The sequence below is a fragment of the Burkholderia sp. AU32262 genome, from assembly GCF_020419985.1.
GTDB lineage: Bacteria > Pseudomonadota > Gammaproteobacteria > Burkholderiales > Burkholderiaceae > Burkholderia > Burkholderia semiarida.
In genome coordinates, this window is record NZ_JAIZRS010000029.1 from 1 (window position 1) to 56095 (window position 56095).

At 67.4% G+C, this 56095-nt stretch carries 53 protein-coding genes, 1 other RNA gene and 1 pseudogene (1 of these 55 cut by a window edge); 26 read left to right on the forward strand and 29 right to left on the reverse strand.

Annotated elements, in window-relative coordinates; all coding sequences use genetic code 11:
- Positions 1–1540: DNA polymerase III subunit gamma/tau (gene dnaX, locus LGN10_RS27530; protein ID WP_226225688.1), on the reverse strand; the 1540-nt coding region annotated here is incomplete at its 3' end.
- A gap of 127 nt (positions 1541–1667) precedes the next feature.
- Positions 1668–1766, reverse strand: an RNA gene (ffs, locus tag LGN10_RS27535) — signal recognition particle sRNA small type.
- 389 nt (positions 1767–2155) lie between these two features.
- Here ffs and trxA point away from each other — a divergent pair.
- The 8 genes from trxA to LGN10_RS27575 all read left to right on the forward strand — a co-directional run bounded on the left by trxA (position 2156) and on the right by LGN10_RS27575 (position 10749).
- Positions 2156–2482, forward strand: coding sequence for a thioredoxin TrxA (trxA, locus tag LGN10_RS27540; protein ID WP_006402348.1), 327 nt, complete (start codon positions 2156–2158; stop codon positions 2480–2482).
- A 195-nt stretch (positions 2483–2677) separates the two neighbouring features.
- Positions 2678–3940, forward strand: coding sequence for a transcription termination factor Rho (gene rho, locus LGN10_RS27545; RefSeq protein ID WP_006753675.1), 1263 nt, complete (start codon positions 2678–2680; stop codon positions 3938–3940).
- Between the two features lie 129 nt (positions 3941–4069).
- Positions 4070–4570, forward strand: coding sequence for a MerR family transcriptional regulator (locus LGN10_RS27550; RefSeq protein ID WP_059585300.1), 501 nt, complete (start codon positions 4070–4072; stop codon positions 4568–4570).
- Positions 4567–6123 carry an MFS transporter gene (locus LGN10_RS27555; RefSeq protein WP_226225689.1) on the forward strand — a complete coding sequence of 519 codons (1557 nt, stop codon included), beginning with the start codon at positions 4567–4569 and terminating at the stop codon, positions 6121–6123. The genes LGN10_RS27550 and LGN10_RS27555 overlap by 4 nt, the downstream gene beginning before the upstream one ends.
- Before the next feature lie 38 nt (positions 6124–6161).
- Complete coding sequence (locus LGN10_RS27560; protein WP_059645698.1) at positions 6162–6995, forward strand: zinc-dependent peptidase; 834 nt, start codon at positions 6162–6164, stop codon at positions 6993–6995.
- 157 nt (positions 6996–7152) lie between these two features.
- Entirely contained in the window at positions 7153–7416 is a 264-nt protein-coding gene (locus tag LGN10_RS27565) for a type B 50S ribosomal protein L31 (protein ID WP_040144297.1), read from the forward strand.
- A gap of 145 nt (positions 7417–7561) precedes the next feature.
- Entirely contained in the window at positions 7562–9394 is a 1833-nt protein-coding gene (locus LGN10_RS27570; RefSeq protein WP_089464815.1) for an ArnT family glycosyltransferase, read from the forward strand.
- 2 nt (positions 9395–9396) lie between these two features.
- On the forward strand, positions 9397–10749 hold the full coding sequence (locus LGN10_RS27575) for an MATE family efflux transporter (RefSeq protein WP_124861753.1): 1353 nt from the start codon (positions 9397–9399) through the stop codon (positions 10747–10749).
- Positions 10750–10760: 11 nt separating this feature from the next.
- On the opposite strand, the gene lipA is transcribed toward LGN10_RS27575, so the two are convergent.
- From lipA to LGN10_RS27605, 6 genes are all read right to left on the reverse strand, one after another.
- On the reverse strand, positions 10761–11726 hold the full coding sequence (gene lipA, locus LGN10_RS27580; RefSeq protein ID WP_226225691.1) for a lipoyl synthase: 966 nt from the start codon (positions 11724–11726) through the stop codon (positions 10761–10763).
- A 2-nt stretch (positions 11727–11728) separates the two neighbouring features.
- Positions 11729–12844, reverse strand: a complete 1116-nt coding sequence (locus LGN10_RS27585) for an acetoin dehydrogenase dihydrolipoyllysine-residue acetyltransferase subunit (protein WP_059585294.1) — start codon at positions 12842–12844, stop codon at positions 11729–11731.
- A gap of 4 nt (positions 12845–12848) precedes the next feature.
- A complete protein-coding gene (locus LGN10_RS27590; protein ID WP_060316453.1) occupies positions 12849–13853 on the reverse strand; it encodes an alpha-ketoacid dehydrogenase subunit beta in 1005 nt (334 codons plus the stop codon).
- Positions 13854–13907: 54 nt separating this feature from the next.
- Positions 13908–14891 carry a thiamine pyrophosphate-dependent dehydrogenase E1 component subunit alpha gene (locus tag LGN10_RS27595; protein ID WP_059645684.1) on the reverse strand — a complete coding sequence of 328 codons (984 nt, stop codon included), beginning with the start codon at positions 14889–14891 and terminating at the stop codon, positions 13908–13910.
- A 77-nt stretch (positions 14892–14968) separates the two neighbouring features.
- A complete protein-coding gene (locus LGN10_RS27600; RefSeq protein WP_059585291.1) occupies positions 14969–15745 on the reverse strand; it encodes an SDR family NAD(P)-dependent oxidoreductase in 777 nt (258 codons plus the stop codon).
- Between the two features lie 58 nt (positions 15746–15803).
- Positions 15804–16862 carry an ATP-NAD kinase family protein gene (locus LGN10_RS27605; RefSeq protein ID WP_099316468.1) on the reverse strand — a complete coding sequence of 353 codons (1059 nt, stop codon included), beginning with the start codon at positions 16860–16862 and terminating at the stop codon, positions 15804–15806.
- Between the two features lie 524 nt (positions 16863–17386).
- Between LGN10_RS27605 and LGN10_RS27610 the strand changes: the two genes are divergently transcribed.
- Positions 17387–19321 carry a sigma-54-dependent Fis family transcriptional regulator gene (locus LGN10_RS27610; RefSeq protein WP_059585288.1) on the forward strand — a complete coding sequence of 645 codons (1935 nt, stop codon included), beginning with the start codon at positions 17387–17389 and terminating at the stop codon, positions 19319–19321.
- 9 nt (positions 19322–19330) lie between these two features.
- Here LGN10_RS27610 and LGN10_RS27615 read toward each other — a convergent pair whose 3' ends face one another.
- The gene (locus tag LGN10_RS27615) at positions 19331–19765 is read right to left on the reverse strand and encodes a carboxymuconolactone decarboxylase family protein (protein WP_059585287.1); all 435 of its coding nucleotides are present in this window, start codon (positions 19763–19765) and stop codon (positions 19331–19333) included.
- Positions 19749–20210 (reverse strand): MerR family transcriptional regulator, encoded by a 462-nt coding sequence (locus LGN10_RS27620; protein WP_226225693.1) that lies wholly within the window; start codon positions 20208–20210, stop codon positions 19749–19751. Before LGN10_RS27620 ends, LGN10_RS27615 begins: the two co-directional genes overlap by 17 nt.
- Before the next feature lie 286 nt (positions 20211–20496).
- On the opposite strand from LGN10_RS27620, the gene LGN10_RS27625 reads away from it, so the two are divergent.
- Both LGN10_RS27625 and LGN10_RS27630 read left to right on the forward strand, forming a co-directional pair.
- Positions 20497–21108, forward strand: coding sequence for a ComEA family DNA-binding protein (locus tag LGN10_RS27625; protein ID WP_226225694.1), 612 nt, complete (start codon positions 20497–20499; stop codon positions 21106–21108).
- An 88-nt stretch (positions 21109–21196) separates the two neighbouring features.
- A complete protein-coding gene (locus LGN10_RS27630; protein ID WP_099316472.1) occupies positions 21197–21628 on the forward strand; it encodes a YidB family protein in 432 nt (143 codons plus the stop codon).
- 116 nt (positions 21629–21744) lie between these two features.
- On the opposite strand, the gene clpB is transcribed toward LGN10_RS27630, so the two are convergent.
- Positions 21745–24342 (reverse strand): ATP-dependent chaperone ClpB, encoded by a 2598-nt coding sequence (clpB, locus tag LGN10_RS27635; RefSeq protein WP_089464826.1) that lies wholly within the window; start codon positions 24340–24342, stop codon positions 21745–21747.
- Positions 24343–24500: 158 nt separating this feature from the next.
- Entirely contained in the window at positions 24501–25019 is a 519-nt protein-coding gene (locus tag LGN10_RS27640) for an Rrf2 family transcriptional regulator (protein WP_060966201.1), read from the reverse strand.
- 252 nt (positions 25020–25271) lie between these two features.
- On the opposite strand from LGN10_RS27640, the gene LGN10_RS27645 reads away from it, so the two are divergent.
- Positions 25272–25832 carry a group III truncated hemoglobin gene (locus LGN10_RS27645; RefSeq protein WP_124658619.1) on the forward strand — a complete coding sequence of 187 codons (561 nt, stop codon included), beginning with the start codon at positions 25272–25274 and terminating at the stop codon, positions 25830–25832.
- A 62-nt stretch (positions 25833–25894) separates the two neighbouring features.
- Here LGN10_RS27645 and LGN10_RS27650 read toward each other — a convergent pair whose 3' ends face one another.
- The 6 genes from LGN10_RS27650 to LGN10_RS27675 form a co-directional block, all read right to left on the reverse strand.
- The gene (locus LGN10_RS27650; protein WP_060316491.1) at positions 25895–26371 is read right to left on the reverse strand and encodes a molybdenum cofactor biosynthesis protein MoaE; all 477 of its coding nucleotides are present in this window, start codon (positions 26369–26371) and stop codon (positions 25895–25897) included.
- A gap of 11 nt (positions 26372–26382) precedes the next feature.
- Positions 26383–26640, reverse strand: a complete 258-nt coding sequence (gene moaD / locus LGN10_RS27655; RefSeq protein WP_226225696.1) for a molybdopterin converting factor subunit 1 — start codon at positions 26638–26640, stop codon at positions 26383–26385.
- A 19-nt stretch (positions 26641–26659) separates the two neighbouring features.
- Positions 26660–27907: a gephyrin-like molybdotransferase Glp gene (gene glp, locus LGN10_RS27660; protein WP_226225697.1), complete on the reverse strand. Its 1248-nt coding sequence runs from the start codon at positions 27905–27907 to the stop codon at positions 26660–26662.
- 234 nt (positions 27908–28141) lie between these two features.
- A complete protein-coding gene (gene thrC / locus LGN10_RS27665; protein WP_124658618.1) occupies positions 28142–29593 on the reverse strand; it encodes a threonine synthase in 1452 nt (483 codons plus the stop codon).
- A 14-nt stretch (positions 29594–29607) separates the two neighbouring features.
- Positions 29608–30936 carry a homoserine dehydrogenase gene (locus tag LGN10_RS27670; protein ID WP_059585276.1) on the reverse strand — a complete coding sequence of 443 codons (1329 nt, stop codon included), beginning with the start codon at positions 30934–30936 and terminating at the stop codon, positions 29608–29610.
- A 53-nt stretch (positions 30937–30989) separates the two neighbouring features.
- Positions 30990–32228 (reverse strand): pyridoxal phosphate-dependent aminotransferase, encoded by a 1239-nt coding sequence (locus LGN10_RS27675; protein ID WP_226225698.1) that lies wholly within the window; start codon positions 32226–32228, stop codon positions 30990–30992.
- A 315-nt stretch (positions 32229–32543) separates the two neighbouring features.
- Between LGN10_RS27675 and LGN10_RS27680 the strand changes: the two genes are divergently transcribed.
- The 9 genes from LGN10_RS27680 to LGN10_RS27720 all read left to right on the forward strand — a co-directional run bounded on the left by LGN10_RS27680 (position 32544) and on the right by LGN10_RS27720 (position 40922).
- Positions 32544–32918: an Mth938-like domain-containing protein gene (locus LGN10_RS27680; RefSeq protein ID WP_059645648.1), complete on the forward strand. Its 375-nt coding sequence runs from the start codon at positions 32544–32546 to the stop codon at positions 32916–32918.
- Between the two features lie 123 nt (positions 32919–33041).
- Complete coding sequence (locus LGN10_RS27685; RefSeq protein WP_124658617.1) at positions 33042–34718, forward strand: glycosyltransferase family 39 protein; 1677 nt, start codon at positions 33042–33044, stop codon at positions 34716–34718.
- A gap of 13 nt (positions 34719–34731) precedes the next feature.
- Positions 34732–35103 (forward strand): EamA family transporter, encoded by a 372-nt coding sequence (locus tag LGN10_RS27690; protein WP_059585272.1) that lies wholly within the window; start codon positions 34732–34734, stop codon positions 35101–35103.
- A 130-nt stretch (positions 35104–35233) separates the two neighbouring features.
- Entirely contained in the window at positions 35234–36385 is a 1152-nt protein-coding gene (locus LGN10_RS27695) for a DegT/DnrJ/EryC1/StrS family aminotransferase (RefSeq protein ID WP_059585271.1), read from the forward strand.
- Between the two features lie 6 nt (positions 36386–36391).
- Positions 36392–37444, forward strand: coding sequence for a glycosyltransferase (locus LGN10_RS27700; protein ID WP_059645634.1), 1053 nt, complete (start codon positions 36392–36394; stop codon positions 37442–37444).
- The gene (locus tag LGN10_RS27705; protein ID WP_060316503.1) at positions 37441–38388 is read left to right on the forward strand and encodes a formyltransferase; all 948 of its coding nucleotides are present in this window, start codon (positions 37441–37443) and stop codon (positions 38386–38388) included. The genes LGN10_RS27700 and LGN10_RS27705 overlap by 4 nt, the downstream gene beginning before the upstream one ends.
- Positions 38385–39440 carry a bifunctional UDP-4-keto-pentose/UDP-xylose synthase gene (locus LGN10_RS27710; RefSeq protein WP_006478632.1) on the forward strand — a complete coding sequence of 352 codons (1056 nt, stop codon included), beginning with the start codon at positions 38385–38387 and terminating at the stop codon, positions 39438–39440. The genes LGN10_RS27705 and LGN10_RS27710 overlap by 4 nt, the downstream gene beginning before the upstream one ends.
- Positions 39441–39453: 13 nt before the next feature.
- A complete protein-coding gene (locus tag LGN10_RS27715) occupies positions 39454–40350 on the forward strand; it encodes a polysaccharide deacetylase family protein (protein ID WP_226225699.1) in 897 nt (298 codons plus the stop codon).
- Positions 40351–40460: 110 nt separating this feature from the next.
- On the forward strand, positions 40461–40922 hold the full coding sequence (locus LGN10_RS27720) for a peroxiredoxin (RefSeq protein WP_059645625.1): 462 nt from the start codon (positions 40461–40463) through the stop codon (positions 40920–40922).
- A gap of 198 nt (positions 40923–41120) precedes the next feature.
- Here the strand turns inward: LGN10_RS27720 and LGN10_RS27725 are convergent.
- Positions 41121–41362 (reverse strand): annotated as a pseudogene (locus tag LGN10_RS27725) (hypothetical protein); the annotation flags it as partial.
- Between LGN10_RS27725 and LGN10_RS27730 the strand changes: the two are divergent.
- Positions 41258–43069: a PhoH family protein gene (locus LGN10_RS27730; RefSeq protein ID WP_226225700.1), complete on the forward strand. Its 1812-nt coding sequence runs from the start codon at positions 41258–41260 to the stop codon at positions 43067–43069. The pseudogene LGN10_RS27725 and the gene LGN10_RS27730 sit on opposite strands and share 105 nt — an antisense overlap.
- 234 nt (positions 43070–43303) lie before the next feature.
- Positions 43304–44395: a C40 family peptidase gene (locus LGN10_RS27735; protein WP_226225701.1), complete on the forward strand. Its 1092-nt coding sequence runs from the start codon at positions 43304–43306 to the stop codon at positions 44393–44395.
- A gap of 122 nt (positions 44396–44517) precedes the next feature.
- On the opposite strand, the gene LGN10_RS27740 is transcribed toward LGN10_RS27735, so the two are convergent.
- The 10 genes from LGN10_RS27740 to LGN10_RS27785 form a co-directional block, all read right to left on the reverse strand.
- Complete coding sequence (locus LGN10_RS27740; RefSeq protein ID WP_226225702.1) at positions 44518–45528, reverse strand: inorganic phosphate transporter; 1011 nt, start codon at positions 45526–45528, stop codon at positions 44518–44520.
- 9 nt (positions 45529–45537) lie between these two features.
- The gene (locus LGN10_RS27745; RefSeq protein WP_006486252.1) at positions 45538–46164 is read right to left on the reverse strand and encodes a DUF47 domain-containing protein; all 627 of its coding nucleotides are present in this window, start codon (positions 46162–46164) and stop codon (positions 45538–45540) included.
- A gap of 138 nt (positions 46165–46302) precedes the next feature.
- Complete coding sequence (dnaB, locus tag LGN10_RS27750) at positions 46303–48726, reverse strand: replicative DNA helicase (RefSeq protein WP_226225703.1); 2424 nt, start codon at positions 48724–48726, stop codon at positions 46303–46305.
- Positions 48727–48866: 140 nt separating this feature from the next.
- Positions 48867–49319, reverse strand: coding sequence for a 50S ribosomal protein L9 (rplI, locus tag LGN10_RS27755; protein WP_006486256.1), 453 nt, complete (start codon positions 49317–49319; stop codon positions 48867–48869).
- Between the two features lie 27 nt (positions 49320–49346).
- Positions 49347–49622, reverse strand: a complete 276-nt coding sequence (gene rpsR, locus LGN10_RS27760) for a 30S ribosomal protein S18 (RefSeq protein WP_004193360.1) — start codon at positions 49620–49622, stop codon at positions 49347–49349.
- A gap of 4 nt (positions 49623–49626) precedes the next feature.
- Positions 49627–49926, reverse strand: a complete 300-nt coding sequence (gene priB / locus LGN10_RS27765; RefSeq protein ID WP_011549649.1) for a primosomal replication protein N — start codon at positions 49924–49926, stop codon at positions 49627–49629.
- 40 nt (positions 49927–49966) lie between these two features.
- Positions 49967–50341 carry a 30S ribosomal protein S6 gene (rpsF, locus tag LGN10_RS27770; RefSeq protein WP_006486255.1) on the reverse strand — a complete coding sequence of 125 codons (375 nt, stop codon included), beginning with the start codon at positions 50339–50341 and terminating at the stop codon, positions 49967–49969.
- A 230-nt stretch (positions 50342–50571) separates the two neighbouring features.
- The gene (locus LGN10_RS27775) at positions 50572–51468 is read right to left on the reverse strand and encodes an anti-sigma factor family protein (protein ID WP_059585262.1); all 897 of its coding nucleotides are present in this window, start codon (positions 51466–51468) and stop codon (positions 50572–50574) included.
- Entirely contained in the window at positions 51458–52099 is a 642-nt protein-coding gene (locus LGN10_RS27780; RefSeq protein WP_059585261.1) for an RNA polymerase sigma factor, read from the reverse strand. Before LGN10_RS27780 ends, LGN10_RS27775 begins: the two co-directional genes overlap by 11 nt.
- 166 nt (positions 52100–52265) lie before the next feature.
- On the reverse strand, positions 52266–53177 hold the full coding sequence (locus LGN10_RS27785) for a LysR family transcriptional regulator (RefSeq protein ID WP_059645602.1): 912 nt from the start codon (positions 53175–53177) through the stop codon (positions 52266–52268).
- Positions 53178–53349: 172 nt separating this feature from the next.
- Here LGN10_RS27785 and gcl point away from each other — a divergent pair, with 172 nt between their 5' ends.
- The 3 genes in view from gcl to LGN10_RS27800 are tightly spaced (at most 41 nt apart) and all read left to right on the forward strand, a layout consistent with a single transcriptional unit that may run on beyond the window.
- A complete protein-coding gene (gene gcl, locus LGN10_RS27790) occupies positions 53350–55125 on the forward strand; it encodes a glyoxylate carboligase (RefSeq protein ID WP_226225704.1) in 1776 nt (591 codons plus the stop codon).
- Positions 55126–55164: 39 nt separating this feature from the next.
- Positions 55165–55974 (forward strand): hydroxypyruvate isomerase, encoded by an 810-nt coding sequence (hyi, locus tag LGN10_RS27795; protein ID WP_059645599.1) that lies wholly within the window; start codon positions 55165–55167, stop codon positions 55972–55974.
- A 41-nt stretch (positions 55975–56015) separates the two neighbouring features.
- Positions 56016–56095, forward strand: partial view of a 2-hydroxy-3-oxopropionate reductase gene (locus tag LGN10_RS27800; protein WP_059585257.1) — the 5' end (the start) only. Its footprint extends 814 nt past the window's final position; 80 of the gene's 894 nt are visible here — the first part of the coding sequence; its start codon is at positions 56016–56018; the stop codon falls past the right edge of the window.

Genomic DNA, 56095 nt, shown 5'->3' on the forward strand with positions numbered 1-56095 from the left:
CGGCGGCCGGCTCGGGCGACGCGGCGCGCGGCGCCGGTTCGGCCTGCGGCGCCGGTTCGTCGTTTCGCTGCACGGCGGCAACGGCAGGCGGCTCGGGCTCCTTGCGGGCGGATGCCGGCACGTCGCCGGTGGGCGCCGCCTTCGTTTCCGGCTGCGGCGGCACGATGGCGCGTGCGTCGGCCGCGACCGGTGCCGGCGCTGCCGCCTCCGCCGGCGACGGGACGGCAGCCGGCTTGGCGGCCGACCGCCCGGCTTCGTCGCCCGACTGCGCCGGCATCGGACGTGCGACCGGCACGACAGGTGCGGCCGGCGTCGCACCTTGCGGACGCGCTGCGCTGGCGGGCGCGGCCGATACCGGCTTCACCGCGGCGGCGGCCGGTGCCGCGGCCGCGCGCGGGGCCGGCACGGCACGCGGCGGCACGGACGGCTGGCCACCCGGCGCACTGCCGGCGCCAACGGCCGGCTCGAACGCGAGCATCCGCAGCAGCGTCATCGTGAATCCGGCGTATTCGTCCGGCGCCAGGCCGAGCTCGGCGCGCCCGACCGTCGCGATCTGATAGAACAATTGGACTTGCTCGGGGCTCAGCGTCTGCGCGAAACGGCGCAGATCGGCCGCTTCCGGCCACTCGTCGAGCACCGAGCCCGGCGCGAACTGCGCCCATGCGATCCGGTGCAGCAGGCTCGCGAGATCCTGCAGCGCGGTCGAGAACGACAGGCTGCGCAGGGACATCTCGTCGGCGATCGCGAGGATTTCCGGGCCGTTGCCGGCCGCGAGCGCGTCGAGCAGGCGCACCATGTAGGTCTGGTCGAGCGCGCCGAGCATGCCCGACACCGCCGACTCGGTCACCTCGTTCGCCGAATAGGCGATCGCCTGGTCGGTCAGCGACAGCGCATCGCGCATGCTGCCCTGCGCGGCGCGCGCGAGCAGGCGCAACGCCTGCGGCTCGAACGTGATCCGCTCTTCGCCGAGGATCTGCTCGAGATGCGACACGATGTGTCCGGCCGGCATCTGCTTCAGGTTGAACTGCAGACAGCGCGACAGCACGGTGACGGGGATTTTCTGCGGATCGGTCGTCGCGAGGATGAACTTGACGTGCGGCGGCGGCTCTTCGAGCGTCTTCAGCATCGCGTTGAACGCGTGGTTCGTCAGCATGTGCACTTCGTCGATCATGTAGACCTTGAAGCGCGCATCGACGGGCGCATACACCGCGCGCTCAAGCAGCGCGGCCATTTCATCGACGCCGCGGTTGCTCGCCGCGTCCATCTCGACGTAATCGACGAAACGGCCCTCGTCGATCTCGCGACAGGCGCGACACACGCCGCACGGCTGCGACGTGACGCCGGTTTCACAGTTGAGCGCCTTCGCGAAGATCCGCGACAGCGTCGTCTTGCCGACACCGCGGGTTCCGGTAAACAGATAGGCGTGATGGAGACGCCCGCCGTCGAGCGCGTGCGTGAGCGCCCTGACGACGTGCTCCTGGCCGACGAGCGAAGCGAAATCCTTCGGACGCCACTTGCGTGCGAGAACTTGATAGGTCATCGGGAAATTGTATCAGTAACGCTGCGTCGCGCCGACACGCGAAACGGTGCGGAACACGGGCAACGCGCAGGTCGAACGGAGTGTGACGCGGAAATAAAAAACGCCCGGCGAACGGGGCGAGAAGGAAGGTGACGAGCCCAACCCTCGGCACTGGCGGAAAACGATTGTGGCTGCTTCGTTCCCGACCTGACCAGGTTCACCGCCCCACCATGCGAGGAGGCCCGTCACGGCATATTCTATCACCGCTTCCGGACGAATGCGACCGTTTGTTCGCATCAATGCGAATGTCGCCGGGCAAACCGGCCCGTCGTCCATTCGGATACGTTGCATGCGGCGCGCCCCTTGCAATTGGCGAACCGGCCTCCACCTGCATGGCACGACGGTCGAACGTCGCGTCGTACCCCTACTCGCGTAGCGGCTACTATCGCCGCCCGCAGCAGATAGCAATTTAGGCTAATATGACGCCCGAACGACCCGCGAGCCGCGGATGCAGCGCTTACGCCCCTCCTTTCCGGAAAGGCGGAGTGACCTGCCGCGGCGGCCGGCAGCCTACGGCGGCCGGTTCGCCGCAACGCGCAAGCAGGCAGTCCCCGAACCGTAAGAGGTATTGACCCAATGAGCGAACAGATCAAACACATCAGCGACGCATCGTTCGAACAGGACGTCGTCAAGTCCGACAAGCCCGTACTCGTCGATTTCTGGGCCGAATGGTGCGGCCCGTGCAAGATGATCGCCCCGATCCTCGACGAAGTCGCGAAGGACTACGGCGACAAGCTGCAGATCGCGAAGATCAACGTCGACGACAACCAGGCCACGCCCGCGAAGTTCGGCGTGCGCGGCATCCCGACGCTGATCCTGTTCAAGAACGGCGCGGCTGCCGCGCAGAAGGTCGGCGCGCTGTCGAAGTCGCAGCTCACCGCGTTCCTGGACAGCCACCTGTAATACCGGCAGATCCGCGGACGTGTTGTCAGTCGGCAACACGTCCGCCGCCAAGCCGCCGATCGCTCGCTCAAGCGCGAATCGGCCTATGCTAGAATTAAAAAACGTCGGCAAGACGCATTTAAGTCTCTGAGCGCTTCCGCTCGCCCTCCTCCCTTATTTTCTTTCGTCGCTTCTCCTCCCTGGCGGGTTCTCCGTATGCATTTATCCGAGCTCAAGTCTCTGCACGTGTCCGAACTGATCGAAATGGCCAATGGCCTGGAGATCGAAAACGCGAACCGCCTGCGCAAGCAGGAGTTGATGTTTGCCATTCTCAAAAAGCGCGCCAAGACGGGAGAGACGATCTTCGGCGACGGTACGCTCGAAGTGCTGCCGGACGGCTTCGGCTTCCTGCGCTCGCCGGAAATGTCGTACCTCGCGAGCACCGACGACATCTATATCAGCCCGTCGCAGATCCGCCGCTTCAACCTGCACACCGGCGACACCATCGAAGGTGAAGTCCGCACGCCGAAGGACGGCGAACGCTACTTCGCGCTGGTGAAGGTCGACAAAGTCAACGGGCAGCCGCCCGAGGCCTCGAAACACAAGATCATGTTCGAGAACCTCACGCCGCTGCACCCGAACAAGCCGCTGGCGCTCGAGCGCGAGATGCGCGGCGAGGAAAACGTCACGGGCCGCATCATCGACATGATCGCGCCGATCGGCAAGGGCCAGCGCGGCCTGCTGGTCGCGTCGCCGAAGTCGGGCAAGACGGTGATGCTCCAGCACATCGCGCACGCGATCAAGCAGAACCACCCGGACGTCGTCCTGTTCGTGCTGCTGATCGACGAGCGCCCCGAAGAAGTGACCGAAATGCAGCGCTCGGTCGCCGGCGAAGTCATCGCGTCCACGTTCGACGAGCCGGCCACGCGTCACGTGCAGGTCGCCGAAATGGTGATCGAGAAGGCCAAGCGCCTCGTCGAAATGAAGCACGACGTCGTGATTCTGCTCGACTCGATCACGCGTCTCGCACGCGCTTACAACACCGTGATCCCGGCATCGGGCAAGGTGCTGACGGGCGGTGTCGACGCGAACGCGCTGCAGCGCCCGAAGCGCTTCTTCGGCGCGGCGCGCAACATCGAGGAAGGCGGCTCGCTGACGATCATCGGCACCGCGCTGATCGAAACCGGCAGCCGCATGGACGACGTGATCTACGAAGAGTTCAAGGGCACCGGCAACATGGAAGTGCACCTCGAGCGCCGCCTCGCGGAAAAGCGCGTCTATCCGTCGATCAACCTGAACAAGTCGGGCACGCGTCGCGAAGAAATGCTGATCAAGCCCGAGATCCTTCAGAAGATCTGGGTGCTGCGCAAGTTCATCCACGACATGGACGAAGTCGAGGCGATGGAATTCCTGCTCGACAAGATCCGCCAGACGAAGAGCAACTCCGAGTTCTTCGACCTGATGCGCCGCGGCGGCTGATCGCCCTCGCCGCACGACACGGCCGCCCGCGCATTCCGCCTGGCGGCCGTTTTTCGATTCCAACCTGTACGTGAACGTACACGTTGACCTATAATCGCGTCATCCTTCCGCCGAAATCCGCCACCTCCGATGCCGAACGACGCCTCCGCCCCGTTATTGACCGTCAGCGACGCCGCGTCGCGGCTCGGCGTCACGCCGCGCACGCTCAAATATTACGAGGAGCGCGGGCTCGTCACGCCGTCGCGCAGCGAAGGCCGCTACCGCCTCTACGACGAAACCGACCTCGAGCGCTTCGCGCGCATCCTGCGGCTGCGCGCGCTCGGCTTCTCGCTGCACGGCATCACCGAAATGCTGAAGCGCCCGCTGGAAGAAACCGGCGACGGCCGGCGCCGCTATTCGGATGCATCGCTGCGCGACATCCGCGCCGGCCTCGCCGAGCAGATCGATACGCTCGACCGGCGGATCGCGGCCGTCCAGCGCGAGCTGAAGGAAGCCGTCGCGCTGCGCAAGGAACTGCAGCACGACATCGACTACGTCGAACGGCGCCTCGCCGGCGAAAACGCCGATGCGCTGATCGCGCAGCGGCGGGCGGAAGCCGGCGCGCGGCGCGCCCGCAAGGATCGCGAATGAACGCGGTGCCCGGCCGATCGCCGCTGTGGAGCCGCGCGAACCTGCGCGCGGACTTGTTCCCATGGGCGCTCGCGCTCGTCACGGGCATCGACTACTTCGACAACGCGGTCTTCTCGTTCTTCGCGAGCTACATCGCGGGCGGCATCAACGCATCGCCCGACGAACTCGTGTGGTCGTCGAGCGCCTACGCGGTCACGGCCGTGCTCGGTATCCTGCAGCAGCAATGGTGGGTCGACCGGCTCGGCCATCGCCGCTACGTCGCGGGCTGCATGCTGATGTTCTCGTTCGGGGCGGTCGCGTCGGCACTGGCCGACACGTCGCTGGCGCTCGCGTTCGCGCGCGGTTTCCAGGGTTATTTCATCGGCCCGATGATGGGCGCGTGCCGGATCCTGATCCAGATCAGTTTCAAGCCGCAGGAGCGGCCGCCCGCGACCCGCGCGTTCCTGATCATGATCCTGCTCGGCAGCGCGCTCGCGCCGATCGTCGGCGGGCTGCTGGTCGCGCATTCGACGTGGCGCGCGCTGTTCGCGTGCACGGCGCCAGCCGGCATCGCGTTCGCGATCCTCGCGCTGCTCACGCTGCCCGATTCGGGCCGCGCGCCGGACGACGAACGCGGTTCCGGCCACTTCTGGCCGTACGTCCTGTTCGCGCTCGCGCAAGGGGCGCTGCAGATCGTGCTGCAGCAAGTGCATTACCAGCTCTACAGCGGCTCGCCGATGCTGATCGCGCTGACGATTGCCGGGCTCGGCGCGCTCGCGTGGTTCGCCTATCACCAGTGGCATCACCCGACGCCGCTCGTGCGGCTGCACGCGTTTCGCGAGCGGACGTTCCAGATCGGGCTGCTGCTCTACATGTTCTATTACTACGAGACGACGGGCTTCAGTTACCTGACGTCGCGGTTTCTCGAGGGCGGGCTCGGCTATCCGGTCGAGAACGCCGGGCGCCTGGTCGGCATGATGTCGCTGATCTCGGCCACCGCGCTGTTCGCCTATCTGCGCTACGCGAAATTCGTCACGCACAAGAAGTGGTTCGTCGTGCCGGGGTTCGCGATCGCGGTCACGGCCGCGCTGTGGATGACGCGGATGACGCCGCAGGTCGGCGAGGCGGCGCTGATCGTCCCGCTGCTGCTGCGCGGGTTGCTGCTGCTGTTCATCGTGCTGCCGGTCGCGAACCTCACGTTCCGCATCTTCGCGATCGACGAATACACGCACGGCTACCGGCTCAAGAACATCGTGCGGCAACTGACGATCTCGTTCGCGACGTCGTCGGTGATCATCGTCGAGCAGCACCGGCTGGCCGTGCACCAGACACGGCTCGTCGAGCGCGCGAACGTGTTCGACCCGCTGTTCCAGCAGACCGCCGATGCACTCACGCGCGGCTATGCGGCCGCCGGCCACGCGCTGAACGACGCGCACGGCCTCGCGATCGCGTCGATCGCGCGGATGGTGGCGCAACAGGCGTCGTTCCTCGCGTCGCTCGACGGCTTTTACTTCCTCGCGGGCGTGGCGCTCGTCGGCGGCCTCTTCGCGGCATGGCAAAAACAGATCGATTGAGTTAAAAGACAGGCTTTGGATTTTCGTCCGCAGCCTCCATGCTTTCGAAACTGACCCGCTGGTTCGACGACCGCCGCCGCGACCGCGCGCTGCGCAGCCATCCGATTCCCGACGCGCTATGGCGCGAAACCGTCGAGCGGCTGCCGTTCCTGGCCAATCTTCCGCCCGACGCGCTCGGCCGGCTGCGCGAGATGACGAGCCTGTTCGTCGCGAAAAAATCGTTTTCGACCGCGCACGGGCTCGAGCTGACCGACGCGATGATCGTCGCGATCGCCGCGCAGGCCTGCCTGCCCGTGCTGAATCTCGACCTGTCGCTGTACGACGGCTGGGTCGGCGTCGTCGTGTATCCGGGCGAATTCGTGATCCGCAAGACGGTGCAGGACGAGGACGGCGTCGTTCACGAAGTCGAGCAGGATGCGAGCGGCGAGGCGTGGGAAGGCGGCCCCGTGATCCTGTCGTGGGAAGACGCGCAGATGACGGACGGCCGGGATGCATACAACGTGGTGATCCACGAGTTCGCGCACAAGATCGACATGGTCAACGGCGCGGCCGACGGCTATCCGCCCCTTTTTCGCCGCTGGCATGCGCCGCACCTCGACGCGCAGGCGTGGGCCGACGTGTTCGAACATGCGTACGACCAGTTCTGCGCGCGCGTCGACGCGGTGCCGGAGCGCGCGTGGGCGCGCTTCGAGCGGGACTCGCTGATCGATCCCTATGCGGCCGACCACCCGTCGGAATTCTTCGCCGTATGCAGCGAGGCGCTGTTCGTGCGGCCGAAAGCGTTCGAGTCCGAATTTCCGGAGCTGTACCGGCTGCTCGCGCGCTACTACCGGCAGGATCCGGCCGGCACCGGCGCGCTCGACGCACCATGAAAATTATTCGTCAACCGTCTGATTTTCTGGCATAATCGCCGTTTTTCGACCTTAGGCAAGTGGCTCGCGCCGGGCTTGACGTCAGCCGAAACGCTCCCATCGGGGCGGCACGGCCGGCCAAGCGGCGGGTTGGCTACCGCTATCACCAAGGAAAATCATGAAACCTGGCATTCACCCGGACTACCGCGAAGTCGTCTTCCAAGACATGTCGAACGGCTTCAAGTTCATCACGCGCTCGACGATCCAGACGCGTGAAACCATCGAGCACGAAGGCAAGACCTACCCGCTCGCCAAGATCGAAGTGTCGTCGGAATCGCACTCGTTCTACACGGGTCAGCAAAAGATCATGGACACGGCAGGCCGTGTCGAGAAGTTCAAGAACAAGTTCGGCGCACGCGCCAGCGGCAAGGTCGCGAAGTAAGCTTCGCACCGCATCCGGTGGTTGCAACGCACCGGTACCGCACGAAAGGGCAGCCCAGGCTGCCCTTTTTTGTCTCTGCTCGCCCGGAAAGGCGCCGCCCGGCGCCCGGGCAACGACCTGACGCACAACAGCGGGCGCGACTACAATGCCGGATGCTCGAAACCGGCTCGACCGCGCGCAGCCGCGCCGGCCGCCCGCCCATAACAAATCGCTCATCTGCATGAAGCCAGTCGTCCGTCTCACCGCCTCCGCCACGCGTGCGCTGCCGCGCTGGCTGCTGCTCACGCTCTGCCTCGTCTACGCGGCGTTCGGCCTGTTCGGCCGCGACCCGTGGAAAAACGAGGACGCGGCGGGCTTCGGCGTGATGTGGACGATGGCCAAGGGCGGCTGGCACGACTGGCTGCTGCCGAACCTGGTCGGCAAATTCATCACGACCGACGGGCCGCTCGGCTACTGGCTCGGCGCACTGTCGATCCGCGGCCTCGGCCCGTGGGTCGACGCAAGCAACGCGTCGCGCGTCGATACCGGCGTGCTGTTCTGCGCCGCGTGCGCGTTCGTCTGGTACGCGGCCTACCTGCTCGGCCGGCGCGCCGAGGTTCAACCGTTCAAATACGCATTCGGCGGCGAGCCCGAGCCGCGCGACTACGGCCGCACGCTCGCGGACGGCGCGCTGCTGGTGCTCGTCGCCTGCTTCGGCCTCGCGGAACGCGGGCATGAAACGACGCCGCAACTCGCGCAATTCGCGTGGATCGCGATGCTCGTGTACGGGATCGTGCGCGGCATCGACAAGCCGCTGCAAGGCGCACTGTGGTGGGGCCTCGCGATGGGCCTCGTCGCGCTGTCCGGCAACCCGGTGCTGGTCGTCGCGCTGCTCGCGGGCACGGCCGCGCTGTGGCTCGTCACGCCCGAGATGCGCAACCTGCGCCTGCCGCTGGTCGGCCTGCCGCTCGCGGCCGCGATCTTCGCGCTGTGGCCGATCGCCGCCTTCGTCGCGGCGCCGGACGACGCCGCATGGTTCTTCAACCAGTGGATCCACGGCAGCCTGATGCGCTTTTCGGGCCCGCCGACGGCCGTGCTCGGCTATGCGGCGAAGAACCTGCCGCTGTTCACGTGGCCCGCCTGGCCGCTCGCGATCTGGGCGTGGTGGAGCTGGGCCGGCATGCGCCGTCGCGCGCACATCGCGATTCCGCTGTCGGTGGCCGTGCCGCTCGTCGCGCTCGTGATCCTGCAAAGCCAGCAGTCGAACCGCATGTACATGCTGCTGCTGCCGCCGCTGGCGGTGCTGGCGACGTTTGCGCTGCCGACCCTCAAGCGCGGCGCGATCAACGCGATCGACTGGTTTGCCGTACTGAGCTTCACGATCCTCGGCACCTTCGTGTGGCTGGTGTGGCTCGCATCGCTCACCGGCTTCCCGCATCCGCTCGCGCGCAACCTCGCGCGCCTCGTGCCCGGCTACGAGCCGCATTTCAAGATCCTGTCGTTCATCTGCGCGGTGATCGTCACCGTGTGCTGGTGCTTCATCGTGCGCTGGCGCGTGTCGCGGCAGCCGAAGGTGCTGTGGCGCAGCGTCGTGCTGTCGGGCGCGGGCACGACGCTGATGTGGGTGCTGCTGATGACGCTGTGGCTGCCGATCGTCAACTACGGCCGGACCTATCGCGACGTCGCGCAACAGATCGCCGTGCACCTGCCGTCCGACTACGAATGCATCTCGCCGGTGCGGCTCGGCGACGCGCAGATCGCGACCTTCGCGTACTTCGGCGACATGCACTTCGATTTCTCCGGCGACTGCGACGTGATCCTGCGCCAGGACCGCGCCGACTTCGGCGAGCCGAGCGCGATGTCGCAATACGTGTGGCGTCTCGTCTGGGAAGGCCGCCGCGTCGCCGACCGCGACGAGCGCTTCCGCCTGTACGAGCGCATCGAACGGCCGAAGACGCCCGTCAAGCGGCGTCCGCCGCGCCGCCGGGCGGCCGATTGACGATGTTCGGCGACATCCGCCGGATCGTCGGTCTCGCGTGGCCGGTGCTGGTCGGCCAGCTCGCGATCATCGCGTTCGGCGTGATCGACACCGCGATGGTCGGCCGCTACTCGGCCGTCGATCTCGCCGCGCTCGGGCTCGGCTCGTCGATCTACGTATCGATCTATATCGGTCTAACCGGCATCCTGTCCGCGCTGCAGCCGATCACCGGGCAACTGTACGGCGCGCGGCGCTATGCGGAAATCGGCGAGGAAGTGCGCCAGGCGCTGTGGCTCGCGCTGCTGCTCGCGATTCCCGGCTTCCTGCTGCTGCATTTTCCCGAGCCGCTGTTGCGCATCGCGCATGCGCCCGCCGCGCTGCACGAGCGCACCGTCGACTACCTGCGCATCCTGTCGTACGGGCTGCCCGCGAGCCTCGTATTCCGCATCTACAACGCGCTGACCAACGCGGCCGGCAAGCCCCGGCTCGCGATGATCCTGCAGATCGGCGCGCTGCTGCTCAAGTTTCCGCTGAACGTCTGGTTCATCTTCGGCGGCTTCGGCGTGCCGGCGCTCGGCGGCCCCGGCTGCGGGCTCGCGAGCACGCTGATCAACTGGGCGCTCGCGCTGATCGGCTACACGCTGCTCGCGAAGCTCGACGTGTTCGCGCCGCTCGCGATCTTCTCCCGCTTCTGCTGGCCCGTCTGGGCGCGCCAGAAGGCAATCCTGAAGCTCGGCGTGCCGATGGGCCTGTCGTATCTGATCGAGGTCACGTCGTACACGTGCATGGCGCTGTTCATCGCGCAGTTCGGCACGACGACGCTCGCCGGCCACCAGATCGCCGGCAACATCGGCGCGGTGCTGTACATGACGCCGCTGTCGATCGGCGTGGCGGCGTCGACGCTGGTCGCGCGCGCGCTCGGCGCCGGGCACGCCGAGGAAGCCCGGCTGCTCGGCCGGCACAGCGTGATGTTCGCGTGCGGCGTGGCGGCTGCCTACGGCGTGCTCGTGTTCGCGCTGCGCCCGCTGATCATCGGCGGCTACACGCCGAACCCGGCCGTCGCCGCGGCCGCGATGCCGCTCGTCGCGATCGTCGCGTGCTACCACGTGTTCGATGCGCTGCAGGTCACGTCGGCGTTCGTGCTGCGCGCGTACAAGGTGGCGGTCGTGCCGACCGTGATCTATGCGGTCGCCCTGTGGGGCGTCGGACTCAGCGGCGGCTACCTGCTCGGCTTCGACGTCGGCGGGATCGCGCCCGCGTGGCTGACCGGCGCGCGCGGCTTCTGGTTCGCGAACACGGTCAGCCTGATGCTGGCGGGCGCGGGGCTCGTGCTGTACCTGCGCCGCATTGGCCGCGCGCACGCAGCCGCAGCCTGAAGCGCGGCGCGCTACGCGCCCTCCAGCACGTCGGCTGCGTGATAGGAGGACCGCACGAGCGGGCCGGCGACCACTTCCCTGAAACCGACCGCAAGCGCCTCGTCGCGCCACGCGGCGAACGCGTCCGGGCTCACGTGGCGCCGCACCGGCAAATGGTGCGCCGACGGCGCCAGATACTGGCCGAGCGTCAGCACGTCGACCTCGTGCGCGCGCAGGTCGCGCAGCGTGTCGCGCACCTCGTCGTCGTGCTCGCCGAGCCCGAGCATCAATCCCGATTTCGTCACGAGCGTCGGCCGCGCGGCCTTCGCCTGCGCGAGCAGTTCGAGCGAGCCGCGATAGTCGGCGCCCGGCCGCGCCGCCCGGTACAGCGACGGCACCGTCTCGATGTTGTGGTTGAACACGTCGGGCCACGCCGACGACAGCGCATCGAGCGCCCGTGCCGTGCGGCCGCGGAAGTCCGGCGTCAGCACCTCGACGCCGATGCCCGGCACGCTCGCGCGCACCGCCGCGATGCACGCGGCGAAATGCGCGGCGCCGCCGTCGCGCAGATCGTCGCGGTCGACCGACGTGATCACGACGTAGCGCAACCCGAGCGCCGCCGCCGCGTCGGCCAGCCGCGCGGGCTCGTCGGGATCGAGCGGCTCGGGCCGGCCGTGCGCGACGTCGCAGAACGGGCAACGCCGCGTACACAGCCCGCCCATGATCATGAAGGTCGCGGTGCGCTGCGCGAAGCATTCGCCGATGTTCGGGCACATCGCCTCCTCGCAGACGGAATGCAGCCGATGCTCGCGCAGCACGGCGGCCATGTCGGCCACCGCCGCGCTCATCATCGGCCGCGCGCGCAGCCACGGCGGCTTCGGCAGCGCCGCGCCGGCCGCGGGCTCGACGCGCACCGGAATGCGCGCGAGCTTGTCGCGACTTCTCGCGCCGGGCTGGCCGAGCGCCGTGAGGCTGGGTCGTTCGAGCGCGGCGGCCATCGTCAGTCTCCGAGGAACGCGACGATCAGGCGGTTCACGTCGGCGGCCGCCTCCATCTGCACCATGTGCCCGCCGCCGGCGATCACCTCGGCGCGCACGCCGTCCGGCAAGCCCTGCGCGTGCCGCGCGGGAATCACCTGGTCGCGCTCGCCCCAGATCACGAGCGTGCGCGGCGCAAGCGACGCGAGCCGGTCGCGGAATACGCGCCGCTGCGCGGCGCCGTCGAACGCGGCGTCCGCGATCTTCTCCAGCGCGGCCTGCACGCCTTCGAGCCGCTTGTACTTGACGAGATCCTCGACGAGCTGCCGCGTGACCAGCGCGTCGTCCGCGAACAGCGCGCCGAGGTGCGGCTTCAGCGTGTTGCGGCTGTTGCCGGCGACGAAGCCGTCGATGTATGCACGGTTGATGTCGGCGCCGAGCCCCGCGCTCGCGATCAGCGTGAGCGACGCCACGCGCGCCGGCGCGCTGTCGGCCAACGTCATCGCCACCGCGCCGCCCATCGAATGGCCGATCAGGTGCGCACGCTCGATGTGCTGCGCATCGAGCAGCGCAAGCACCGCGTCGGCCAGTTCGTCGAGACTGCCGGTCTCGACGGCCTTCTCCGACTCGCCGTGGCCGGGCAGATCGAGCGCCCACACCGGCCGGTGCGCGGCGAGTTCCGCATGGTTGAACAGCCAGTTGTTCAGGTCGCCGCCGAAGCCGTGGATCAGCACGGCCGGCGTGCCCGAACCGTCGCCGAGCTTCAGGAAGCGGATCGTGCGTCCGCCGATCCGCGCCTTCTCCGGCTGCGGGCCGGCCGCCTCGTCGGACGCCGCGCTCGGCACGAAATCGCGCTGGAAGTCGGCGATCGCCGCGTCGATGTCGGCGTCGCTCGTGTCGGCGGCCGCGACCACGCCGAGCAGCGCGCCGACGGGCAGCGTCTCGCCCTCCTGCGCGATCTGCCGGCGCAGCGTGCCGTCGAACGCGCATTCGACGCCCGACGAGATCTTGTCGGTCTCGACGTCGAGCACCTCGTCGCCCTTCGCCACGCGTTCGCCGATCGCCTTCAGCCAGCCATTGACCTGCCCCTGCTCCATCGACAGCCCCCACTTGGGCATCGTGATCATGTGAATCGACATCGTGTCAGCTCCTCGTCTTCAGGACCGCCCGCGCAATCGCATCGGCGGACGGGATATACAGGTCTTCCAGCACGCCGGCGAACGGCGCGGGCGTATGCGGCGCGGTGACGAGCTCGATCGGCGCCTTGAGCGAATGGAACGCGCGCTGCGCGACGAGCGCGGCGATGTCGGTCGCGATCGAGCAGCGCGGGTTCGCTTCGTCGACCACCACCACGCGCCCCGTGCGCTCGGCGCTTTCGAGAATCGTTTCCTCGTCGAGCGGCGACGTCGTGCGCAGGTCGATCACGTCGCACTGGATGCCGTCCTTCGCGAGCGTCGCGGCCGCGTCCATCGCCAGATGCACCATCCGGCCGTACGTGACGATCGTCGCGTCGTCGCCGTCGCGCAGCACGTTCGCCTCGCCGAACGGAATCGCATAGGATTCCTCCGGTACGTCGCCCTCACGCGTATAGAGCAGCTTGTGTTCGAGGAAGATCACGGGATCGTTGTCGCGGATCGCCTGGATCAGGAGCCCCTTGGCGTCGTACGGCGTCGACGGGCACACGACCTTCAGCCCCGGGATGTGCGTGAACAGCGACGTGAGCATCTGCGAGTGCTGCGCGGCCGCGCGCAGGCCGGCGCCGTACATCGCGCGGATCACGACCGGCGTCACGGCCTTGCCGCCGAACATGTAGCGGAATTTCGCCGCCTGGTTGAAGATCTGGTCGAAACACACGCCCATGAAATCGATGAACATCAGTTCCGCGACGGGCCGCATCCCGCACGCGGCAGCGCCGACCGCCGCGCCGATGTAGCCGCCCTCCGACAGCGGCGTATCGAGCACGCGGCCCGGAAACTTGTGGAACAGCCCCTTCGTCACGCCGAGCACGCCGCCCCATGCGTCGTCCTCGCCGGGCGCGCCCGCGCCGCCCGCGTTGTCCTCGCCCATCACGATCACGCTGTCGTCGCGCGCCATTTCCTGCGCGAGCGCCTCGTTGATCGCCTGCGAATAGGTAATCTTCCTTGCCATGTCTGTCTCCTGAAATGTTCGGTTCGCCGTGCCGGCTGCTCGGTCAGGCCGAGTTCACGGATACGACACGTAGACGTCGGCGAGCAGGTCGGCGGCATCCGGCAGCGGCGCCGCCTTCGCCTGCGCGACCGCGTCGTCGATCAGCGCCTTCACCTGGGCGTCCACCGCGCGCAGGTCGGCCGTCGTCAGCGCTTCGGCGCGCACGACGCGCGTTTCGAAATGCTTCAGGCAGTCCTTCTCGTCGCGCAGCTTCTGCACTTCGCCCGGCGCGCGATAGGTTTGCGCATCGCCCTCGAAGTGGCCGAAATAGCGCGTGAACTTCACCTCGACGAGCGTCGGGCCGCCGCCGTTGCGCGCGCGGTCGACGGCTTCGCCGAGCGCCTCATGCACCGCGAAGAAGTCGAAGCCGTCGACGATCACGCCCGGCATCCCGAACCCGTTCGCCCGATCGGCGATGTTGTCGGTCGCGACCGACCAGCTCGACGACGTCGCTTCCGCATAGCCGTTGTTTTCGGCGACGAAGATCGCGGGCAGCCGCCACACCGACGCGAGGTTCATCGATTCGAAGATCACGCCCTGGTTCGACGCGCCGTCGCCGAAGAAGCACACGCCGACGCCGCCGGTTTTCCTGTACTTGGCCGCGAGCGCCGCACCGCACACGAGCGGGCCGCCCGCGCCGACGATCCCGTTCGCGCCGAGCATCCCCATCGACAGGTCGGCGATGTGCATCGAGCCGCCCTTGCCGTGGCAGACGCCTGTCTTCTTGCCGTAGATCTCGGCCATCATCCCGTGCACGTCGACGCCCTTCGCGATGCAATGGCCGTGGCCGCGGTGCGTGGTGGCCACGTAGTCGTCGAGGCCGAGGTGCAGCATCGTGCCGACGGCGGACGCCTCCTCGCCCGCGTACAGGTGAACGAAGCCGGGTATCTCGCCGGTCGCGAATTCGACGTGCAGGCGTTCCTCGAATTCGCGGATCGTGCGCATCAGCCGATAGGCGTCCAGCAGCTTGTCCCTGCCGAGCTGTGTCGAAGCGGTCATGTGTGTCTCCTGGGTAGGTCTGACTGCGAATGCCGCCCCGGCCATGCCGTGGCGGCGGATTGCACGGCCTGCGGCCGTCAGTGAAACGTGAAGCCGCCGTCGACGTTCACGGCCTGGCCCGTCACGTTGTCCATCGTCGCGAAGAACAGCGCGAGCCGGCCCATGTCTTCCGGCGTCTGCGCGCGGCCCTGCGGAATCAGCGTCAACTGGTGCCGCTGCCACGACTCCTCGACCGATTCGCCGTCGGTCTTCCATTCGTCGGACAGCCGGTCCCACATGTAGGTACGGACGATGCCGGGGCAGATCGCGTTGACGGTCACGCCGTCGCGCGCGAGCTCCTTCGCCAGCGCGTTGGTGAAGCCGACGACCGCGAATTTCGATGCGCTGTAGTGCGCGAGATTCGGGAAGCCTTCCTTGCCCGCGATCGACGCGACGTTGATGATCCGGCCGCGCCGCTGCGCCTTCAGATGCGCGAGCGCCGCGCGGCAGCCGAGGAACGTGCCCTTTGCGTTCACGTCCATCACGAAATCCCAGTCGCGCTCGGTCAGTTCGGCAACCGGACGGATGCTGATCACGCCCGCGCAGTTCACGAGGATGTCGAGCCCGCCGAGGTCGCCGAGCGCCTGCGCGACCATCGCGTCGACCTGCGCGGCCTGCGTGACGTCGACCTTCGCGATCGCCGCGCGGCGGCCGAGCGCGCGCACCTCGCCGGCGGTCGCGTCGAGCGCGTCGTCGAGCAGGTCGGCCAGCAGGATGTCGGCACCGGCGCCGGCGAGCGTCAGCGCGATGCCGCGGCCGATGCCGCGCGCGCCGCCCGTGACGATGGCGACCTGTCCTTCGAGAGGGGCTGTCATGGCGATGTCTCCTTGATGATCGTGATGGATGTCGAAACGTCTTCGTGAAACCGGTGTATCAGTCGTGCCACGCACCGGCATCGCGCAGCAGTTGCCGTGACGACGCGTAGCGCAGCGTGCGGCCGACGTCGACCGTCAACGGTCCGCCCCAGTCGAGTGCGATCTCGTAGCGATCGCCGCGCGCGACCTCGATCTCGCGCTCGCCGTCGAACGCGAGCGTGCCGCGCTCGAACGGAATCGCGTGCCACGCGCCCGGCTCGAGCCGCTCGCAACTGCGCATCACGACGCGGTCGACGCGCCCCGGCGCGATCGGCGCGACGAGCGGCGTGCCGGCCGTCTTGCCGGCATCCGCGAAGCGCATCGCGAGCCCGTGCGGCGCGCTGCGTTCGAGCGGCGCCCACGCGCCGCCGAGCGCGGACAGGCCGATGCCGTCCGGTTCCGCGAACGTCAGATAGAGCGTGTCGATGTCGTCCGAGCCGGAGATCGCGCGCGCGCCGACGAAGCGCTGCCGCGCGGCGCACACATCGACGAGCGCGATCTCCTCGCGCCCGGGCTGCGCGCCCGCGACGCAGCGCACGACGAGCCGCTTGTTGCGCACGAACGCGACCTCGGCCGGCACGGCGCCGGTCGCGACGAGCCCCGCGGCGACGCCGGCGACGGTCGCCTCGCGATGTTCGGGAAACGCGTTGTTGGTGCCGGTGGACAGCGCGACGAGCGGCGTCGCGCCGCAATGCGCGGCCACCGCGCGATGGGTGCCGTCGCCGCCGAGCACGACGATCAGCGACACTTCCATCCGATGCAGATAGGCGGCGCCGGCCTGCGTGTCGGCGACGCTGTCGGTGATCGGCAGGTCGACGAATTCGACCTGAGGCCAGCGCTCGTGCGGCGCGACCGCGCGATGCGTGTCGATCGCGCGCAGCAGCAGCGTCGCGATGCCCGTGCGGTCGCGCAGCGTCAGCACGCGCTCGACGCCCATCGCGCCGAGGCCGGCCAGCAGGCGCACGATCATGTTCGCCTTCTCCGCGGTCGGGAACACGGATGCATGCGTCGTGAGGCGGCGGATGTCGCGCCCCGATGCGGGGTTCGCGATCACGCCGACGGTAACGGGCGTCGTCACGGGTTTGTCTCCATCCAGTCGGCAGGGCCGGCGTATTGCGCGCGCCGCCTCGCCTGTTTCGTCCGCTGCCATCGGCGGGCGGCGGATCGTCGTCGCCGACGCGATCGCCGGCTTGCCCGTCATCTCTGCAAGCGGCGTGCCATCGTGCATGCGATGGCCGCGAAACCCGCGTCCGCGCTGGCGCGGCGGGCATGCGCGGGTTCGGAATGCGCGGTCGTGACGGCGCGGCGCGCGTCGAATTCGCCGGTACGTCTCATGCCGTCGATACGGCGACGCGATCGTCGCGGCGCGCGCGCATGCGCGGCGTTCCGCCCGCAAACCCTGCGTTCGCGCGGCGCCGCGCGCGCGACGCCCCGCCTGACGACCGTCGCGCCGCGCGCGGGCGGCCGTCTCAATCGCGCGAGACGCATCGGATACCGGTGAGACGACCGTCTCACGCGCGCCGCGTGCTGCAATGCAGTGTGATCCGCCGGACCGGATGTGCTACAAGAACAGCGACATCCCCGCCGTACCCGGAGCCGACCATGCCCTACGCCGTCCCCCAGGCCCAGCACGCCGACCGCATACTCGGCGCGCTCGCCGGGCGCCTGCCCGCGCCGGCCGATTCCGCGCGCCTCGTGTCTTCGTGGCAGCGATCGCTGGAGCGCTATCGTCTCGACCCCGCTTCGTCGATCGGCCCGCGCGTGCTGACCGCGGCCGAGCTGCGCGAAGTGCGCGACAAGGAAGAGGCCTTCCTGCGCGCGTCGGGCCAGTGCCTGACGCGGCTGCACGACATGATCCGCGTCGCCGACTACTGCGTGATGCTGACCGACGCGCACGGCGTGACGATCGACTACCGGATCGACCGCGAGCGCCGCAACGACTTCCGTCATGCGGGGCTGCACATCGGCTCGTGCTGGTCGGAAAGCGAGGAAGGAACCTGCGGCGTCGCGAGCGTGCTGACCGATCTCGCGCCGATCACCGTGCACAAGACCGATCACTTTCGCGCGGCGTTCACGACGCTCACGTGCAGCGCGGCGCCGATCTTCTCGCCGGCCGGCGAACTGATCGGCGTGCTCGACGCGTCGGCCGTGCATTCGCCCGACGGCCGCGACAGCCAGCGCCTCGTCTACCAGCTCGTGCGGCAAAGCGCGGCGCTGATCGAGGACGGCTACTTCGTGCACAGCACCGCGCAGCACTGGATATTGTTCGGGCATCCGAACCGTCACTACGTCGAGGCGCAGCCCGAGTGGCTGATCGCGTTCGACGAATGCGGCAACATCGTCGCCGCGAACCGGCACGCGCGCGACGCGCTGCCGGCGCTGCGCGAGCCGCGCCATATCGACGAGATCTTCGATGCGACCGAGATGCCGCTGCGCGACGCGGCGCGGCTCGACGCGATCGTCGCGCTGCGGCTGCGCGCGACCGGCGCCCCGCTCTACGCGCGGCTGCGCGCGCCGCTACGCCGCGCCGGCCGCGAACCGGGCGCGGCCCGGGCCGCCACGGCATCGCGCCGCCCGGGCACCGCCGCGCCGCGTCACGTCGGCGCGCTGACGCCGTTCCTGCACAGCAGCGATGCGCGCATCGCGCAACAGGCCGAACTCGCGCTGCGCGTCGCGAGCAAGCGGCTGCCGATCCTCGTGCTCGGCGAAACCGGCGCGGGCAAGGAAGTGTTCGCCCGCGCGATCCACGACGCCGGCGCGCGGCGCGCGCGGCCGTTCGTCGCCGTGAACTGCGGCGCGCTGCCGGAAGCGCTGATCGAGAGCGAACTGTTCGGCTATGCGGCCGGCGCGTTCACCGGCGCACGCAAGCACGGCGCGCGCGGCAAGATCGCGCTCGCCGACGGCGGCACGCTGTTTCTCGATGAAATCGGCGACATGCCGCTCGCGCTGCAGACGCGCCTGCTGCGCGTGCTGGCCGACGGCGAGGTCGTGCCGCTCGGCAGCGATACGCCGGTGCGCGTCGATCTCGACGTGATCTGCGCGACGCACCGCGATCTTGCGCGGATGGTGGCCGACGGCACGTTCCGCGAGGATCTGTACTACCGGTTGAGCGGCGCGACGTTCGAGCTGCCGCCGCTGCGCGAGCGCGCGGACGTGCGCGACGTGATCGCCGCCGTGTTCGCCGAGGAGGCGCAGGCGACCGGCCACGTGCTGACGCTCGATGCGACGCTCGCCGAACAGCTCGCGGCCTACCCGTGGCCGGGCAACGTGCGGCAACTGCGCAACGTGCTGCGCTATGCGTGCGCGGTGTGCGACGCCGCGCGCGTGACGCGGCACGACCTGCCGGCCGAGCTCGCCGCGCAACTCGGCGGCACCCCGGCGGGCGTGCTGCCCGACGACGAACGCGGGCGCATCGTCGCCGCGCTCACCGCGCATCGCTGGCGGCCCGACGCGGCCGCCCGCGCGCTCGGCATGTCGCGCGCGACGCTGTACCGGCGCATCGCGAAGCACCGGATCGTCGCGCCGCACCGCGCGTGACGCGCGCCGTCATGCGGGCTGCCCGGCCGCTTCGTTCGCGTGGTCTGCCCCGCCGGCCGCTTCGTCGCGCCGCTTGAACACCTCGTGCGCGGCGAACAGCGCGTTGAGCGCGGCCGGCATCCCCGCATACACGGCCATCTGCATGAACACCTCGACGATCTCGTCGCGCGTGCAGCCGACGTTCAGCGCGGCCTCGATATGCACCTTCAGTTGCGGCTGCGCGTTGCCGAGCGCGGCCAGTGCGGCGATCGTCGCGATTTCGCGCGCCTTCAGGTCGAGTTGCGGCCGGCTGTAGATGTCGCCGAAGCTGAATTCGACCAGGAGCCGCGCGAAATCCGGCGCGATCGGCGCAAGCGCCGCGATCACGCGTTCGCCCGCTTCGCCGTCGATTTCCTTGAGCTTGTTCCAGCCGCGCGTGTAGCGATCCTCAACGAGTCGTTCCATCTTGTCCGTCCTGTTCCGATAAAGAGTGAGAAAGATGCGCCCGTCGTTCCGTTTCCCGTTCCTGCGCCTCGTAGTACGCGATCTTGGCGCCGATCGCATCGAGGCTCGCCTGCAGCTCCGCGATATGCGCGCGCACCGCGTCGCGATGCGCGACCAGCAAGTCGCGCCGCGCGCGGAACGTCGACTCGCCCTGCTCGCGCAGCACCGCGAACGCCTGCATCTGCGCGATCGGCATGCCGGTCGCCTTCAGGCGCATCACGAAGGCCAGCCAGTCAAGGTCGGCCGGCGCATAGAGCCGGTGCCCGGCCGCCGTGCGTGAAATCGCGCGCAGCAGGCCGGCCTGCTCGTAATACCGCAACGTGTGCGTCGACACGCCCGTCAGTTCGGCGACTTGACCGATCGTCAGCGGACCGGCGGCGGAGGGTTGGGATACGGTTTTCGACATGGCAGGAACAAGGTTAGGAGTTAGAGTTCACTCTAAGTCAAGCATTGTCTGACGGCCAGTGCGGCGTTCGCCCGCGATCCCCCTGCGACACCGTAAAGAATGGTCAAAATCGCCCGCCGCGACCGCTTTCGGCCTTTACAGCACCGCAAGCCTTCAGCAAGATGCGATCAGCCTGTCTCAAAAAGGGCACGCATTTGTCCTATGCTTAACGGCGACGCCCGGCCAGTTCGTGGGCCGCCGTCCGTTGCAACAACCATTCATCCGTCAGAACCAGGGAGCCCTTGCCATGCTGAAAAAGCTGCTGATGCTGTTCGTCGCGCTGTCGCTGTCGCTCGCCGCCGGCCTTGCCGCGGCCGTCGATGTCAACACGGCCGACCAGGCCGCGCTCGAATCCGTGAAGGGTCTCGGGCCCGTGAAGTCGAAGGCGATCATCGACGAACGCACCAAGAACGGCCCGTTCAAGGACGCCGACGATCTCGCGAACCGCGTGAAGGGTCTCGGCACGAAGTCGGTCGGGCATCTCGAGGAAAACGGCCTGACGATCGGCGGCTCGTCGACGCCGCCGAAGGGCGTGAAGCCGTCGAAGCCGGCCGCGACGACGTCGGCGACCCCATCGACCACGACCTCGGCAGGCACCGCATCGACGTCCACGACCGCGACGGCCGGCACGACGGCCACGGCCCCCGCGCCGGCGGCGAGCGCACCGGAAGCAGCCGCCAAGCCGGCCAAGACCAAGCGCGCATCGAAGAAGGAAAAGGCGGCAGCGGCGGCCGCGGCATCCGCGGACGCGGGTGCGAGCGCACCGGCGGCCGCATCGTCCACGAAGGCGGCGAAGGGTTCGAAGAAGAAGAGCAAGAAGGACAAGGCAGCCTCCGCCGCCGCGGCGTCGGGCGCCTGATGTGCGCCGCGCGCGCGACGGCGTGCGCGCGGCATTCGTTCAACGGGCGCCGTCGTCACGGCGCCCTTTTCAGTGAAGGTGAAGAACCATGGGTCTCCTCGACATCGTCGGCGGTCTGATCGGCGGCCAGGCCGGCGGCAACTCGCAAAGCGCGCTGATCACGACCGCGCTCGAATTCATCAACAACCAGCCGGGCGGCCTGAACGGGCTGATCGAGAAGTTCAAGGCCGGCGGCGCCGGCGAGATCATCGGTTCGTGGGTCGGCACCGGCGAAAACCAGCCGATCTCGCCGGATACGCTGCAGAACGTGCTCGGCTCGGACGTCGTGGGCTCGCTCGCGAGCAAGGTCGGCATCGATCCCGCGCAGGCCTCGTCGATCCTCGCGCAGGTGCTGCCGCACGTCGTCAACGGCGCGACGCCGAACGGCGAAGTGCCGGCCGGCGGCCAGGTCGACACGTCGAACGTGCTCGGCACGCTCACGCAGCTCGCCGGCATGTTCGGCGGCAACAAGCAAGGCTGAGCCCGCACCGCGACCGGGCGGCCCGTTCGGCCGCTCCATAAGCAAACACCCCGCCGAGGCGGGGTGTTCGTTTTGCGCGCCCGGCGTGAGCCGGGCACGCGGCCGATGGCGGACGATCAGTGAACGACGCGGTCGAACACGAACTGGCCGTCGTTCACGTCGACCGGGATCACGTCCTTCGGACCGAAGCGGCCCGCGAGGATCAGCTTCGCGACCGGGTTCTCGATCTCCTGCTGGATCGCGCGCTTCAGCGGCCGCGCACCGAACACCGGATCGTAGCCGACCTTCGCGATCTGTTCGAGCGCCGCCGGCGACACGTCGAGCGCCATGTCGAGCTTCGCGAGCCGGTCATGCAGGCGCGCCAGCTGAATCTTCGCGATCGACTCGATGTTGCTGCGGTCGAGCGCGTGGAACACGACGACGTCGTCGATCCGGTTCAGGAACTCGGGGCGGAAATGCTGCTTCACCTCGAGCCACACGGCGTCCTTGATCTCGTCCTGCGGCGAGCCCGTCATCGCCTGGATCACCTGCGAGCCGAGGTTCGACGTCATCACGATGACCGTGTTCTTGAAGTCGACCGTACGCCCCTGCCCGTCCGTCATGCGGCCGTCGTCGAGCACCTGTAGCAGCACGTTGAACACGTCCGGATGCGCCTTCTCGATCTCGTCGAGCAGGATCACGCTGTACGGCTTGCGGCGCACGGCTTCCGTCAGGTAGCCGCCTTCCTCGTAGCCGACGTAGCCCGGCGGCGCGCCGATCAGCCGCGCGACGCTGTGCTTCTCCATGAACTCGCTCATGTCGATGCGGATCAGGTGCTCTTCCGAATCGAACAGGAACGACGCCAGCGCCTTGCACAGCTCGGTCTTGCCGACACCGGTCGGGCCGAGGAACAGGAACGAGCCGTACGGACGGTTCGGATCGGCGAGCCCCGCGCGCGACCGACGGATCGCATCGGCCACTGCGCTGATCGCCTCGTCCTGGCCGACCACGCGCTCGTGCAGCTTTTCCTCGATGTGCAGCAGCTTCTCGCGTTCGCCTTGCATCATCCGCGACACGGGGATGCCCGTCGCACGCGACACGACTTCCGCGATTTCCTCCGCACCGACCTGCGTGCGCAGCAGTCGCGGACGCGTCGGGTTGTGCTGCTCCTGCTCCTCGGCCTGCGTGACCTGCTTCAGTTGCGCCTCGAGCTGCGGCAGCTTGCCGTACTGCAGCTCGGCGACCTTCTCCAGCTTGCCTTCACGCTGCAGCCGCGCGATGTCCGCCCGCACCTTCTCGATCTCTTCCTTGAGCTGCGCGCTGCCCTGCACCGCGGCCTTCTCGGCGGTCCAGATCTCTTCCAGATCCGCATATTCGCGGCCGAGGCGATCGATCTCTTCCTCGATCAGTTGCAGGCGCTTCTGCGACGCTTCGTCCTGCTCCTTCTTCACCGCTTCGCGCTCGATCTTCAGCTGGATCAGACGACGGTCGAGCTTGTCCATCTCTTCCGGCTTCGAATCGATTTCCATCTTGATCTTCGAGGCGGCTTCGTCGATCAGGTCGATTGCCTTGTCGGGCAGGAAGCGGTCGGTGATGTAGCGATGCGACAGCTCGGCCGCGGCGACGATCGCCGGGTCGGTGATGTCGACGCCGTGGTGCAGTTCGTACTTCTCCTGCAGCCCGCGCAGGATCGCGATCGTCGCCTCGACGCTCGGCTCGTCGACGAGCACCTTCTGGAAGCGGCGTTCGAGCGCGGCGTCCTTCTCGATGTACTTGCGGTATTCGTCGAGCGTGGTCGCGCCGATGCAGTGCAGTTCGCCGCGCGACAGCGCCGGCTTCAGCATGTTGCCCGCGTCCATCGCGCCTTCGGCCTTGCCCGCGCCGACCATCGTGTGAATTTCGTCGATGAAGACGATCGTCTGGCCTTCGTCCTTCGCGATGTCGTTGAGCACGGCCTTCAGGCGTTCCTCGAACTCGCCGCGATACTTCGCGCCGGCGAGCAGCGCGGCCATGTCGAGCGACAGCACGCGCTTGCCCTTCAGCGTCTCGGGCACCTCGCCGTTGACGATCCGCTGCGCGAGCCCTTCGACGATCGCGGTCTTGCCGACGCCCGGTTCGCCGATCAGCACCGGGTTGTTCTTCGTGCGGCGCTGCAGGATCTGGATCGAGCGGCGAATTTCGTCGTCGCGGCCGATCACCGGGTCGAGCTTGCCCGCGCGGGCGCGCTCGGTCAGGTCGACCGTGTATTTCTTCAGCGCCTCGCGCTGGCTTTCGGCGTCCTGGCTGTGCACCTGCGAGCCGCCGCGCACCGCGGCGATCGCGGCTTCGAGCGCCTTGCGCGTGAGACCGTGCTGGCGCGCGAGCTTGCCAGCGTCGCCCTTGTCGTCGGACACGGCGAGCAGGAACATCTCGCTCGCGATGAACGTGTCGTTGAGCTTCTGCGCTTCCTTGTCGGCCTGATTCAGCAGGCCGGCCAACTCACGGCCGATCTGGATGTCGCCGCCCGTGCCCGTTACTTGCGGCAGGCGCGAAATGGCTTCGTTCAGCGCGCCCTGGAGCGCCTGCACGTGCACGCCCGCGCGCGACATCAGCGAGCGGGCCGAGCCGTCGTGCTGCGCGACCAGCGCCGCGAGCACGTGAACGGGTTCGATGTATTGATTGTCGCGGCCCGCCGCGAGGCTTTGCGCGTCCGCGAGTGCTTCCTGGAACTTGGTGGTGAGCTTGTCGATTCTCATTTGGTTGAGACCTCCAATTTTCGATTAACACCAAGATGAGGATGGTTATGCGGCTTTCAAGCGAAATTCGGGTTGATTCAGCGCAAAAATTGCCGGATAACCTGAAAACGGTCCGGCGGCGCGATGGCGCGAGCGGGCAGCGCGCGGCGCCCCGCGCATCAGGGGGCCCTGGAGGACGTCTGTTCAACTGCCGGCGCTTCGTCCGGCGACGGCGCGGCACGCACGAGCGCGACCGGACGAATGCCGAGCAACGCCGCGAGCGGCGATGCGGGCACGGCCAGCTCGCCGAGCGTGTGACGATCGAGCTCCGCGAAGAAGGCATCGCGCGCGGCCGCCAGCACGCTTTTCAGTCGGCACTGCGGCTCGATCACGCAGCCGCGCGGCTCGCTGCCGTCGGGCGAAAAGCAGCCGACCAGCGCGAAGTCGTTTTCGGTCGCCCGCACGACCTGGCCGACCGTCAGCCGCAGCGAATCGGCGAACAGCCGCAGCCCGCCGTTGCGGCCGCGCACGGTGTCGACCCAGCCCAGTTCGCCGAGCCGCTGGACGACTTTCATCAGATGGTTCTTCGAGATGCCGTAGGCGTCCGAGATCTCCTGGATCGTCGCGAGCCCCTCGCCGCGCACGGCCAGATACAACATCACGCGCAGCGAATAGTCGGTGTAGTCGGTGAGTCTCATGAGCGAATACAGAAAAGGTCGATCGTGCCCCGCTCAGATGAACCGGGCCGATCGCGAGGCGTGCAGGGCCGATAGACGGCGCCGTGGCGCGGCCCCGGGTTGCCGGGATCGCGTGCGCGCAATAAGATGCGGGATATCTACACGTTTTCCAGGGGTTATTGGACGCTATTTTGCGTCAAAATCCGACCGGCGTCCTGCCCGTCGCCGGCGCCGTCGCGCCGTCACCGCCCCGCTCTACCGGCCCTTTTCGTCATGACTGCCCAACCCGTCTCGCCCGATACCGTACCGGCCCGCCCCCGCGACGCCGAGCCGACCGAAGACAACATCCGCGATCTCGTCTACGCGTTCTACGACCGCGTACGCGCCGATCCGCTGCTGGGGCCCGTATTCGACGCGAAGCTGGCCGGCCGCTGGGACGACCATCTGCCGAAGATGGTGACGTTCTGGTCGAGCCTCGTGCTCGGCACCAAGGGCTATCGCGGCAACGTGCAGCAGGCGCACCAGCCGCTCGACGGGATCGAGCCGGCCCATTTCAGCCGCTGGTTGTCGCTGTTCCTGAACACCGTCGAAGCGCGCTACGCGCCGCCCGCGGCGGTTCGTTTCATGGAGCCCGCGCTGCGGATCGCGCAGAGCCTGCAGTTGAGCCGGTTCGGCTGGGACTACCGGATTCCGCCCGAGCAGCAGGCGCTGCTCGACGCGATCGCGCCGCGCCGCCGCGACGCGGGCGACGATTCGCACACGTTGCCGTCGCGCGCCCGCGGCGAGCCTTTTCCGACGAAGATCATCGGGCGCGGCGTCGACCCGGACGCGTAACGCCCTTTACACGCGACGACCGCACGCACGCGGCACTTCGCTGCATCGCCCGCGTGCCGCGCTCAGCGCGGCGCGTTGCCCGACTCGACGCCCCAGCGCGCGAGCGCGGCGTCGTCGGTGCTGCGCGCATCGACCCAGCGCTCGCCATCAGGCGTCGTTTCCTTCTTCCAGAACGGCGCTTCGGTCTTCAGATAATCCATCACGAACTCGCACGACGCGAACGCGTCGCCGCGGTGCGACGCGACCGTCGCGACCATCACGATCTGGTCGAGCGGCAGCAGCCTGCCGACGCGGTGCACGATCGCGACGTCGACACCCGGCCAGCGCCGGCCGGCCTCGGCCGCGATCTTTTCGAGCGCCTTCTCGGTCATTCCCGGATAGTGCTCGAGCTCCATCGCGGCGACCGTATCGCCTTCGTTCAGGTCGCGCACCGTGCCGACGAAGCACGCGAGCGCGCCGATCTTCGGGTTGCGCGCCCGCAATGCCGCCACTTCGGCATTCAGATCGAAATCGTCGGTCTGGACTCGTACCGTTGCCATCGCCTCCCCCCTCAACCGCCCGTGACGGGCGGGAAGAACGCGACCTCGCAGCCTTCGGTGAGCCGCGTGTCGGGGTCGGTCATCTCGTGGTTGCACGCCATGCGCAACGCGCGCCCTTCGGCCAGCGTGTCGGCCCACGCGCCGCCGCGCGCGCGCAGCCACGCGCGCACGTCGCCGACGGTCGTCACGCCGTCCGGCACGTCGGCTTCTTGATCGGCCACGCCCAGCGCTTCGCGCACGCTTGCAAAAAATTTCAGTTGAATCTTCATGGTTCGGGGAGCCGTCGCGTCACGACAGCAGTTCGGAAAACGGAATGAAACGCACGGTCTCGCCTGCGCTGATCGCGTGCTGCGGCGGATTGTCGATCAGGCCGTCGCCCCAGACCGTCGATGTGAGCACGGCCGAGCTCTGGTTCGGGAACAGGTCGAGGCCGCCGGCCGCATTGACGCGCGCGCGCAGGAATTCGTTGCGCCGGTCGCCCTTGCTCTGCGAAAAATCGGCACGCAGCGACAACGCGCGCGGCGCGACGTCGCGCACGCCGGACAGGCGCAGCAGGAACGGCCGCACGAACAGCAGGAACGTGACGAAGCTCGAGACCGGGTTGCCGGGCAGCCCGATGAAATGCGCGTCGGCGCGCTCGTCGCCGCGGCGCACCGCGCCGTACGCGAGCGGCTTGCCGGGCTTCATCGCGATCTGCCACAGCGCGAGCCGGCCTTCGGCCTCCACGGCCGGCTTCACGTGATCCTCGTCGCCGACCGACACGCCGCCGCTCGTCAGGATCACGTCGTGATCGCGGGCGGCCTCGCGCAGCGTGTCGCGCGTCGCGGCCAGCGAGTCGGGCACGATTCCGTAATCGGTCACGTGGCAGCCGAGCCGCTCGAGCAGCCCGCGCAACGTGAAGCGGTTCGAGTTGTAGATCGCGCCGGGCTTCAGCGGCTCGCCGGGCATCGTCAGTTCGTCGCCGGTGAAGAACACCGCGACGCGAATCCGCCGCGCGACCGCCAGTTGCGCGCAGCCGACCGACGCGGCGAGACCCAGCGCCTGCGGCGTGAGCCGGGTGCCAGCCGGCAGGATCACCGAACCCTGACGAATGTCCGCGCCCTGCGTGGTGATCCATTCGCCGGCCTTCGGCGTGTGCAGGATCTCGACCGCGTCGCCGTCGGCCGATGCTTGCTCCTGCATCACGACGGCATCGGCGCCCGGCGGCACCGTCGCGCCGGTGAAAATCCGCGCGGCCGTGCCGGCCGCGAGCGGCGCGGCCGGATGCCCGGCCGGAATGCGCTGCGACACCGGCAGGCGCCGGTCGCCGTGCAGCAGGTCGGCGACACGCACCGCATAGCCGTCCATCGCGCTCGTATGCATCGGCGGCACGTCGAGCGGCGAGCTGACGTCGGCCGCCAGCACGCGGCCGAGCGCGTCGAGCGTGGCGACGGTTTCGGCGCCGGGCAGCGGCTTCGCGGCGTCGAGCAGCGCGGCGAGCGCCTCGGCGGTCGACAGCATCGGCGCGCGCGGCGCCGCGGGATTCGGGTTCGACATCGATGGAATCGGGGATCGTTGGAATCAATACGTCATTGTAGCGACGACGCCACGCGGACGCGCGATATGGCGGGCATGCGAAAACTGTGATCGGCGCGAACGCGCGGGTCTGGCACCTGTTTCGCGCGGCGTATGATGCCCGCGCGCCAAACGAAACGGCCGGAACCCCGATCCGTTCGACGAATCGGCATTCCGGCCGTCCCGCGCGACCGGGCCCGCAGGCCCGGCCGTGCGTCATGCGCCCGTATGGGCGGCGATGAAGTCCTTCACCTGCTGCGCGTCGGCCTTCACGACCTCGAAGCGCTGCGGCAGCGCCTCGAGCCCGTCGAAAGCGGCCGGACGCTCGGCTTCGCGATCGAGCGCCTCGCGGATCGTCTCGCCGAACTTGATCGGCTGCGCCGTCTCGAGCACGACCATCGGCACGCCGGCCTCCAGATGCTCGCGCGCGACCTTCACGCCGTCGGCCGTATGCGTATCGATCATCGTGTCGTAGCGCGAGAACACGTCGCGGATCGTCGCGATGCGGTCGGCGTGGCTGCTGCGGCCGGACACGAAGCCGAATTCGGCCACACGCGCGAAATCGCCGCTCGCCGCGAGATCGAAGCCGCCCTTCTCCTCGACGTCGCGGAACAGTTGCATCACGCGCGCCGGATCGCGGCCGAGCAGGTCGAACACGAAGCGCTCGAAGTTCGACGCCTTCGAGATGTCCATGCTCGGGCTGCTCGTGTGATAGGTGTTCTCGGCGCTGCGCACGCGGTACGCGCCGGTACGGAAGAACTCGTCGAGCACGTCGTTCTCGTTGGTCGCGACCACCAGCTTCGCGATCGGCAGCCCCATCATCCGCGCGATGTGGCCCGCGCAGACGTTGCCGAAGTTGCCCGACGGCACCGTGAACGACACGCGCTCGTCGTTGGACTGCGTCGCCGCGAAATACCCCTTGAAGTAGTACACGACCTGCGCGACGACGCGTGCCCAGTTGATCGAGTTGACGGTGCCGATCTTGTGCCGCGCCTTGAACGCGTGATCGTTCGACACGGCCTTCACGATGTCCTGGCAGTCGTCGAACACGCCTTCGACCGCGAGGTTGAAGATGTTCGGATCCTGCAGGCTGAACATCTGCGCCGTCTGGAACGCGCTCATCTTCTTGTGCGGCGACAGCATGAACACGCGCACGCCCGCCTTGCCGCGCATCGCATACTCGGCCGCGCTGCCGGTGTCGCCCGACGTCGCGCCGAGGATGTTCAGCGTTTCGCCGTGCTTCGCGAGCGTGTACTCGAACAGGTTGCCGAGCAGCTGCATCGCCATGTCCTTGAACGCGAGCGTCGGGCCGTTCGACAGTTCGAGCAGCGACAGCGCCGCGCCGTTCTCGGTGCCGAGCGCCTTCAGCGGCGTGATGTCGGACGCGTTTTCGCCATGGCGCGTGTTGCTGTACACGGCGGCCGTGTACGTGCGGCGCGTGAGCGCGCGCAGGTCGTCGGCCGGCACGTCGTCGCAGAACTTCGACAGGATCTCGAACGCGAGATCCGCGTACGACAGCGTGCGCCAGCGCGCGAGCTCGTCGGCGGACACCTTCGGATACTCGGCCGGCAGGTAGAGCCCGCCGTCCTTCGCGAGACCGCCGAGCAGGATGTCGGAGAACGTATGCCGCTCGCCGATGCCGGCGCCGCGCGTGGAGATGTAGTTCATGTCGTTCCTGGTCCTCAGTTCAGCGCTTCCATGCGCAGCTTCGTTACCTTCGAGACCACCGTCGCGAGGCTCTCGATCTGCGCGATCGCCGCGTTGACGTTCTTCTCGACCGTCTCGTGCGTGATCAGGATGATGTCGGTCTCGCCGTTCGCGCCGTCGATCTGCTCCGATTCCTTCTGCAGCAGCGCGTCGATCGAGATGCCCGACTCGGCGAGGATGCGCGTGATCGCGGCCAGCACGCCGGTCTGGTCGGCGACGCGCAGGCGCAGGTAGTAGCCGCTCGTCACTTCCTCGATCGGCAGGATCGGCGTGTTCGACAGGCTGTCCGGCTGGAACGCGAGGTGCGGCACGCGATGCTCGGGGTCGGCCGTATGCAGGCGCGTGACATCGACGAGATCCGCGACGACGGCCGATGCAGTCGGCTCCGCGCCCGCGCCCTTGCCGTAGTACAGCGTCGTGCCGACCGCATCGCCGTGCACGACGACCGCGTTCATCGCGCCCTCGACGTTCGCGAGCAGGCGCTTTTCCGGGATCAGCGTCGGGTGCACGCGCAGCTCGATGCCGTTTGCGGCGCGGCGCGCGATGCCGAGCAGCTTGATCCGGTAGCCGAGCTCTTCCGCGTAGCGGATGTCGGTCGCGTCGAGCTTGCTGATGCCCTCGACGTACGCGCGGTCGAACTGCACCGGCACGCCGAACGCGATCGCGCTCATGATCGTCGCCTTGTGCGCGGCGTCGACGCCTTCGATGTCGAAGGTCGGATCGGCTTCCGCGTAGCCGAGTTCCTGCGCGGCCTTCAGCGCGGTCGCGAAATCGAGGCCGCGGTCGCGCATTTCCGACAGGATGTAGTTCGTCGTGCCGTTGATGATGCCCGCGATGTACTGGATGCGGTTCGCGGTCAGGCCTTCGCGCAGCGCCTTGATGATCGGGATGCCGCCGGCGACGGCCGCCTCGAACGCGACCATCACGCCCTTCTCGCGCGCGGCTTCGAAGATCTCGGTGCCGTGCACCGCGAGCAGCGCCTTGTTCGCCGTGACGACGTGCTTGCCGTTCGCGATCGCGCGCAGCACGAGCTCGCGCGCGATGCCGGTGCCGCCGATCATCTCGGCGACGATCGCGATCGACGGATCGTCGACGACCGCGTTGAAGTCGTCGGTGATCTGCGCGGCCGCGGCGTCACCGCCGAGCGCGGCCTGCGCCTTGGCCGGGTTGCGCACGGCAATGCGCGCCACCTCGATGCCGCGCCCCGCGCGTCGCTTGATTTCTTCCTGGTTGCGGCGCAGCACCGTGAAGGTGCCGCTGCCGACGGTGCCGAAGCCCAACAGGCCAACTTTGATCGGTTCCATGCTGCGTGTGATCGATGAGTAAGAAGTAGTGAGTTCCGTGTGGCGCTGCCCGCTCAGACCGAATGGCGCTTGCGGTAGCCGTCGAGAAAGCGCGCGATCCGGTTGATCGAATCGGCCAGATCGTCGAGGTTCGGCAGGAAGACCACGCGGAAGTGGTCCGGCGTCGCCCAGTTGAACCCCGTGCCCTGAACCAGCAGCACGCGTTCCTCGAGCAATAGGTCGAGAATGAACTGCTGGTCGTTCTGGATCGGGTAGAGCTTCGGGTCGAGGCGCGGGAACATGTACAGCGCGGCCTGCGGCTTCACGCAGGTCACGCCCGGGATCGACGTCAGCATGTCATACGCGAGTTCGCGCTGCTTGTACAGGCGCCCGTTCGGCACGATCAGCTCGTTGATGCTCTGGTAGCCGCCGAGCGCCGTCTGGATCGCGAACTGGCCGGGCACGTTCGCGCACAGGCGCATCGACGACAGGATGCCGAGCCCTTCGAGGTAATCCTTCGCGCGCCGGCGATTGTCGCCGCCGAGGCCCGACACGGCCATCCAGCCCGCGCGATAGCCGCACGACCGATAGCTCTTCGACAGGCTGTTGAACGTGACGGTGATCACGTCCTCCGACAGCGCGCCCAGCGCCGTGTGCTCGAGGCCGTCGTAGACGATCTTGTCGTAGACCTCGTCGGCGAACACGATCAGCCCGTGCTGGCGCGCGATCTCGAGCAGCTCGAGCAGCAATTCGTCGGAATAAAGCGCGCCGGTCGGATTGTTCGGGTTGATCACGACGATCGCCTTCGTGTTCGGCGTGATCTTGCCGCGGATGTCGTCGAGGTCGGGCATCCACGCGTTCTGCTCGTCGCACACGTAGTGCACGGGCGTGCCGCCCGACAGGCTCACGGCCGCCGTCCACAGCGGGTAGTCGGGCGCGGGGAGCAGCACTTCGTCGCCGTCGTTCAGGAGCGCCTGGGTCGCCATCACGATCAGCTCGGACGCGCCGTTGCCGATGTAGATGTCGTCGAGGCCGACGCCGACGACGCCCTTTTGCTGCGTGTAGTGCATCACGGCCTTGCGCGCCGAGAACACGCCCTTCGAATCCGAATAGCCGGACGACGCCGGCAGGTTGCGGATCATGTCCTGGATGATTTCGTCCGGCGCGTCGAAACCGAACGGCGCGAGGTTGCCGATGTTCAGCTTGATGATGCGGTGGCCTTCTTCCTCGAGGCGCTTGGCGTGCTCGAGCACCGGGCCACGGATGTCGTAGCAGACGTTGAGCAGCTTGTTCGACTTCTGAATCGGTTTCACGACGACACGGTTCCTGGGTTGGCCTTGCGGCCGGGGGGACGGGATCAAAACTGGAAAGCGGCCGGTCTGTGCGCGCTGTCTAGGCTGGGAAAAAGCGGCGGCCGGACGCGGCTTGTGGCGACGCACGACGCAAGTGGCGCCCGGGGGCGACCAAAAAGTTATAATTTAGCGGATTTTGGCCGACTTTCGCAATGCACCATAGCCGCGCCGGGCCCGCGCCGTCGGGCGTCCGCGCGTGCCGGAGCGCGCGAAACCGGCCTGCCGGGCCCCACGGCCCTGCCAATCCATTCCCCTACGGAACCGCGGAATACCGATTTGAAACTGCACCAGGACACGAGCGGCGCGCTCAACACCGTCACCGGCTACGGCCCCGATTATGTCGACGTCAATCTCGAACGCCATGAAACGAGCGTCATCGTCCTGCCCGGCGCGCCGGTCCAGGCCTGGCCCGTGGCGTCGTTCGACGCGCTCGCGCCCGAGCATTTCGCGATGCTGCTCGACCCCACGCCCGAACTCGTGATCTTCGGCAGCGGCGCGCGGCTGCGCTTTCCGCACCCGCGGCTCGTCGCGGCGCTCACCGCGAAACGGATCGGCGTCGAGACGATGGATTTCCAGGCCGCCTGCCGCACCTACAACATCCTGATGGCCGAGGGCCGCAAAGTCGCCGCCGCGCTCTTGATTGAACGTTAATCCCCGATGCGGTAAAACACGGGCCGGCGCAGCGGGTCGATCCCCGGATCGCCGCGGCCAGGCCGCCCGCCCCCGGCGCACCGCGCCGGCGGCCCGTCACAACAACCAACAGGCTGAAAACCCATGAACGATACGCCGTCGAGGCTACCGCTCAATCGCATCACGCTCGTCCTCCTCGTCGTCGCGCTCGCGATCGTCTGGTTCGCGCCGCTCGGGCTGCGCCACCTGATCCCGAGCGACGAAGGCCGCTACGCGGAGATGGCGCGCGAGATGTTCGTCACCGGCGACTGGATCACGCCGCGCTACAACGGCTACAAGTACTTCGAGAAGCCGCCGCTGCAGACCTGGCTGAACGCGCTCACCTTCGCCTGGTTCGGCATCGGCGAATGGCAGGCGCGCCTCTACACCGCCGTCGCGAGCTTCGCCGGCGTGCTGCTCGTCGGCTACACCGGCGCGCGCCTGTTCAACCCGCTGTCGGGCTTGCTCGCGGCCGTCGTGCTGGCCAGCTCGCCGTACTGGAACCTGATGGGCCACTTCAACGCGCTCGACATGGGGCTCGCGTTCTGGATGGCGCTGTCGCTCTGCTCGCTGCTGCTCGCGCAGCAGCCCGGGCTGCGCCCGGCCGCGGTACGCGGCTGGATGTGGGCGTGCTGGGCCGCGATGGCGTTCGCGGTGCTGTCGAAGGGCCTCGTCGGCCTGATCCTCCCGGGCGCCGTGCTCGTGCTGTATACGTTGATCGCGCGCGACTGGGCGCTGTGGAAGCGCCTGTACCTCGTCAGCGGCCTCGTGATCTTCTTCGCGATCGTCGCGCCGTGGTTCGTGCTCGTCCAGCAGCGCAACCCCGAGTTCTTCAACTTCTTCTTCGTCGTCCAGCAGTTCCGCCGGTACCTGACCCCGGAACAGAACCGCCCGGGCCCGCTGTACTACTTCGTGCCCGTGCTGCTGGTCGGCTTCCTGCCGTGGCTGTCGGTCGCGTGGCAGAGCATCCGCCATGCGCTGCGCATGCCGCGCCAGCCGAACGGCTTCTCGCCGATGCTCGTGCTGCTGATCTGGAGCGCGTTCATCTTCCTGTTCTTCAGCGCGTCGCATTCGAAGCTGATCTCGTACGTGCTGCCGGTCGCGCCGGCGCTCGCGCTGATCATCGGCGCGTACCTGCCGCTGATGACGGCCGACCGGTTCCGCCGCCATCTGCTCGGCTACCTCGTGTTCTTCGTTGCCGCGGCGTTCGGGATCATCTTCCTCGCGTACCAGGGCGACGCCCGCACGCCGAACGCGCTGTACCGCGCGTTCCAGATGTGGCTGTACGCCGGCCTCGCGGTCTCGGCCGCGCTGACGCTCGCGGCCGCGTGGCTGAACCGCCGGGCGGGCGCGGCCGCCGCGCTCGCCGCGTTCGGCGCCGCGTGGCTCGCGTTCGGCACGATCGGCGGCACCGGGCACGACGAGTTCGGCCGCTACAGCTCGGGCGCGCTGCTCGCGCCGGCCGTGCGCGCCGAGCTGGCGAAGCTGCCGCCCGACACGCCGTTCTACTCGATCGAAATGCTCGACCACACGTTCCCGTTCTACGTGGGCCACACGACGATCATGGTCCAGCGCCAGGACGAGCTCGCGTTCGGGATCTCGGTCGAGCCGAACAAGTGGATCCCGACCGTCGGCGAATGGATCACGCGCTGGAAGCAGGACACCCATGCGCTCGCGATCATGCCGCCCGGCCAGTACGACGCGCTGGCCAAGGAAGGCGTGCCGATGCGCGTGATCGCGCGCGACAACCGCCGCGTGATCGTCGAGAAACCGCAATCGTAAGGACGTCCCCCGCATGAATCCCGTTTCGTTCGTCTGCATCGTCACCGGCGTGATGCTCAACGCCTGTGCGCAACTTTTGCTGAAAGCCGGCGTCAACGCCGTTGGACACTTCGAATTCAGCCGTGCGAACATCATTCCGGTCGGATTCAAGATCGCGACCCAATTGCCGATCATCGGCGGCCTCGGCTGCTACGTGCTGAGCGTCGTCGTATGGATCGTCGGACTGTCGCGGGTCGACGTGTCGATCGCGTACCCGATGCTGTCGCTCGGCTACGTCGTCAATGCGTTCGCGGCGTGGTACCTGTTCGGCGAAGTCCTGTCGATGCAGCGGCTCGTCGGCATCGGCATCATCCTGATCGGCGTGCTCGTGCTCGCGCGCAGTTGAGCACGGCGCGCGGCGTTAAGCGTCCGCCTACAAAAAATCACGGTACGAATCGGCCAACCGGTGTTTAATGCCGGTTTCGGACGGATCGCCCGACCCTTTTATTACACGCCATTACAGGCCCAACGCGTTCATGAGCCAGACTACCGCTCCGTTTCTGCCGTTCACCCGCCCCGAAATCGACGAGGAAACCATCCAGGGCGTCGTCGACGTGCTGCGCTCGGGCTGGATCACGACCGGCCCGCAGTGCCAGAAATTCGAAGCCGCGCTGTCGGAGTACTGCGGCGGCCGCCCGGTCCGCGCGTTCAATTCGGGTACCTGCACGCTGGAGATCGGCCTGCGCATCGCGGGCGTCGGCCCCGGCGACGAGGTGATCACGACGCCGGCGTCGTGGGTCTCGACCAGCAACGTGATCATCGAAACGGGCGCGACGCCCGTATTCGCGGACATCGATCCCGTCACGCGCAACATCGATCTCGACAAGCTCGAGCAGGCGATCACGCCGCGCACGAAGGCGATCGTCCCCGTGTTCCTGTCCGGCCTGCCGGTCGACATGGACCGCCTGTACGCGATCGCCCGCGCGCACAAGCTGCGCGTGATCGAGGATGCCGCGCAGGCATTCGGCTCGACGTGGAACGGCAAGCGCATCGGCGCGTTCGGCGACCTCGTGTCGTTCAGCTTCCACGCGAACAAGAACCTGACGACGATCGAAGGCGGCGCGCTCGTGCTGAACGACGAGGACGAAGCCGTGCTCGCGCAGAAGTACCGGCTGCAGGGCATCACGCGCACCGGCTTCGACGGGATGGACTGCGACGTGCTCGGCGGCAAGTACAACCTGACCGACGTCGCCGCGCGCGTCGGCCTCGGCCAGCTACCGCACCTCGAGCGCTTCACCGCGCAGCGCCGCGCGCTCGCCCGCGCGTATTTCGCCGCGTTCGACGGCGGCGCGGCCGTGAAGCTCGGCCTCGGCCTGCCGGTCGCCGAATTCGAGAACGGCAACTGGCACATGTTCCTCGTCACGCTGCCGCTCGAGCGGCTGACGATCACGCGCGCCGAATTCATGGCGCAGATGAAGGAACGCGGCATCGGCACCGGCATCCACTACCCGGCGATCCATCTTTTCACGCTGTACCGTGCGCGCGGTTTCAAGGAGGGGATGTTCCCCCACGCCGAACGGTATGGCGCGTCGACCGTCACGCTGCCGCTGTTTACGCAGATGACGGAAGGCGACGTGCGTCGCGTGGTCGACGCCGTCAATCAGATTTGCGAACAATACGGAAAATAAGCGTACATGAGTCACCTTGAAGCACGCGCCGGGCATCCGGGCGCCGGACACCCGGGCGCCGCGCATCTGGACGCCGGCCGGCCCGAAGTCTCGGTCATCATCCCCGTATACAACGAGGAAGACGGCCTCGCCGCGCTGTTCGCGCGACTGTATCCGGCGCTCGACGCACTCGACACGCCGTACGAAGTGATCCTGATCAACGACGGCAGCCGCGACCGCTCGGCCGCGATGCTCGCCGATCAGTTCCACGTACGGCCGGACACGACACGCGTCGTGCTGCTCAACGGCAACTACGGCCAGCACATGGCGATCCTCGCGGGCTTCGCGCAGTCGCGCGGCGAGATCGTCATCACGCTCGACGCCGACCTGCAGAATCCGCCCGAGGAAATCGGCAAGCTGATCGCGAAGATGCGCGAGGGCTACGACTACGTCGGCTCGATCCGCAAGCAGCGCCAGGACAGCCTGTGGCGGCGCAAGGCGTCGCAGATGATGAACCGGCTGCGCGAGCGCATCACGCGCATCAAGATGACCGACCAGGGCTGCATGCTGCGCGCGTACAGCCGCCGCATCATCGATACGATCAACGTGTGCGGCGAAGTCAACACGTTCATCCCCGCGCTCGCGTACACGTTCGCGCAGAACCCGACCGAAATCGAGGTCGCGCACGAGGAACGCTTCGCGGGCCAGTCAAAGTATTCGCTGTACAGCCTGATCCGGCTGAACTTCGACCTCGTGACGGGCTTCTCGGTCGTGCCGCTGCAGTGGCTGTCGTTCATCGGCGTGATCCTGTCACTCGGCTCCGCCGCGCTGTTCGTGCTGCTGCTCGTGCGCCGCTTCATCGTCGGCGCGGAAGTGCAAGGCGTGTTCACGCTGTTCGCGATCACGTTCTTCCTGCTCGGCGTGATCATCTTCGCGCTCGGCCTGCTCGGCGAATACGTCGGCCGCATCTACCAGCAGGTGCGCGCGCGGCCGCGCTACCTGATCCAGGCCGTGCTCGAGCAGCACGATGGCGTGCCGCCGGTGCCGGCCGGCGCGAATCATCCGGGAGCCGTGCAATGAAGCCGCGCGCGGTCGTCTTCGCGTATCACAACGTCGGCGTGCGGTGCCTGCAGGTGCTGCTCGCGCGCGGCGTCGACGTCGCGCTGGTCGTCACGCACGAGGACAATCCGAACGAGAACATCTGGTTCGGCAGCGTCGCGGCCGTCGCGGCCGAGCACGGCATTCCGGTGCTCACGCCGGCCGATCCCGCCGATCCGGCGCTGCGCCGCGCGGTGTCCGACGCGCGGCCCGATTTCATCTTCTCGTTCTACTACCGCCACATGCTGCCGGTGGACCTGCTCGCGATCGCGCCGCGCGGCGCGTACAACATGCACGGTTCGCTGCTGCCGAAATACCGGGGTCGGGTTCCGACCAACTGGGCCGTGCTGAACGGCGAGACCGAGACCGGCGCGACGCTGCACGAGATGGCCGCCAAGCCCGACGCGGGTGCGATCGTCGGCCAGACCGCGGTGCCGATCCTGCCGGACGACACGGCCGCGCAGGTATTCGACAAGGTCACCGTGGCCGCCGAGCAGACGCTGTGGCGCGTGCTGCCCGCGCTGCTCGCGGGCGAGGCGCCGCACCTGCCGAACGATCTCGCGACCGGCAGCTACTACGGCGGGCGCAAGCCCGAGGACGGCCGCGTCGACTGGTCGAAGCCGGCCGCGCAGGTCTACAACCTGGTGCGCGCGGTCGCGCCCCCGTATCCGGGTGCATTCACGGACGTCCACGGCGCGCGCTTCGTGATCGCACGCGCGCGCCTCGCGGCGCCCGGCAGCGCGATGGCGGCGGCCGCCGCGGATTTGCCGCCCGGCCTGCACGTAAGCGATAATGCGCTATTCGGTGTCTGCGGCGACAGCCGCGCCCTATCCATTCTCGAGCTCCGGCAACAGCGCGACGGCGGCGAAACCGTCGTGACGCCCGCGGAATTCGCGCAGTTCATTCATTCTTCCCGTCATTCATGAAAGCAAAAAAAGTCCTGATCCTGGGTGTGAACGGCTTCATCGGCCATCACCTGTCGAAGCGCATTCTTGAGACCACCGATTGGGAAGTGTTCGGCATGGACATGCAGACCGACCGGCTGGGCGACCTCGTCAACCACGAGCGGATGCATTTCTTCGAAGGCGACATCACGATCAACAAGGAGTGGGTCGAGTATCACGTGAAGAAGTGCGACGTGATCCTGCCGCTCGTCGCGATCGCGACGCCGGCCACCTACGTCCAGCAGCCGCTGCGCGTGTTCGAGCTCGACTTCGAGGCGAACCTGCCGATCGTGCGCTCGGCCGTCAAGTACGGCAAGCACCTCGTGTTCCCGTCGACCTCCGAGGTCTACGGCATGTGCTCGGACGAGCAGTTCGACCCGGATGCCTCCGCGCTCACCTACGGCCCGATCAACAAGCCGCGCTGGATCTACGCGTGCTCGAAGCAGCTGATGGACCGCGTGATCTGGGGCTACGGGATGGAAGGCCTGAACTTCACGCTGTTCCGCCCGTTCAACTGGATCGGCCCGGGCCTCGACTCGATCTACACGCCGAAGGAAGGCAGCTCGCGCGTGGTCACGCAGTTCCTCGGCCACATCGTGCGCGGCGAGAACATCAGCCTCGTCGACGGCGGCTCGCAGAAGCGCGCGTTCACCGACATCGGCGACGGCATCAGCGCGCTGATGAAGATCATCGAGAACAAGGGCGGCGTCGCGTCGGGCAAGATCTACAACATCGGCAATCCGAAGAACAACTTCTCGGTTCGCGAGCTCGCGCACAAGATGCTCGAACTGGCCGCGGAATTCCCCGAGTACGCCGATTCGGCCAAGCAGGTGAAGCTCGTCGAAACGACGTCCGGCGCCTACTACGGCAACGGCTACCAGGACGTGCAGAACCGCGTGCCGAAGATCGACAACACGATGCAGGAGCTCGGCTGGGCGCCGCAAGCGACGTTCGACGACGCGCTGCGCAACATCTTCGAAGCGTATCGCGGCCACGTCGCCGACGCGCGCGCGCTCGTCGAACAGCAAGGCTGAGCGGGACGTTCGCTTGGCTCGCATCGTCCTCAAGATCGACGTCGACACGCTGCGCGGCACGCGCGAAGGCGTGCCGAACCTCGCGCGCATCTTCGATCGCTTCAATGCGCGCGCGACCTTCCTCTTCAGCCTCGGGCCCGATCACACGGGCTGGGCGCTGCGGCGCGTGTTCCGCCCGGGCTTCCTGAAGAAGGTGTCGCGCACGTCGGTCGTCGAACACTACGGCGTGAAGCAGCTGATGTACGGCGTGCTGCTGCCCGGCCCCGACATCGGCCGCCGCGCGATCGCCGACATGCGCGCGATTCACGAGGCCGGCTTCGAATGCGGGGTCCACACGTGGGATCACGTGGTCTGGCAGGACAACGTGCGCGTGCGCGATCGCGACTGGACCGCGCGTGAAATGCAGAAGAGCCATGCGCGCTTCATCGAGATCTTCGGCGCGCCGCCCGTGACGCACGGCGCGGCCGGCTGGCAGATGAACGATGCCGCGTTCGAGCAGATCGACGCGTGGGGGATGCGCTACGCATCCGACGGTCGCGGCCACTCGCCGTACCTGCCCGTCGTCGGCGGCCGCACGCTGTCGCACGTGCAGATGCCGACCACGCTGCCGACGCTCGACGAAGTGCTCGGCGTCGACGGCATCGACACGCACAACGTCGCCGCGCACATCCTCAAGTTCACCGAAGCCAATCCGCACGACCAGGTGTTCACGCTGCATGCGGAACTGGAAGGCCAGAAGCTCGCGCCCGTGTTCGAGCAACTGCTCGCCGGCTGGCGTGCGCAAGGCCACACGTTCGCGACGATGGGCGACTACCACGCGACGCTGGACCGCGACTCGCTGCCATCGTACCCTGTCGCGTGGGGCGAAATCCCCGGCCGCTCCGGCGAACTGATCGTCCAGCCCGACTGAGTTCGCGCGCGAGCCGGCGTCGCCGCTCCCGCCCTCGCGGCGCGTTGCCGCGACGCCCCGCCGAACCGCGCCGCCGCAGCGGCGCCCTTCCATAACAACAGGAGAAACACGTGTCTGTCGAAGTTGACCGTCAAGTTCCCGATTTCACCGCACCGGCCACGGGCGGCGACATTTCGCTGTCCGACCTGAAGGGCAAGAAGCTCGTACTGTACTTCTATCCGAAGGACAACACGCCGGGCTGCACGACCGAAGGGCTGCAGTTCCGCGATCTCTATCCGAAGTTCAAGAAAGCCGGTGCGGAAGTCATCGGCGTGTCGCGCGACAGCCTGCGCTCGCACGACAACTTCAAGGCCAAGCTCGAACTGCCGTTCCCGCTGATTTCCGATGCCGACGAAGCGCTGTGCGCGTTGTTCGATGTCATCAAGATGAAGAAAATGTATGGCAAGGAAGTGCGCGGAATCGAGCGCTCGACGTTCCTGATCGACGCGGACGGCGTGCTTCGCCACGCATGGCGCGGCATCAAGGTACCGGGTCACGTGGACGACGTGCTAAAGGCTGTACAAGCGCTTTGAGGCGCGTTATATTGGGCCGCAATGAATGCCCGTTCGCCCCATATTTCTCGTAGCTGCGCCGGTGCCCGTTGCGATGCTTGCCGGCACCTGACGCGCATCACGACGGCATCAGCCGAGCCGCATGTCCCTGTCGACGGGGCAGCGGCTTTTTTTATGGAACGCGCGCCGGCCCTCCCCGGTCCGGCCCTTACCGCATCGAGGAGCTGATCGACACTTAGGCGAACCGGCTAGACGAAATTCCTGTGCGCCACCGCGCGCAAACTGCATGCGTCTACGTCACGCAGGATGCGATCAGCGGCGCACGCCATGCGACACGATTCCTCCCGAGGGACACCATGCCTTTGCCTACTCCCCCCAGCAAGCTCGGCAGCCTGCTGCCGCCCGACGAATACAAGGCGAAAGCGCGGCCCGCGAAAGCCGCGAAGAAATCCGCCGAAGGGGACGCATCCACAGCCGGTGACTATGGTCCGGCCAGCGTGGCCCAACCGATGATCGAAGCCGCGAACACGGCCGCGCCGCTGCGCGCCGTCGCGTCTTCGGCGCCCGATGCCCCGAGCGTGCCCGCGCGCGGCCGCAAGACCAGGCAGACGGCCGCGCTGCTGCAGCCGATGCCGGCGCCCGCCGAACCCGCGGCGCCCGTCGTGGCACGCAACGACAAGCCGGCCGCCGACAAGTCTGGCGGAGCGGCCGCGGCACCCGCGCGCGATGCCGGCGCCGCGACGAAGTCGCGCAGCCGCAAGCCCGCCGACGCCGAACTGCAGAAACTGTTCGTGCTCGACACCAACGTGCTGATGCACGACCCGAGCAGCCTCTTCCGCTTCGAGGAACACGACGTCTATCTGCCGATGATGACGCTCGAGGAACTCGACAACCACAAGAAGGGGATGTCCGAAGTCGCACGCAACGCGCGCCAGGTCAGCCGCACGCTCGACGCGCTCGTCGCCGACGGCGGCCCGATCTCGGCCGGCATCCCGCTGTCGCGCCTCGGCAGCCGCGACGCGCTCGGCCGCCTGTACTTCCAGACGAAGCTGGCCGATATCGCGCCGGTGGAAGGTTTGCCCGAAGGCAAGGCCGACAATCAGATCCTCGGCGTCGTGCGCGCGCTGCAGCGCGACCGGCCCGACCGCCAGGTCGTGCTGGTGTCGAAAGACATCAACATGCGGATCAAGGCGCACGCGCTCGGCCTGCCCGCGGAAGACTACTTCAACGACCAGGTGCTCGAGGATTCGGATCTCCTGTACAACGGCGTGCGCGAACTGCCGCAGGACTTCTGGACCAAGCATGCGAAGGGCATGGAGAGCTGGCAGGACACGAAGACGGGCACCACGTACTACCGCGTGACCGGCCCGCTCGTCGCGTCGATGCTCGTCAACGAGTTCGTCTATCTCGAGCCGCAGAACGGCGAGCCGACGTTCCACGCGATCGTCCGCGAGCTGAACGGCAAGACGGCGCTGCTGCAGACGCTGCGCGACTACAGCCACCACAAGAACAACGTGTGGGGCATCACCGCGCGCAATCGCGAGCAGAACTTCGCGCTGAACCTGCTGATGAACCCCGATATCGACTTCGTCACGCTGCTCGGCCAGGCCGGCACCGGCAAGACGCTCGTCGCGCTCGCGGCCGGCCTCGCGCAGGTGCTCGACGACAAGCGCTACAACGAGATCATCGTGACGCGCGCGACCGTGCCCGTCGGCGAGGACATCGGTTTCCTGCCCGGCACCGAGGAAGAAAAGATGCAGCCGTGGATGGGCGCATTCGACGACAACCTCGAAGTGCTGCAGAAGACCGACGACGCGGCCGGCGAATGGGGCCGTGCGGCGACGCAGGAGCTGATCCGTTCGCGCCTGAAGGTGAAGAGCATGAACTTCATGCGCGGCCGCACGTTCGTCGACAAGTACCTGATCATCGACGAGGCGCAGAACCTGACGCCGAAGCAGATGAAGACGCTCGTCACGCGCGCGGGCCCCGGCACGAAGATCGTGTGCCTGGGCAACATCGCGCAGATCGACACGCCCTATCTGACCGAGGGCAGCTCGGGCCTGACCTACGTCGTCGACCGCTTCAAGGGCTGGGGCCACAGCGGCCACGTGACGCTCGCGCGCGGCGAACGCTCGCGGCTCGCCGACTACGCGTCGGACATTCTGTAACGCGCTGGCCGGCCGATCGGCCGGCTGTCGACGCCACGCGGCGCTCCGTTTCCGGAGCGCCGTTTTTATTTGGGGTCGAAGACAAAGGTAATGCGTCGTCACGCAACCATGCAGTTTACGCGCGAAACTTCAAGTAAATTCTCAAGAATGGTTGCTTAAGCCCCGCCGGAGCGTCTACCATCGAGTCTGTCTGTTGTCATACGATTCGCGAGTGCACCGCTCGCCCGCCTTGCCATGCTTCGAATCTGGGTTCCCGTCGCCGTCGTCTCCCTGCTTGCGGCCTGCTCCAGCGTGCCGCCGCAATCGGCATCGCGTTCCGCGTCGGGCATGAAGATCACGACGCCGCGGGCGTTCCCGGCGCCGGCCAATTTCCCCAAATTCGTCGACCACAGCGTCGGCCAGGAAGAGATCTCGATCCAGGCGATGAGCCTCGTCGGCGTCCCGTATCGCTGGGGCGGCAACACGCCGGCGAGCGGCTTCGACTGCAGCGGGCTCGTGCGCTACGTGATCGGCCGCGCGGCCGACGTGAACCTGCCGCGCACGACCGCCGACATGAGCAGCCGCGGCGTGTCGATCGAGCCCGACGAGATCGCGCCGGGCGACCTGATCTTCTTCAATACGACCGGGCGGCCGCATTCGCACGTCGGCATCTATGTCGGCAAGCTGCGCTTCGTCAACGCACCGTCGACGGGCGGCACCGTGCGGCTCGACTACCTGACGAACCCGTACTGGGCGAAGCGCTTCGACGGCATTCGCCGCGTCGCGCCGCCGCGCTCCGCCCCGACGCCGTTCGATGCGCCGACCTACGAGGCCAAGCGCGACGAGCCGCGCAATTCGCCGGCGCTCGCGGCTGCTCCGGCGGTCGTGACGGCTGCCGCCGCGCCGCGACAGCCGGCGGCGTATGCGTCTTCACGAGCAAGAGCGACGCAGGCGCCGGCTCCAGCTTCGGCCATCCCGACCGCGCCGGTCGTGACGGCCACCGCAACCGCACCGGCAGCACCGGCCGCCGATCCGTATGAACCGCCGCCACCGCGGATGCAGGCGGCCCAGCAGCAAGCCACGTCGGCGAACGACGGCGCGACCGCGATGACGGCCAACGCAGCACCGACCGCCCCGGCGGAAGTCGGCACGCAGATTCCGACGACCGCCCTGACGGCCGCCGAGGCCGCCGCCTTCGATGCCGAGCCGCCGCCCGCCCCCGGCACGCCGCCGCGCACCATCGAGCCCGTGCAGGTGTTGCGTGCGTCGACGCAATCCGCGCCCATCAGCCCGCGCACCAGTACGGCAGACGATCCGATCGCACGGTTCGCGAACGGCAGCTACTGAGCCGTTGCTCGAACCGCGACCGTCGACGACGTCGACAACATGCTCCGCTGGCCTCCAAAAGAAAATGCGCCGCGGCCTTTCGGCTTGCGGCGCATTTCGCGTCGATCAGGAAGTGTCGGCGATCAGAAGATCTGATGCCCGAGCCACCAGCCGCCAGCCGCGAACAGCGCGGCCGCCGGCAACGTCAGCACCCACGCCCACACGATGTTGCCGGCGACGCCCCAGCGCACGGCCGACAGCTTCTGCGTCGCGCCGACACCGACGATCGCACCGGTAATCGTGTGCGTGGTCGACACGGGAATGCCAAGGAACGATGCGACGAACAGCGTGATTGCCCCGCCGCTTTCCGCGCAGAAACCGCCGACCGGCTTGAGCTTCGTGATCTTCTGGCCCATCGTGCGCACGATGCGCCAGCCGCCGAACAGCGTGCCGAGGCCCATCGACAGGTAGCACGCGCCGATCACCCACGCCGGCGGCGCATCGGCGGTGGCCGACGCGTAGCCGGTCGCGATCAGCAGCATCCAGATGATACCGATCGTCTTCTGTGCGTCGTTGCCGCCGTGGCCCAGGCTGTACAGCCCCGCCGACAGCAGCTGCAGCCGGCGGAAACGCCGGTCGACCTTGCTGGGCGCAGTACGGAAATACAGCCACGACACGCCGAGCATGAACAGCGAACCGAGGATGAAACCGAGCAGCGGCGAAATGAAGATGAACGCGATCGTCTTCAGCAGCCCGTCGATGTTCAGCGAGCTCCAGCCCGACTTCGCGAGCGCCGCGCCGACGAGGCCGCCGATCAGCGCGTGCGACGAGCTCGACGGAATCCCGTAGTACCACGTGATCACGTTCCAGCCGATCGCGCCGACCAGCGCGCCGAACACGACGTAGTGGTCGACGATCTCGGGATCGATCGTGCCTTTACCGACGGTCTGCGCGACTTTCAGGTGGAAGATGAAATACGCGATCACGTTGAACGCGGCCGCGAACACCACGGCCTGCTGGGGCTTCAGCACCCCGGTCGACACGACGGTGGCGATCGAGTTCGCCGCGTCGTGAAAGCCGTTCATGAAGTCGAATACGAGCGCGACGAGCACGAGCGTCGCGACCATCCATAGGGCGAGTTGTATCGAATGCATGTGGTCCGCTCAGGCGTTTTCCAGCACGATGCCTTCGATGATGTTCGCGACGTCCTCGCACTTGTCGGTGATCTCTTCCAGCAGCTCGTAGATCGCCTTCAGCTTGATGAGCGTCTTCACGTCGTCTTCCTCGCGGAACAGCTTCGACATCGCCGCGCGCAGCACGCGGTCGGCTTCCGACTCCCAGCGATCGATTTCCTCGCACTGCTTGAGGATCTGCGCCGACTGCTTCATGTCGGACAGCAGGCCGACGGCCTGCTGCACGTGTTGCGCCGACTGCGTGACGATATGCGCGAGCTGGCTCGCCTCGGACGTGACGGACTGCACGTCGTACAGCGACACGGCCGTCGCGACGTCCTCCATCAGGTCGAGGATGTCGTCCATCGTCGTGATCAGCTTGTGGATCTCGTCACGATCGAGCGGCGTGATGAAGGTCTTGTGCAGCAGATCGATCGCCTCGTGCGTCAGCTTGTCGGCGGCCTTCTCGGCGATTTGCACGTTTTGCTTGTGAATCTCGGCGTCGGCGAGATTGTCGATCAGCAGTTCGAGCTCGCGGCCACCGGAAACGATGTGCTTCGCGTGCGAGTTGAAGAGTTCAAAGAACTTGCCCTCGGTGGGCATGAATCGACCGAACATGGGATTCCTGAGAGATTGTCAAACTACTGTCACGAAAACGGGCGACATTGTACCGGTTCCGGTCGCGACGCGACGTGCGCATATGCGCACGCCGGGATTGGATACAACATTTGGCGAAATAGGTGTTTACAACCGGCTTTACTCGCCGTAGAAGGTCTGCGCCCCGGCAAAATTGTCGAACTTCGTGTATTGCCCCAGGAACGTGAGCCGAACGGGCCCGATCGGGCCGTTACGCTGCTTGCCGATGATGATTTCGGCCGTCCCCTTGTCAGGGCTGTCGGGATTGTAGACCTCATCTCGATAAATGAACAGGATCACGTCCGCATCCTGTTCGATTGCGCCCGATTCGCGCAAATCCGACATCACCGGCCGCTTGTTCGGGCGCTGTTCGAGGCCGCGGTTCAGCTGCGACAGCGCGATCACCGGCACGTCGAGCTCCTTCGCGAGGCTCTTCAGCGATCGCGAGATTTCCGAAATTTCGGTCGCGCGGTTCTCGCCCTGCGACGAACCCGACATCAGCTGCAGGTAGTCGACGATGATCAGGCCGAGCTTGCCGCATTGTCGCGCGAGGCGCCGCGCGCGCGAGCGCAATTCCATCGGATTCAGGCCGCCCGTCTCGTCGATGAAGAGCTGCGCCTCGCTCATCTTCTGCACCGCGTGCGTCAGCTTCGGCCAATCCTCGTCCGTCAGGCGGCCGGTACGCATTCGGTGCTGGTCGAGCCGGCCGATCGAGCCGAGCATACGCATCACGAGCTGGGTGCCCGGCATTTCCATCGAGAACACCGCGACCGGCAACCCGTACTCGACCGCGACGTATTCGCCGATGTTCATGGAGAAGGCCGTATTGTGGGTCACGACGTAATCGTCGGTCACGTACAGCCGCGACGGATGCGAGACCGAAATGCATTGCGTGGCCGTCCGGCGCGTCGGCTCGATGCCGACGATAACCGGCATCTTGCGGCGCACACGCCCGCCCGTCAGCCGGTCGCGCTTGCCCTGGAACAGGAACAGGCTCTGCGGATCCGGATGACTGATCGTGCAAACGTAAGCCGTCGCACCGGCCTTGCGTTCGCCGTCGACCGTGAAGCTCGTCGCCTTTTCGGCAATCTGGCACCATGCACCGAGCGAACGCGCCAGCTCGCGCACGTCGCTCGCCAACTGCGCACTGGCGGTCGAATAACGCACCGCCCCCCACGATTCGACCCAGCCGTCCGTGTCGAGCAGCCCGCGCAACAAATCCAGCCGCGCGTCCTTGTCCGCATCGAGGTAGAGGCGCGGGATGAACTTGTCGTAGCTCGTTCTCCCCCACACACCGAGCTGCTCGAGAGCAGCCATGAGCGGGTTGGCGGACGACCGGGCTTCCACGGCCGTCGACGGCCGGCGCTTGATCCGCCAGTCGTACTGGCCCGCGTATTCGAGCTCGAGCGACGCGTCGACACGCGCGCGCATCCGGTTCAACGTTTCCTCGGCCTTCACGCTGAAACGCACGGCAGTCCCGCCGAGCGCACCGTCGCCCAGTAGCGCGCCGAGCACCCACGGATCGATCGGCAGCGCCTCGCGATGACCGAACTCGCCGCTCGGCATATCGATCCACAGCCGGTTCCGGTAGCGTTCGCGCGTCAGCAACGTGCGAATCTCCGCGGTCGACAGTACGCGCGGCTTTTCCCACTCACGGAAATGGACGCACCACAGGTGCTCGTCGCAGCATTCGGCCGAGCGCCCATCCGAAAAGCGGACCCGATACACCTGGCGTTCGCCCTGCGGGTAGATCCCGGTCACGATCGACGCTGCGCCGTCGACCGAAGCAAGTGCATCACCGACTGCCAGCTCACCCATCGGCTTCCAGCCCGTCAGCGTCTTGACGCGCGCATCGAGCGGCTGGGCCTTACCCATCGACGGTCTTCCGGCCACGATGATCAGCTCGCCGCCGTGCATCCCGGACGTCATCCGGTCGAGGTCGACGAAGCCGGTCGGCGTGCCGGTGACGTCGCTCGGGTTAGCGGTGTGGTAAAGCGTATCGATGCGCTCGACCACCTGGGTAAGCAGCGGGCCGATTTCGAGGAAACCCTGGTTGCCGCGCGCGCCCTCCTCGGCGATCGAGAACACCTTCGATTCGGCTTCGTCGAGCAGTTGGCGGACTTCCTTGCCCTGCGGATTGAAGGCGTCGGCCGAGATCTCGTCGGCGACCGACACCAGCCGGCGCAGCACCGCGCGATCACGCACGATTTCCGCGTAGCGGCGGATGTTCGCCGCGCTCGGCGTGTTCTGCGCGAGGGCGTTCAGGTACGCGAGCCCGCCGACGTCGTCGGCCTTGCCGGACGTGGTCAGCGCTTCGTACACGGTCACGACGTCGGCCGGGCGCGTCGACGCGATCAGGCGGCCGATGTGCTCGTAGATGATCCGGTGGTCGTAGCGGTAGAAGTCGCCCTGCGACAGGAAATCGGCAATCCGGTCCCATGCCGCGTTGTCGAGCAACAGGCCGCCGAGCACCGACTGCTCGGCTTCGACCGAATGCGGCGGGACTTTCAGCGATTCGATTTGGGGATCTTGCGGCGCGTTCATGGGTTGGGATTATCGCGAATAGATGGCGGCAGCGCTACCACCGCTTGCCGGCGATCGGGCAATAAAAAAGGCAGGCCCCGGTTGCCCGGGCGCCTGCCCTTGTCCGGACGACGGAAGCCGCCCGGCAAGCTTGCATACGCTTACGCGTGGTCGCCGATCACGTTGATCGTGACGTCGACGACGACGTCCGTGTGCAGCGCGACCTGGACGTTGTGCTCGCCGATCATCTTCAGCGGGCCTTCCGGCATGCGCACTTGCAGCTTCTCGACTTCGTAGCCTGCCTTCTTCAGCAGTTCCGCGACGTCGCCGTTCGTGACCGAGCCGAACAGACGGCCGTCGACGCCCGACTTCTGCGTGATTTCGAACGACTGGCCGTTCAGCTTCTCGCCGACTGCCTGCGATGCTGCCAGCTTTTCAGCGGCGATCTTTTCGAGTTCAGCGCGGCGCACTTCGAATTCGGCGATCGCTTCCTTCGTTGCACGGCGAGCCTTGCGGTTCGGGATCAGGAAGTTGCGAGCGTAACCGTCCTTGACCTTGACGATATCGCCGAGGTTGCCCAGATTGGCGACTTTTTCCAACAGAATGATTTGCATTCGAATTCTCCTTATTGCGTCGCCTGATTACGCCTTGTGCTGATCGGTGTACGGCAGCAGCGCGAGGAAACGCGCACGCTTGATGGCCGTATCCAGCTGACGCTGATAGTGCGCCTTCGTACCCGTCAGACGAGCCGGCGTGATCTTGCCGTTTTCGCCGATGAAGTCCTTCAGCGTTTCCGTGTCCTTGTAGTCGATCTGCTCGACGCCTGCAGCCGTGAAACGGCAGAACTTCTTGCGCTTGAAGAGCGGGTTTTGTTGCTGACGACGCTTGTCGAATTTCTTACCAGTCGGGCGGGCCATGATTTCAGTCCTTTCCTGTGTCCTGCAATGCAGTGATGTGAAACACCAAGGTTCTCGCGTTGCGGCTTTTCTTGGCCAGAAAGCCCGTGAACAGCGTTTCGACGCCCATTTCACGACTTTCCAGCTTGCCGCTCGCCTCACCGGCCGCCACCGCCTCGATCGTCATTTCGACCTGACGGGGAATGCCTGCTTCGACGACTTCCGTGCGGTGATGCAATGTGGCGCTTGCGATCGGAACACCGGCCGGCGTATATCGCACCGGTGCGCGTTCGACGACGCTCGCCGTCAATTGCAACCTGTTCACGTGAGTGGCGCGCTCCTTGATGGCTTAATAAGTGACGAACTTAAGCCTGCGCTTCGGCCGGCTGAGCAGCAGCCGCCTTCTTGGCTTCTTCGCGCTGAACTTCCTTCATCATCGGCGACGGGCCGGTTTCGGCCTTCTTCATCTTGACGATGAGGTGACGCAGCACGGCGTCGTTGAACTTGAACGCGTGTTCGAGTTCGTCGAGCGTCGTCTGGTCGCACTCGATGTTCATGCAGACGTAGTGAGCCTTCGCGAGTTTCTCGATCATGTAGGCCAGCTGGCGACGGCCCCAGTCTTCGACACGGTGGATCTGGCCGCCGTGCGACGTGATCGTGGACTTGTAGCGCTCGATCATCGCGGGCACTTGCTCGCTTTGATCCGGGTGCACGATGAATACGATTTCGTAATGACGCATTACACACTCCTTGTGGATTAAAGCCACCCGGGCGTCTGAACCGGTGTGGCAAGTGAGAAGCCGAAGATTCTAACCCGGTTACGGGGCGCATGCAAGGCCAATCGACGATCGGCAGACGGATTCGGCCGTGTTTTCAAAGACTTGAACAGGCATGCGGGCGGCCGCGGCCGACATCCGGCCCTTCCACGGCCGGGGCCGGAACACGCGTGCGCCGCCCCTCGGCCGCGCCGTCATTCGCTGCGCGCGCTGGCAAGCCGCGCGCCGAGGGCCGTCCGGAACGCCGCGAGCGCCGACGGCTCGGCGTCGGTCACGGCCCACCACGTCATCCCGGCCGCGTTCCAGCGGTCGAGCGCATAGCCCTGCGACACGGTCGTGTACGGAGCAGCCGGCCGCTCCCCGGCCGGCTGCACGTAGACGTCGACCACGTGCTGCCGGTGGCGATAGACGAGCACCGCGACACGGCGACGCCCGACGTAGTCGAGCCGGCCGCCGACCAGCGCGAAGCCGTTCTTGGCGAGATCCTCGACCGGCGGCGCATAGTCGAGCCGGCCGTTGAACCACGGCTTGACCGTGTGCTGGTCGGTCGAGATCACGTCGATGGCGCGCGCCGACAGGTCGGCCCGTACATGGCTCGCGACGAGTTCGTCGACCGTTCGCTCGGTGTCGGCGTGGCGGGCCGACCACGCCATTCCTCCCGCCGCCGCGAGCGCCATCAACAGCGCGACGCCCCAGCCGAGGCCCGGCAACGCGGCCACGCGCGGCCCCGCGCCGGTCGATACCGGGCGTGCCGACCCGCCCCGCCCGGTCAGCCAGGAGAACCAGTCGCGTGCGCGCGGGCGCCGTGGCGGCGGTGACTGCCGTTCAGGCCGGGGCGCGGCCCGCGACGGTTCACGGGCAGGCGCATCGGCCGCGGCCGGCAGGCTCGCAAGAATGCTCGCCCGCAGCGCGTCCGGCGCGCGGTGATAATCGGCCTGCCGCACGGCCTGCACCAGCGTGACGATCCGCGCGCGTTCGCGGCGGCACGCGTCGCACCCGTCGACATGCTGCTGGACCCGCAACGCATCGGGCGCCGACAGCTCGCGGTCGACGTCCGCGTCCAGCAACGCTCGCGCTTCGTTACAGTCCATCGATAGCCTCCGATGCGGTTCCGCCCGCCGGCGTCCGGCCCGGCCGGCCTTCGGTCGTCGGCGCCGGCGCGGCGCCCAGCAGCGCGGCGAGCTTGCGCCGGCCGCGCGCGAGCCGCGACATCACCGTGCCGACCGGCACGTCCGCGATCGCCGCGATCTCGCGGTAGCTGAGGTCCTCCATCTCGCGCAGCACGAGCACCTCGCGGTATTCGGTCGGCAGCTTCGCGAGCGCCGCATTCACGAGCCGCACGTTCTCGCCGCGCAGCAGCTGCGCGAGCGGGTCCTCCGTCGCCGGCTGCCAGTCGTCGGGCACGTCCGCGTCGTCGAGCGTGTCGGGCAGCGCCACCTCGTGCGCATGCGTGCGCCGCCGCCACTCGGTGTACCAGGTGTGGCGCACGATCGTCAGCAGCCACGGCCGCGCGTTGTCGCCGCGACACGAATCGACGAAGCGCAGCGCGCGCATGCACGCGTCCTGCACGACGTCGTCCGCATCGCCGGCGCTGCCGCTCAGCCAGCGCGCGAGGTTGTACGCGGCGTCGAGATGCGGCAGCACGAGCATGCGAAACCGCTCGCCGCGCGCGGCTGCATCGTCCGCCGCCCGTTCATCGACCGCCTGTCCGGCTTGCCCCACATGGCCTCCCTGGTCCCGGCGGCCGACGCCGCGCCCGTTCCGCGCCCGGCGCCCGGACAGACCGGCAACGTGCGCGCTCGATGACCTTACCGCTGCTGCGTCGAGTTTATTCCCGCGCCGCACGCATGCAGCGTAAAAAATCGCAGGCGGCCGGGCGCGCCGGCCGTTACGGCGTGGTGCGCCAGTAACCGGGGCGCGCATACGCTTCGCGCAGGTAATCGATGAAGTAACGCACGCGCGCCGGCACGTAGCGCTGCTGCGGGTAGACGGCGAGGATGTCGTAGTCGGGCAGCGCGTATTCGTCGAGCACGGTCTCGAGTTCGCCCGTTTCGAGCTGCGCGGCGATCTCCCACGTCGAGCGCCAGCCGAGCCCGAGCCCCTCGGCCACCCAGCGGTGCAGCAGCTCGCCGTCGTTGCAGTCGAGATTGCCGGTCACGCGCATCGTCGCGATCTTGCCGTGACGCTGGAAATACCAGCCGCGGTTCTGCCCGCCCTGCAGGTTGAACGCGAGACAGTTGTGCTTGAGCAGGTCGTCGAGCGATTTCGGCCGGCCGTGCCGGCGGAAATAGTCGGGCGTGCCGCACACCACGCGCCGGTTCGACGCGAGCTTCACAGCGACGAAGTTCGGATCGACCGCGCCGCCGATCCGGATCGACAGGTCGTAGCCTTCGCGCACGAGATCGACGACGCGGTCGGTCAGGTTGAACGACAGCTGCATCTCCGGCTTGTCGGCCAGGAAGCCGGGCGCGTGCGGCGCGACGTGCTTGCGGCCGAACGCGGCCGGCGCCGACACGATCAGGTGCCCGCTGACCGCGCGCCGGCCGGCAGCCAGCTCGTTCTCGGCCTGATCCCATTCGGACAGCAGCCCGCGGCAGCGCTCGAGGAACGCGGCGCCCTCCTCGCTGACCACCAGCCGCCGCGTCGAGCGGTACATCAGTTTCACGCCGAGGCGCTTCTCCAGCGCGTCGATGCGCCGCCCCAGCACCACCGGCGACACGCCCTCCTCCAGCGCCGCCGCCGCGAGGCTGCCGGCATCGGCCACGCGCACGAACGTCTCGATCTGCTTGAAGCGGTCCATCTCCCGTCTCCGTCTTGGCTCCGACACCGGCGGGAAGCCCCGTCCGGCCGTCATTCCATACTTTTAGTTTCGAAATAAGCGACTTCGGCTGATCTTATCAAACCTTTCCTGCATCCCTAAAGTGTCCCCAACAGACCGATTCGCACGATCCGCCATATTCAAGGAGACATTCATGGCCAAGATGAGAGCCGTCGACGCAGCCGTACTCGTGCTCGAGAAGGAAGGCATCCAGACCGCGTTCGGCGTGCCGGGCGCGGCGATCAACCCGTTCTACTCGGCCATGCGCAAGTCGGGCGGCATCAGCCACGTGCTCGCGCGCCACGTCGAGGGCGCATCGCACATGGCCGAAGGCTTCACGCGGGCGGCGCCGGGCAACATCGGCGTGTGCATCGGCACGTCGGGCCCCGCCGGCACCGACATGATCACCGGCCTCTACTCCGCATCGGCCGACTCGATTCCGATCCTCGCGATCACGGGCCAGGCGCCGCGCGCGCGCCTTTACAAGGAAGACTTCCAGGCCGTCGACATCGAATCGATCGCGAAGCCGGTCACCAAGTGGGCCGTCACCGTGCGCGAACCGGCGCTCGTGCCGCGCGTGTTCCAGCAGGCGTTCCACCTGATGCGCTCGGGCCGCCCGGGCCCGGTGCTGGTCGACCTGCCGATCGACGTGCAGCTCGCCGAAATCGAGTTCGACATCGACACGTACGAACCGCTGCCGGTCTACAAGCCCGCGGCCACCCGCGCGCAGATCGAGAAGGCGCTCGCGATGCTCAACGACGCGGACAAGCCGCTGATCGTGTCGGGCGGCGGCGTGCTCAACGCGGCGGCCGAAGACCTGCTCGTGCAGTTCGCCGAAACGGTCGGCGTGCCGGTGATCCCGACGCTGATGTCGTGGGGCGCGATTCCCGACGATCACCCGCTGATGGCCGGCATGGTCGGCCTGCAGACGTCGCACCGCTACGGCAACGCGACGATGCTCGCGTCCGACTTCGTGCTCGGCATCGGCAACCGCTGGGCGAACCGCCACACGGGCAGCGTCGAGGTCTACACGAAGGGCCGCAAGTTCGTGCACGTCGACATCGAGCCGACGCAGATCGGCCGCGTGTTCGGCCCGGATCTCGGCATCGTGTCCGACGCGAAGGCGGCCCTCGAGCTGTTCGTCGCGGTCGCGCGGGAATGGAAGGCCGCGGGCAAGCTGGAGGACCGCGGCGAGTGGGTGTCCGAGTGCCAGGCGCGCAAGCGCACGCTGCAGCGCAAGACGCACTTCGACAACGTGCCGGTCAAGCCGCAGCGCGTGTACGAAGAAATGAACAAGGTGTTCGGCCGCGATACCTGCTACGTCAGCACGATCGGCCTGTCGCAGATCGCCGCCGCGCAGTTCCTGCACGTGTTCAAGGCACGCAACTGGATCAACTGCGGCCAGGCCGGCCCGCTCGGCTGGACGATCCCCGCCGCACTCGGCGTGCGTGCGGCCGACCCGAGCCGCCCGATCGTCGCGCTGTCCGGCGACTACGACTTCCAGTTCATGATCGAGGAGCTCGCGGCCGGCGCGCAATTCAAGCTGCCGTACGTGCACGTCGTCGTGAACAACTCGTACCTCGGGCTGATCCGCCAGGCGCAGCGCGCGTTCGACATGGACTACTGCGTGCAGCTCGCGTTCGACAACGTGAACGCGCCCGAACTGAACGGCTATGGCGTCGACCACGTGGCCGTCGCGGAAGGCCTCGGCTGCAAGGCGCTGCGCGTGTTCAAGCCGGAAGAGATCGAGCCGGCGCTGCGTCAGGCGCAAACGCTCGCGGAAGAGTTCAGCGTGCCGGTGGTCGTCGAGGTGATCCTCGAGCGCGTGACGAACATCTCGATGGGCACCGAGATCGACGCGATCAACGAATTCGAGGAGCTCGCCGAAAAGGCCGAGCACGCACCGACCGCGATCTCGATGCTCGACTGAACCGCACGACATTTTTGACCGACCGAAGAGGCTTAGCTCATGCCGAAGTTTGCTGCAAACCTGACCATGCTGTTCAACGAAGTGCCGTTCCTCGACCGCTTCAAGGCGGCCGCGGACGCGGGCTTCGACGCCGTCGAGTTCCTGTTTCCGTATCCGTACGCGAAAGAAGAACTCGCCGAGCGGCTCGAGACGCACGGCCTGCGCCTCGTGCTGCACAACCTGCCCGCCGGCAACTGGGACCAGGGCGAGCGCGGCATCGCGTGCCTGCCCGATCGCGTCGGCGAATTCCAGGAAGGGGTCGGCCGGGCGATCGACTACGCGAAGGCGCTGAAGGTGCCGCAGCTGAACTGCCTGGTCGGCATCCCGTCGGCGAGCACGGCGCGCGACAAGACGTTCGTGACGATCGTCGACAACCTGCGCTTCGCCGCCGACGCGCTGAAGCGCGAAGGCATCCGCCTGCTCGTCGAGCCGTGCAACCGCTTCGACATCCCGGGCTTCGCGCTGAACCGCTCGTCGGAAGGCCTCGACGTGATCCGCGCGGTCGGCTCGGACAACCTGTTCCTGCAGTACGACATCTATCACATGCAACGCATGGAAGGCGAACTGGCCGCGACGATCGAACGCAACCTCGCGTCGATCGGCCACGTCCAGCTCGCGGACAACCCGGGCCGCAACGAGCCGGGCACCGGCGAGATCAACTACGCGTTCCTGTTCGCGCTGCTCGACCGGCTCGGCTATGCCGGCTACGTCGGCTGCGAATACAAGCCCCGCACCACCACGACGGAAGGCCTCGGCTGGCTGCAAAGCGTGGCCGGTTGCGCACCGGCCTCGGCGCGTCGCGCCGCCTGAGTCGCACCCTTTCCGTTTTCAGCCCCACAGGAGACTTTCACATGGCAACCATCGGTTTCATCGGCCTCGGCATCATGGGCGCGCACATGGCGCGCAACCTGCTCAAGGGCGATCATCAACT

What these genes read in the sequence shown, in the direction of transcription:
- trxA (WP_006402348.1), top strand. Translation starts at nt 2,156, where the DNA reads ATGAGCGAACAGATCAAACACATCAGCGACGCATCGTTCGAACAGGAC.
- rho (WP_006753675.1), top strand. Translation starts at nt 2,678, where the DNA reads ATGCATTTATCCGAGCTCAAGTCTCTGCACGTGTCCGAACTGATCGAA.
- LGN10_RS27550 (WP_059585300.1), top strand. Translation starts at nt 4,070, where the DNA reads ATGCCGAACGACGCCTCCGCCCCGTTATTGACCGTCAGCGACGCCGCG.
- LGN10_RS27555 (WP_226225689.1), top strand. Translation starts at nt 4,567, where the DNA reads ATGAACGCGGTGCCCGGCCGATCGCCGCTGTGGAGCCGCGCGAACCTG.
- LGN10_RS27560 (WP_059645698.1), top strand. Translation starts at nt 6,162, where the DNA reads ATGCTTTCGAAACTGACCCGCTGGTTCGACGACCGCCGCCGCGACCGC.
- LGN10_RS27565 (WP_040144297.1), top strand. Translation starts at nt 7,153, where the DNA reads ATGAAACCTGGCATTCACCCGGACTACCGCGAAGTCGTCTTCCAAGAC.
- LGN10_RS27570 (WP_089464815.1), top strand. Translation starts at nt 7,562, where the DNA reads ATGCCGGATGCTCGAAACCGGCTCGACCGCGCGCAGCCGCGCCGGCCG.
- LGN10_RS27575 (WP_124861753.1), top strand. Translation starts at nt 9,397, where the DNA reads ATGTTCGGCGACATCCGCCGGATCGTCGGTCTCGCGTGGCCGGTGCTG.
- lipA (WP_226225691.1), bottom strand. Translation starts at nt 11,726, where the DNA reads ATGGCCGCCGCGCTCGAACGACCCAGCCTCACGGCGCTCGGCCAGCCC.
- LGN10_RS27585 (WP_059585294.1), bottom strand. Translation starts at nt 12,844, where the DNA reads ATGTCGATTCACATGATCACGATGCCCAAGTGGGGGCTGTCGATGGAG.
- LGN10_RS27590 (WP_060316453.1), bottom strand. Translation starts at nt 13,853, where the DNA reads ATGGCAAGGAAGATTACCTATTCGCAGGCGATCAACGAGGCGCTCGCG.
- LGN10_RS27595 (WP_059645684.1), bottom strand. Translation starts at nt 14,891, where the DNA reads ATGACCGCTTCGACACAGCTCGGCAGGGACAAGCTGCTGGACGCCTAT.
- LGN10_RS27600 (WP_059585291.1), bottom strand. Translation starts at nt 15,745, where the DNA reads ATGACAGCCCCTCTCGAAGGACAGGTCGCCATCGTCACGGGCGGCGCG.
- LGN10_RS27610 (WP_059585288.1), top strand. Translation starts at nt 17,387, where the DNA reads ATGCCCTACGCCGTCCCCCAGGCCCAGCACGCCGACCGCATACTCGGC.
- LGN10_RS27615 (WP_059585287.1), bottom strand. Translation starts at nt 19,765, where the DNA reads ATGGAACGACTCGTTGAGGATCGCTACACGCGCGGCTGGAACAAGCTC.
- LGN10_RS27620 (WP_226225693.1), bottom strand. Translation starts at nt 20,210, where the DNA reads ATGTCGAAAACCGTATCCCAACCCTCCGCCGCCGGTCCGCTGACGATC.
- LGN10_RS27625 (WP_226225694.1), top strand. Translation starts at nt 20,497, where the DNA reads ATGCTGAAAAAGCTGCTGATGCTGTTCGTCGCGCTGTCGCTGTCGCTC.
- LGN10_RS27630 (WP_099316472.1), top strand. Translation starts at nt 21,197, where the DNA reads ATGGGTCTCCTCGACATCGTCGGCGGTCTGATCGGCGGCCAGGCCGGC.
- clpB (WP_089464826.1), bottom strand. Translation starts at nt 24,342, where the DNA reads ATGAGAATCGACAAGCTCACCACCAAGTTCCAGGAAGCACTCGCGGAC.
- LGN10_RS27640 (WP_060966201.1), bottom strand. Translation starts at nt 25,019, where the DNA reads ATGAGACTCACCGACTACACCGACTATTCGCTGCGCGTGATGTTGTAT.
- LGN10_RS27645 (WP_124658619.1), top strand. Translation starts at nt 25,272, where the DNA reads ATGACTGCCCAACCCGTCTCGCCCGATACCGTACCGGCCCGCCCCCGC.
- LGN10_RS27650 (WP_060316491.1), bottom strand. Translation starts at nt 26,371, where the DNA reads ATGGCAACGGTACGAGTCCAGACCGACGATTTCGATCTGAATGCCGAA.
- moaD (WP_226225696.1), bottom strand. Translation starts at nt 26,640, where the DNA reads ATGAAGATTCAACTGAAATTTTTTGCAAGCGTGCGCGAAGCGCTGGGC.
- glp (WP_226225697.1), bottom strand. Translation starts at nt 27,907, where the DNA reads ATGTCGAACCCGAATCCCGCGGCGCCGCGCGCGCCGATGCTGTCGACC.
- thrC (WP_124658618.1), bottom strand. Translation starts at nt 29,593, where the DNA reads ATGAACTACATCTCCACGCGCGGCGCCGGCATCGGCGAGCGGCATACG.
- LGN10_RS27670 (WP_059585276.1), bottom strand. Translation starts at nt 30,936, where the DNA reads ATGGAACCGATCAAAGTTGGCCTGTTGGGCTTCGGCACCGTCGGCAGC.
- LGN10_RS27685 (WP_124658617.1), top strand. Translation starts at nt 33,042, where the DNA reads ATGAACGATACGCCGTCGAGGCTACCGCTCAATCGCATCACGCTCGTC.
- LGN10_RS27690 (WP_059585272.1), top strand. Translation starts at nt 34,732, where the DNA reads ATGAATCCCGTTTCGTTCGTCTGCATCGTCACCGGCGTGATGCTCAAC.
- LGN10_RS27695 (WP_059585271.1), top strand. Translation starts at nt 35,234, where the DNA reads ATGAGCCAGACTACCGCTCCGTTTCTGCCGTTCACCCGCCCCGAAATC.
- LGN10_RS27700 (WP_059645634.1), top strand. Translation starts at nt 36,392, where the DNA reads ATGAGTCACCTTGAAGCACGCGCCGGGCATCCGGGCGCCGGACACCCG.
- LGN10_RS27705 (WP_060316503.1), top strand. Translation starts at nt 37,441, where the DNA reads ATGAAGCCGCGCGCGGTCGTCTTCGCGTATCACAACGTCGGCGTGCGG.
- LGN10_RS27710 (WP_006478632.1), top strand. Translation starts at nt 38,385, where the DNA reads ATGAAAGCAAAAAAAGTCCTGATCCTGGGTGTGAACGGCTTCATCGGC.
- LGN10_RS27730 (WP_226225700.1), top strand. Translation starts at nt 41,258, where the DNA reads ATGCCTTTGCCTACTCCCCCCAGCAAGCTCGGCAGCCTGCTGCCGCCC.
- LGN10_RS27735 (WP_226225701.1), top strand. Translation starts at nt 43,304, where the DNA reads ATGCTTCGAATCTGGGTTCCCGTCGCCGTCGTCTCCCTGCTTGCGGCC.
- LGN10_RS27740 (WP_226225702.1), bottom strand. Translation starts at nt 45,528, where the DNA reads ATGCATTCGATACAACTCGCCCTATGGATGGTCGCGACGCTCGTGCTC.
- LGN10_RS27745 (WP_006486252.1), bottom strand. Translation starts at nt 46,164, where the DNA reads ATGTTCGGTCGATTCATGCCCACCGAGGGCAAGTTCTTTGAACTCTTC.
- dnaB (WP_226225703.1), bottom strand. Translation starts at nt 48,726, where the DNA reads ATGAACGCGCCGCAAGATCCCCAAATCGAATCGCTGAAAGTCCCGCCG.
- rplI (WP_006486256.1), bottom strand. Translation starts at nt 49,319, where the DNA reads ATGCAAATCATTCTGTTGGAAAAAGTCGCCAATCTGGGCAACCTCGGC.
- rpsR (WP_004193360.1), bottom strand. Translation starts at nt 49,622, where the DNA reads ATGGCCCGCCCGACTGGTAAGAAATTCGACAAGCGTCGTCAGCAACAA.
- rpsF (WP_006486255.1), bottom strand. Translation starts at nt 50,341, where the DNA reads ATGCGTCATTACGAAATCGTATTCATCGTGCACCCGGATCAAAGCGAG.
- LGN10_RS27775 (WP_059585262.1), bottom strand. Translation starts at nt 51,468, where the DNA reads ATGGACTGTAACGAAGCGCGAGCGTTGCTGGACGCGGACGTCGACCGC.
- LGN10_RS27785 (WP_059645602.1), bottom strand. Translation starts at nt 53,177, where the DNA reads ATGGACCGCTTCAAGCAGATCGAGACGTTCGTGCGCGTGGCCGATGCC.
- gcl (WP_226225704.1), top strand. Translation starts at nt 53,350, where the DNA reads ATGGCCAAGATGAGAGCCGTCGACGCAGCCGTACTCGTGCTCGAGAAG.
- hyi (WP_059645599.1), top strand. Translation starts at nt 55,165, where the DNA reads ATGCCGAAGTTTGCTGCAAACCTGACCATGCTGTTCAACGAAGTGCCG.